The following is a 57671-nucleotide window of genomic DNA, read 5'->3' on the forward strand; positions in this document are numbered from 1 at the left end:
GCAAGTACCAGCGCTAGCTTATCCGTAAGTGACAGTGCTTCTGTAAGTGGTAGTCAATCCATGAGTGCCAGTGGTTCGACTAGTACCTCAATGAGCAATAATAACTCCGAGAGTACTAGTGCCAGCAGCTCAGTAAGTGACAGTGCTTCCGTAAGTACTAGTCAATCAACGAGTGCTAGTGACTCAATCAGTACTTCGATGAGCAACAATCACTCAGAGAGTACTAGTGCCAGCGAATCTGTAAGTGGCAGTGCTTCAGCCAGTGATAGTATTTCCACTAGCAACAGCGCTTCGACAAGTGCTAGTGACAGTTTGAGTAATTCTACTAGCATTAGTACTTCATTGAGTAACAGTGACAGCAATAGTATTTCAACTAGTGATAGCTTAAGTAACTCTACTAGTGCTAGTGCCAGCGACTCAATGAGCGGTACCACTTCAGTAAGTGGTAGCCAATCTACAAGTGTTAGCGATTCATCAAGTGCTTCTATGAGTGAAAATAATTCCGCAAGTGTTAGTGCTAGTGAATCCGTAAGCGATAGCGCTTCAGTAAGTGCTAGTCAATCAACGAGTGCCAGTGGTTCAACTATCACTTCGATGAGCAACAACCACTCTGCAAGTACCAGTGCAAGCACATCAATGAGCGGCAGTGCTTCAACCAGTGATAGTTTATCTATGAGTACTAATGGATCAACCAACACTTCAACTAGTGTAAGTACAAATGGTTCAACTAATACTTCGGAAAACAACGGTAATAACGCTGCTAAGAAAAATAGTAAAGCAGGCAAGTTACCTCAAACCGGACAAAGTAGCAATGATCTAGCTGCTGTAGGTATCTTTGAACTTGCTATGATTGGACTTTGTGGAGCTCTTAAGGGACTTAAGAAACGCAAAGAGAACCAATAGTAGTTTTAACCAGGTATTAAGATAATAAATTAAAAAGGGATTTTGATATCTGTTAACATTAAGCGACCAAATTCATTATGAATTTGATCGCTTTTTGTATATGATTTAGCTGAAGATTTAACCATAAAAAATACCCCATAATTATTAGATGATGTCTAACAATTGTGGGGTATTTTAAGTCAAATAATAATCCAATCATTGCAAAAAACTTAAGAAGTTGATTGGCTAAAAGTGTTGTCGAATGCGACAATATGCATTATAATATTATTTGTAGTTAAGTTTTGATTGCGAGCAGCTAGCTCAACTGTTAGAGCAACGAATTCTTTATTCGTGAGATTGAGGTTCAAGTCCTTGGCTGCTCATTATAAAAAGAAAATAAAATGATTGCCTGATTGGGGCAATCATTTTTTTATACTAATATATTAGTCTTTGTTCATTTTGTTAATAAATTCTAAGAATTCTTTTCTGAATTTTGTAAGATATTTTTGTTTCTTTGTCTCATCAGTTTCATCAAAGTTAATTTCACTTGCCATTTTTTCAATAAATTTCGCTATTTCTTGTTTTTTGCTATGATCTAAAAGCTGAACTGCCATACAAAAAACAAGCATGTTCTCTTTATTAATATTTAAATCATCCGAATTAATTATCGAAAATTCTGGAAATTTTTCATCCAAATACGTTGATGCAGTAAATCCATTCTTGTGCTTCTGAAAATATATAATCATTTGATGTTCTAAATCAATAGGTTTATCCATATTTTTTCTCCTTGTTATTTATTTCACTTAAATATACACTTAAATGTAAATTATTGCAACTAATAATAACTATTACTTAAAATCATAAAAATACATCATAACTCCTAGATCATCTAAGAGTTATGATGTATTTTTATTTAACTGTATTTTTCAATGTTCTTCTTAATAAAGTCAGCGGACGCCTGCAACTTATCCTTTTCTTCGTCGGTTAAGTCTAGTGGGACATCTTCAATGATGCCGTCTCTGCCAACTACGACTGGATAAGAGAAGTAGACTCCGTAATCAGATCGATAGTTAGAGACTGGGAGAACGATTCGTGCATCTGACAGAACGGTCTTGGCTAATCGTACTGCAGCACTGGCAATGCCGTAACTCGTGTAGCCCTTACCTTGCATGACAGTAAAGCCACCATAACGAGCTGCTTGGTCTAAAGCGTCTAGATCGAGATTGCGACTTTTGGCCAGTTCAGTAATTGGTTGGTCAAGTGCTCTGACAGTAGACCAGGCGGTAAACTGGGAATTGCCATGCTCACCCAAGTTGTAGCCAGTTACGGAGCGCGAATCAATGCCTAATTTTTCGCCTACCGCTTGTTTCATTCTGGCAGAGTCTAGAAGGGTACCAGTTCCAATAACGTGTTTCTTAGGTAGACCAGTAATTTGTTGGTACAACTGAGTAATCACGTCAACCGGATTAGTAATAGCGATCAAGATTCCATTGAAGCCTGAATCACGAATCTTAGGTGCAACCTCTTTAACTTGATCAATGTTGAAAGATAATTCGGCAAACCGATTGCCACTATCATTATTAGACAATTTTATTTTACCAAGGGCTGAAATAACGATGTCAGCGTCTTTTAAAGCGTCGTAATCGTTGACGGTGATATTGGTGTGGAAGGGTAGATTAGGCATCCCTTCCCGAAAATCGATTGCGTCAGCATTCACTTTAGCTTCATTTTTGTCAATCATTACTAGGTCATCAACTAAACCGTTGACAACAATGTAGTTAGCCACGGTAGCTCCAACGTGTCCGTCACCAATGATTCCAATTTTTCTAGTCATGATGTACCTCCCATTAATTATTTGGTTTTAGTTTAACAGATTAATTTCGATTGGGAGTAAAAATAGATTGAATTGACAATTTTTAATTTATCACATATAATAATAGTGTAATAAAAAAGGAAGAGATATGTGTGATCTCTTCCAAGCGCAGATTTCAGGTGCGTTAATTTGGTGGAGCTAATCAGTGATGATTAGCTTTTTTTATTAATATGGATAAAAAAGACCTGTTAGATTTCTAACAGGTCTATTTATGTCTTGTTGAGACAATCAATGGCATTATATTAAATAATAGAACTAGTAATAATTGTTATATTTTCCCAAACGCCTGCTTCAAATCGTCCAACAAGTCTTCCTTATCCTCAATTCCGACTGACAAACGAATCAGACCATCGGCAATACCGTCTTTTAGGCGTTCTTCTCGTGGAACGGAACCGTGGGTCATGACTGCTGGAACTTCAATCAGACTTTCAACGCCACCGAGGCTTTCAGCTAGGGTAATAATTTGAAGGCTTTCGACAAACGTCTTTGGTGAAAGTCCTGGTTGCAGTTCAAATGAAATCATCGGACCAAAGTTGCGCATCTGTTTCTTGGCAACTTCGTAGTTCGGATTTTCGGGATCGCCAGGATAATAGACTTTGGCCACTTTAGGTTCGTTTTTAAGAAAATCAAGAATGGCATTTGTGTTGTCCTGATGCACCCGCATGCGAGCACCCAATGTCTTGATCCCACGTTGAACCAGCCAGCTGTCATCGGGACCAAGCGTGCTCCCAATGGAATTCTGTAGGAAAGCCAACTGTTCGGCAATTTTGTCGTCGTTGGTCACGGCAATCCCAGCTACGACGTCACTGTGGCCGCCAAGGTATTTCGTAGCGGAATGAACGACTACGTCAGCTCCTAAGTCCAACGGATTCTGGTTGTACGGAGTGGCAAAGGTGTTATCGACAATCGTTTTAGCACCATGTTTTTTCGCAATTTCCGATAATTTCTTGATGTCAGCGACTGTCAACAGCGGATTGGTTGGGGTTTCAAAGTAAATTACTTTGGTATTATCCTGAAAAGCATTCTCCACCGCGTCAGGATCCTGCATGTCAACGGCCGTGAATTCCAAGCCAAAGCGTTTCATAACCTGGTTAATCAGACGGATTGTGCCACCGTACAGATCTTGTCCGACGATGATGTGATCACCCTGTGAGTACATCGAAAGGATCGTGTTGATGGCAGCCGTTCCGGAACTAAATGCGAAACCGGCCGTTCCATTTTCAAGGTCAGCCATCTGGGTCTCAAGGGCGTAACGAGTGGGATTTCCAGTTCTGGAATATTCCCAGCGCGGATTCCCACCAAGCTTAGTTTGTTTGAAGGTTGATGTGCGGTAGACCGGAACGGAAACGGCGCCCGTTTCCTTGTCACCACTGATTCCTCCGTGAATTAATTTCGTGTCAATGTGCAAAATAAAAACCTCCATAGAATATGATTATTGAGATCGATTATAGACTAATGATGAATTGAAGAGGAGGGATTACTTTTTAGGTAATTTTGTTAAGTATTTTCTCGGATAAATGCTATACTTAAACTGTTCAACTATTTGTGATAAAAATCAATAACGAGGGTTGCTTCCGGTACGCCTCGCTAAAAACAATGAGGAGATGTTCATAATGTGGCATGCATTAGCGAAAAGTAAGTGGTTTGATCTAGTAGGGGTTGCGATTGTGGTGGTTACCTCGATTGCCAGTGGTTATCTAACCGAGAATTTGGCGGATGTGACTCACTGGGGTGGATGGGCGATTTTCGTGCCCTTTGGGATGATTTCGATCGTGAACTCGATCCTATCGATCTACTCCACCCGGTTGACCGGTCGGATGAACAATCTGGGAAACATCATTGGGCTAATTAACGTCGTGCTATCGGCCTTCATTGATTACGTCTTGGGCAATAAGGCCGCCGTGGTCACGTATCCCGTGACCTTCATCATTTACACGTTTGCGATTAATAAATGGATGAAAACGAAAAAATATCAGGCCAGTCGTCCTTTCACTGGTGTCAAGAAGTGGTTGGTTATGACTGGGATCTTGTTGGGTAGTTTCCTGTTTTCATTTGCGGCCAATCTAGTTGGCTGGCCAAGTGGATCTACCCACCTCTTATTCTGGATTGTCGTGATTGCCTTTGATCTGTCACTATCGGCCAACATTTTGAACGCGATGAAGTTGACCGTGCAGTGGAAATACTGGTTCATTTATAATCTGATCCAGTTCCTCAAAGCTGTCGTTCAGGGCAACTTCGCAAACGTTGGAAAATACATTTACTACATTATTAATTCGATTGCGGCGCTCGATTTCTGGGAGAAACCAGTTTTAAAGACGCCGAAAACTGAATAGAGAATCGTTTCCGTCCAATTGTCAAAGTGGCCTAAAATTGATAAGATTATGCCATTAACTAAAACGATTGAGGGAACTTGAATGAAATTACGAGCCTTAGAAAAAACTGATTTACCAAAACTTCATGAATTATTCAATGATAAGCCGACCATGGATTACTGGTTTGCCGAACCATACGAATCGATGATGTCACTAGAAGCGAGGTATGAACGTGAGAACAACGATCCCACCATTCGCAATTTTGCGATTGATGTGAACGGAAAGTTCGCGGGCATTGTGGCGCTGATTGACATTAACTCACGGGACCGTAATGCTGAAATTGAGATTGCCCTAAGTGATGAATTCGTGGGCAATGGGATCGCACAAGAAGCGTTTGATGCCTGCGTTAGGTATGGATTTAAGACGCTGAATCTTCACAAAATTTTTCTGTACGTGGACGTGGAAAATAAGCCCGCCGTTCACATTTATGAAAAGTTTGGCTTTAAGATTGAGGGAACTTTAAAGGGCCAGTTTTATGTCAACGGCAAGTACCGTGACGTTTACTGGATGGCCAAATTTGAAAATGCATAAATTAAGGACAACCATTAGTGGCTGTCCTTTTTTGATATTAGAAACACTTTACTTGCATCGAATCCCAAGTGAGGGTGTAAATTATGGTTAGTTAACAAATAACAGCAAATAAGGAGATCTATTATGGAATATTTTACTTTAAATGATGGCAATAAGATTCCAGCAACTGGCTTTGGAACCTTTCAAATTACCGATCCAGAACAGGCGGAACAATCGGTGATTGATGCCATTGACTCAGGCTACAGTTTGATTGATACCGCTCAATACTACAAGAACGAAGAGGCCGTTGGCCGGGGACTTAAGAAGTCGGGCGTTAAGCGTGAAGACTTATTCGTGACTTCTAAGGTTTGGTTCACTGACAGTGGCTACGATAAAGCCAAGAAAATGGTTGAGACTAGTCTCAAGAAACTAGGACTTGATTATCTTGATATGTACTTGATTCATCAGCCTTATGGTGAAACCTTTGGCTCATGGAGAGCGCTTGAAGAGATGCAAAAAGAGGGCAAGATTAAATCCATCGGAGTTTCCAACTTCTACGACAACCAAATCACTAATTTAGCAATGTTCAACGACGTTAAACCTGTCATTGATCAAATTGAAATTAATCCTTGGGAACAACAAAAGACTTCCGTTGATTACCTTAAATCATTCGGAGTTCGTCCCGAAGCTTGGGCACCCTTTGCGGAGGGTAAGCATGACATTTTCAACAACGAAACGTTGAAATCAATCGGTGAAAAGTACGGTAAGAGTGTTGGTCAGGTCATCTTACGTTGGGAATATCAACGTGGCATCGTAACGCTTGCAAAATCAACTCATAAGAACCGAATGGAAGAAAACATTGATATCTTTGACTTTGAATTAAGTGACGATGATATGAAGCAAATCGCTAACTTAGACAAGGGCGAAAGCCAATTCTTCAATCACCGTGATCCCGTTACTATTCAGAACTTTGTTAAATAATTAAAGCACACGAGGCTTATCATATGAAAAAAATTTTAATTATCGGAGCAACTGGCAACGTGGGGCAAGCCGTCAGAAGAAATTTATTGGATCAGACTGATGACTTTCTGACCCTGCTTTCCAGAAGTTCTGGTCAAAAATTTAGTAATAATGATCGTGAAAAAGCCATTAGTGGTGATGTGAATGATTTGTCGGCCTTAGAAAAAGTGGTGAAAGGTCAGGACGAAGTGTTCGTGGCTCTTAGTGGAAATTTACCCGAAATGGCTAAGAACATTGTTCAGGCAATGGATGACGAAAACGTCAAACGGTTGGTCTTCATCACGTCTATGGGAATCTATAATGAGGTTCCCGCTAAGGTTTCAGCCAGTGGAAACTTAAAGAATAATCCTCGTCTGGAACCGTACCGGAAAGCCGCTGACGTGATTGAAAGCTCTGATTTAGACTACACGCTGATTCGACCGGGATGGTTTGATAACGATAGTAGTGAGTACGAGATTACGTATAAGGGGCAGTCCGTTAGTGGCAATCGGGTTGCCATCGCCAGCATTGCCGATCTGGCCACCCGCCTGTTGCAAGATCGTCAACTAGACGTCAGAGAAAGTATCGCCATTAACCGAGAATCCTAATGATTTGAATTGTGAGGAATTGAAATGAAAGTAACTGAATTTATCAAACCGGGTGAAGTGAAAGTCATTGACGAACCGATGCCCAAGATTAAGAAACCGACTGACGCCATCATTAAAATGGTTCGAGCCAGTGTCTGTGGTTCTGACCTTTGGTGGTATCGTGGTATTTCTGATCGAAAACACGGCAGTCCCGTGGGACACGAAGGAATCGGCATTGTGCAAGAGGTCGGTTCAGATGTCAAAAACGTCAAACCAGGTGACTTCGTGATTGCACCATTTACCCATGGTTGTGGTCATTGTGCGGCTTGTCGGGCTGGATTTGACGGCAATTGTATGAATAAGGAAAATGGCATTAACGGTGGTTATCAGGGACAATACTTGCGCTTTATCAATGCTAGTTGGGCGCTCGTTAAGATTCCCGGTCAGCCATCCGATTACTCGGATGAGATGTTGAATTCATTTGTGACCCTTGCTGACGTAATGGCAACGGGTTATCATGCCGCTGCCAGTGCGGAAGTCAAAGACGGTGACACGGTTGTCGTCATGGGTGACGGAGCCGTTGGTCTTTGCGGTGTGATTGCGGCCAAGTTGCGTGGCGCTAAGCGAATTATCGCTATGAGTCGTCACGAAGATCGCCAGAAGTTAGCCAAAGAATTCGGTGCCACTGACATTGTCCCAGAACGTGGGGATGACGCCGTTAAGCACGTCATGGAACTCACCGATGGTGCTGGTGCCGATGCAATCCTTGAATGTGTTGGAACCGAACAATCGGTTGATACCGCAACTAAGGTTGCTAGACCAGGTGCCGTGGTTGGTCGAGTAGGGATTCCACAAAAGGCCGAAATGAACACTAACAACCTGTTCTTTAATAACACTGGCTTACGTGGTGGAATCGCACCCGTTACCACTTATGACCGAGGAGTTTTGTTGAAAGCGGTCTTAGACGGCAAGATTAATCCCGGAAAGGTCTTTACCAAGCGGTTTGATCTTGATCACATTCAGGATGCCTATGAGGCCATGGATAAACGGCAGGCCATTAAATCATTGGTCATTGTTGATAAAGATTAATTGAGGAGGAATAATATGGCAAAAAACTGGACGAAAGAACAATTAGACGCGTTTGCACCAGCTGATGATATGCACGTTTCACCGTTCTACGATGATGGGGTGACCTATGGAACCCCAACGTGGATTTGGTCAGTAGTTGTAAACGGTAAGTTGTACGTTCGTGCTGCTAATGGTCAAAACTCTAGTTGGTATAAATCGGCTATGAAGCAAGGCGCTGGTCGGATTCATCTAGCTAACCAGGACTACGAGGTTAATTTCGTGAAAGCCGATGACGGCGACGAGACGAAACAAGCGGTTAGTGACGAATACAAGAAGAAGTACGCTGGCAGTCCATACATGCCACCAATGTTAGAAGACGGACCAGTGAGTGCCACAGTCCAGATTGAACCTAAATAATGTTTTAAAAGAAGTAACGTGATGGTTACTTCTTTTTTTAAACAAAAAACCTTCACTCATTGAGTGAAGGTTTATTTATATCTAATTCAATTAAACATCTTGATCGGTTGGACGAACCAAAATTTCGTTAATATCAACGTTTTCTGGTTGACTCATCATGAAGACCGCGATTTCCGCGATGTTTTCTGGACTCAACCAACCTTTTTTACCAGCTTCAATTTGATTTCTAATCTCATCGTCGTTGATAGTATCCATCAGGTTCGTATCCACAAATCCTGGTGAAACGATTCCCGTCTTAATGCCGTTTTTGTGTTGTTCCTGACGTAAGCCCTCCATGATGGCTTTCACAGCGTATTTAGAACCATTATAAACTGCTGAATTAGGATAAACTACGTGACCGGCAACGGAATCGGTTGCCATGATGAGGCCTTGTCCCTGTTGTTTCATCTGGGGAACGGCAGCGACGATTCCATTTAAGACTCCCATAATATTGGTGTTGATGGTCTTTTCCCAGTCAATCAAACGATCAGGATCATCAACTGGTCCCTGTGGCATGATCCCAGCGTTGTTGTACATCACGTCAAGTTGACCGTACTGACTGATGGCCATGCCAACTAGTTCTTGGACATCTTCTTTCTTCGTGACGTCGGTGACCCGATAAGAAAAGTTTTTAGGATTATCAACTTCGGTGGCGAGTTGTTCTAGTTGATCTTGGTTTCTGGCACCAACCACTACCTTAGCACCTCGTGCTAGGGCTAACTTCGTAGTAGCGGCTCCCATCCCAGAGCTACCGCCGGTGATAACGACGACTTTATTTTCAATTGTCATATCAAAACTCCTCTCTTAACTTACGATATGAAACCATTTAACTCTTAATTTAAGTCTGATTCAAGTAAATGAACGCTCAAAATGATTAAGATTGTGTAACGAAAAACTCCTACTCGCGTGAGTAGGAGTTTAATTTAAACTAGGTTTAAGTTAAATATCTTGGTCGGTTGGACGAACCAGAATTTCGTTAATATCAACGTTTTCTGGTTGGCTCATCATGAAGACGGCCAATTCAGCGATATCATCGGAACTTAACCAGCCGTTCTTGGTACTGTTGCCGGCGTCCTCGATGCCCTTTCTAATGGTGTCATCGTGGATGGTGGACATCAAGTTCGTGTTAACGGAACCTGGTGAAACAACTCCCGTCTTGATACCATTCTTGTGTTGTTCCTGACGTAAGCCTTCCATGATGGCCTTAACGGCGTATTTGGAACCGTTGTAAACGGCTGAACCAGGGTAAACCACGTGACCAGCAACGGAATCAGTTGCCATGATCAAACCGTGACCCTGCTTCTTCATTTGGGGAACAGCAGCAACAATTCCGTTGAGGACTCCCATGATATTGGTGTCCAAAATGGCTTGCCATTCACTTAATTTATTGGGATCATCGACTGGACCTTGTGGCATGATTCCAGCGTTATTGTAAATGACGTCTAACTTACCAAACTTGTCGATAGCCAGGTCAACTAAGGCTTGAACTTGATCTTTTTTGGTAACGTCAGTTAGTTTGTAGGCAAAGTTTTCCGGATGGTCAACTTCATCGGCCATTCGTTCTAATTTTTCTTCATTACGTGATCCAACGACCACTTTGGCACCTCTTGTCAGTGCTAGTTTAGCGGTAGCTTCTCCCATACCGGAAGAACCACCAGTAATTACGACTACTTTATTTTCAACAGACATAATCATTAACTCCTTTCAACTTACGCATGCAATACTAAACCCTGACATGGGAAGCTCGTCAAGAAAGGCGACTTGGCAAAAATTATCCATCTCATGTCACATATTGAGACATCAAACCTGTTCAAATGAAAATTAAAGCCTAAACTATGGTTATTCATTAAATTAGAAAACGGGTGTGACATAAATGGCAGCAAACGAAGTTTTTGTGTTTATATGTACGATTCTAGTGTTCTTCATGACACCAGGACTGGCGTTCTTCTACGCCGGGATGGTTTCAAGAAAAAACGTGGTTAACACGCTCATGTCGGTGTTCATCATGTGCAGTATTCCGGTTCTTTTGTGGGTGATCATTGGTTACTCACTGTCGTTTTCTGGAAACTACTTCAATATTATTGGTGGTTTGCATGATTTTATGCTCCATAACTTTAATTTCACCGCTCCGGCTACTGCTGGACCCATTTCAAACGGATCCTACATGCTGTTCCAGATGATGTTTGCGGTAATTACGCCTGCCCTCTGGATTGGTGGCATCGTTGGCCGGATGAAGTTTAAATTTCTGATCCTGTTTACGATTGCCTGGTGTATTTTGATTTATTACCCATTGGTTCACATCGTTTGGGGTGGGGGCTTCCTACAACAAATGGGTGTGCTGGACTTTGCCGGTGGTACGGTCATTCACATTAACGCGGGGATTACCGCGTTGGTCTTGGCCATTATGCTTGGAAGACATCATCGTGGTAAAAACGATAAGGCCTATAACCTGACGTGGGTCTTTCTTGGAACCGTCATCCTGTGGCTTGGTTGGTATGGCTTTAACTGCGGTTCGGCCCTTGCCATTAATCACATTGCGTTTCAGGCCATGTTGACTACCACGATTGCAACTGCTACTTCTATGTTGACGTGGATCATTTTAGACGTCTTCATCTTAGGGGCTCCATCCCTGATGGGCGCATGTACCGGAACCCTTTGTGGCCTAGTTGCCATTACACCGGCCTGTGGTTTTGTCGGCATTGGCAGTGCCATTGCGATTGGAATCATTGCCACCCTGTGCAGTTACACGTTCATTAAATACTTAAAGCCGCGTTTGCACGTTGACGATACGCTCGATGCCTTTGGTTGTCATGGTATTTCTGGAATCGTTGGAAGTCTTTTGACGGGACTGTTTGCCAGTAAGGCCATCAATCCTCAGGTAAAATTCAGTGGGATTTTTGCTGGCGGATCTTTACATCAGTTCTGGATTCAGCTGCTTGCAACGACCTTTAGTATTGTGTTTGTTGCCATCATGGTGTTCCTAATTGTGCTGGTCTTAAAGCACGTTACGAAGATGCGAGTTACCCCTGAGGAAGAGACAAAGGGGCTCGACTTAAGTGAACATAAGGAACGGATTGATTGTGATGTAATTAATGATTAAAAGCGTTTTAAAGTTGACTTGGAGGGCTTTTGGTACTAATTACAATCAGATAATGTTATTCTTATCACAAGAGTTTTAAGACTCTAAAAAAATAGAGAATGGGGTAGATAATTATGACTCAAGCAGACGAATTAATTAAAGCCGCTTTAAACGGTGGCACCTTTAATTTCCGTGATAAATCTTTTGTACCACTATTTGATATTCAACATCAAAATGCGGCATTACTAAAGCAGTTTAATAGTGAAGCTAACCCAGCTACTCGACAAGAGTTGTTGGCAAAAATTACCGGTAGGAAGGTTCCTGATAATGTCATGGTCTTTCCACCCCTACAAACTGATTTTGGTCGTAATATTTTCCTAAAGTCAGGGGTCCTAATCAATACTGATTGTCTTTTTGATGATGCTGGTGGAGTTTATCTTGATGAAAACGTTTTAATCGGGCCACGAGTTTCATTAATTACCTTGAATCATGATACCCGTCCAGATCACCGTGACATGATTACAGCTAAGGCAATTCACATTCACAAGAATGCTTGGCTTGGAACTGGAACCATTGTGCTTCCGGGAGTGACGATTGGTGAAAATGCCATTATTGGGGCAGGATCAGTTGTGACTCGAGATGTTCCAGCTAATTCAACTTACGTTGGGGATCCAGCTAGACCAATTAATAGAAATAGTAAGTAATCCAAATTTAAGACCCTTAGTTAATGTGATTAGCTAAGGGTCTTTACGTAAAATGGTTCAAATAAATTGATGAATAAGGGTGAAGATAATGACAAGTGATATTTTTAAAGAGGCATTAAATGGTGGGACCTTTGATTTTCGCAAACCTGACTTTCAACCATTCTTTGAGGTCCACGATCAGAAGGCTAAGTTATTAATGGAATTCAATAATGAGGATGATCCTGACAAACAACATGAATTGTTGGAAAAAATAACTGGTAGGGATGTTCCAGATAATGTCATGGTTTTCCCCCGTTAAAAACTGATTTTGGTGGGCATATCTTCTTAAAATCGGGAGTCTTGATTAATACTGATTGCTTGTTTGATGATTTTGGTGGAGTTTATCTTGATGAAAATGTCTTGATTGGTCCCCGTGTATCGCTAATCACTGCCAACCATGATCAGCGGCCAGCTTACCGTGATTTGGTTATTTTGAAACCAATTCACATCCATAAAAATGCGTGGATTGGTACGGGAGCAATTATCTTACCTGGAGTGACGGTTGGCGAAAATGCTATCGTGGGTGCTGGATCTCTCGTTACTAAAGATGTGCCTGCAAATACAACGGTGGTCGGTGATCCGGCGAAGCCGATGAAGGGGAAAGAATGATTTTTGGTTTAGTAAGTAGTTAGATTTATGTGTTATAATAAAAATGTAAATGATTAGCAATATGAATGCCAAAGAGCCCTTAACTAATGCGATAGTTAAGGGCTTTTTTGCTGTATGACTAAAATGGTAATATAAGAGAAAAAGGAAGAAAGGATTAACATGAAAAACAAAAAATACTATAGTGATACTCCATTATTAGTTGGTTCTTTAATTTTAGAAGCAATTTCCATTATTGGAATCACGGCTTGGTCGTATACATATGGAAATCCTAGATTTGAAAGAAAATAATTGATTAAATATAATATATAATTAAATCAGTGAGAGGTACACAGATTATAAATTTGTGATGAACTAATGAGAGTAGCTTATTAGTTAGAGCTGGTAAACTCTTTTTATAAACAATGAATTTATGTGTTATAATAAAAATATAAGAGATTAACAATATGAATGCCAAAAGCCCTTAACTATTGCAGTAGTTAAGGGCTTTTTTGTGGCATGGCCAAAATGTTGGCTCACTTGTTACTACTTGTTTAACCAATGTTGGAATAATAAAAGTATCATTCCGCCAACAAGTTGTAACATAAATGACGATAAGAGCATTAACAATATGAATTCCTCCTCGCAATAGATTTGCGACGAGCCAACTATATTATTTTATCATTAATTTGATCTTTTTATTAAAATAAATAATTATTTATTATATGATATAATTAATGCTGAAATAATTGATTTGATATATTCCCCAAAAGTAATATACTCTCAATAATCATAAGTTTATTACTTACTTGAGAGATAGGAGAGATTGCAAATGAATGTCGTATTTCCAGAAAGACTAAAAAGCTACATGCAGGCAAATCATCTGTCTGAAATGGAAGTTGCTAATAAGTTATCCGTCTCAAAGCCAGAAGTTAATAACTGGGAGGCTGGAGTTTCTACTCCTGATCTAACTAATTTAATTAATCTAACCAAGGTTTTTAATTGTACTATTGATGACCTCGTTTTTGGATCTAGTGATGTGATAGTAAAACACACGCACAGTATGAATTTTTGGTATTTTATTTCTCATTATTGGTGGCTGCTGTTTGCTTTTGGTGGTTTTCTGGGATGGTTTGTTCCTGAAATTGTCGATGTATTTAAATAAATGAAGAGAAGCTGGGTATTATTTTTATAATACCCAGCTTTTTAATAAATTGTATTTTTATTTACTTATAAATTAGTTGTGAAATGAATCTTTATGTTGGTATTTTAGTCAAAATAAAAATTAAATTAATCATATATAAAACGTTGATCTTAAACTAGCTCATCGATCTAGAAATGTTTGTGAAGTCATTCTACATTGCCACATCAGTTGTGTAAGCGGTTGCATTATCAAGCTTGTGAGTCTATATTAAGGGCGTAAATAAAAACAAGCGCTTATTTTACTTACTACTAATTGATAATACTTATAAATGTAGGAAGGACACCGTTTATTATGAATGAAAAAATGAATGCTTTAGTAATGACTAAAAAACAAAAAATGGAAATGGAAAAACTTGATTTACCCACTCCAAAAGATGATGAAGTTCTGGTTGAAACGGCCTACGCTGGTTTATGTGGAACCGATAATGGGTTATTTAATGGCTTACCAGGGTCGACTGATGCCACTCCACCAATTGTGCTAGGTCACGAAAATTCAGGTGTTGTTGCCGCAGTTGGTAAAAACGTCAAAGATTTTAAGAAGGGTGATCGGGTTGCGGTTGATCCAAACATTTACTGTGATAAGTGTTTTTACTGTAGGACTGGTCGTTATGAGTTATGTGACAACTTGTCAGCGATTGGAGTTACACGAAATGGTGGCCTTGAACAGTACTTTACCGCGCCAGAAAAAGTGGTTTATAAATTACCTGACTCCATCTCGCTACAAGCAGCTTGCTCACTTGAGCCGATTTCATGTGTGGTCCACGCTATGAAAATTACTGAAAATATTACTCCATACCAAAAAGCCTTAATTATTGGTGATGGATTCATGGCGAAACTATTTGCCCAAATCCTTAGAGCTTATGGCATTCAAAGCATTGATATGGCTGGTCTCAATGATCAGGTCTTACATCAAATGAAAACTGATTTTAAGTTAAATAAAGTGATTAATACGTCTAAGACGCCGATTGAAGAAAATTATGATTTTGTAGTTGAGGCGGTCGGCCGTCCCGAAACTCAGGAAGAAGCCGCTGAGCACACTAATAAAGGTGCACAAGTTATGATGTTTGGAGTTGGAAAGCCAGACCAAACTTTCTCCATGAATACTTACAACGTCTTTAAGAAACAATTGACCATTAAGGGCTCAATCATTAATCCACACGCTTTTGAAGATTCAATTGCGTTATTAGAGTCCGGAGCCGTTCAAACTGAACCATTTCAAAATAATATCCTAAAACTGGATGAAGTTGAAGGTGCCTTGAATCACACTACTCCTAAGGTGGGTAAGATCGTTGTTGCGGTAAATCCAGATCTTAAATAGAAAATGTGATATTATGGCTCAGGAAAAAATGCCAAGAACGATTTCAATGCCCGTCTCGATTGTTTACTTTATCATTTCCATTATCATTAATTCGCTTGGAAACGTTTTAACTTTAGTGACCAGCGCCAAGGTCTTTCCACATTTTTTGGGATCGGCGTATTGGACCGCTGCTGAAACTAATCTGAGTATCGCCATTCACTGGGATTTATTCTGGACCTTCGTCCTGGTTGGAATTATTATCATCATTTTAAATGCGATTTTGATTGGTAAATGGGACTGGGGACGCGCGGTTGGTAATCTCATCTTTATGATCCCGTTTTCTTGGTTAGTTCAGGTATTTTATGATTTATTCACTCAAATTATTAGGTTACCTGATGCTCACACTCCATTATTAATTACGGTTTATGTCCTTGTTAATTTTATGGGAGTGGCGTTAATCGGAATCGCGATTTCGATTTATCAGCGGGTTAATCTGGTACTGCATCCCAACGATGATTTGATGCAAATTCTCCGTTTCAAGTATTTCAAGGGTAACGCTACTAAAGCAATGTGGTCTTCCTACATTCCTCCTACGATTGTTGAAATCATTGCTTTTCTCATCACTCATCAGATCGAATACTACGGAATTGGGACGATCTTTGCCTTCCTATTTCAAGGAAGTATCACGGGAGTTGCCGATCGATTGGTTTTTCCAAGATTAAAGCATCAGGGTATTAGTACCACCCCGGATAAGAGTGAATCGATGGTTGCCAATGATATTGATACTGACAAGCAAAAAGCAACTAAAGATAGAAAAGGGAAAAGAAAATGATAATTAATAAGGGCTTATTTGAATCGCAAATCTAAATTTCATACAAAAAAGATGTCGAACGGAGAGTTCGGCATCCTTTTATATCTAAAGCTAATTATTATATTACTTCATCTCAATGATAACCTTACCAGTGGCATGATGCGACTCTAGTAACTTAAATCCTTCAAAGACCTCACTGAAGGGGAAGACCCTATCAACAATCGGTTTAAGTTCATGGTTTTCAATCATGTTAGTTAAGAGCTCTAGTTGACGACCACTAGGGTGCATGATAAAGAAGGTATATTCAACGTGGTATTTTTTGGCTAACAGCTTCATGGGACTGCTGGCAATTCCAAATAAAATTGATTTTAGGAGGCCCAAATGATGTTGTGCGCCAAATTTGAAGGTGGGAATTCCATTAACTGTAACTAGTTTGCCGCCAGGTTTCAGGATCTTAAAGGTCTTCGATAGGGTCTTACCACACTGAGTGTCAAAAGCCAAATCGTAATTTTTTAATATTTCAGAGAAATCCGTGGTGTTGTAATCAATTACTTGGTCGGCACCTAGTGAGCGCACTAAATCAAAGTTCTTTTTACTGGTAGTGGTGGCGACATAAGCACCCACTGCTTTAGCAATTTGGATTGCCATGGTGCCCACTCCACCTGAACCAGCTTGGATGAAGACTTTTTGGCCCTTTTTCAGTTTTCCAATTTCGATTAGAGCTTGATAGCTCGTTAATCCAGTTAAGGGAACAGCACTCGCATCGGTTAGAGATAGGTTCCTGGGAGTTTTGGCGATGTCATTTTCGTTAATGGCAATAAATTCGGTCAACGTACCACTTTGAAAATCATCGGGACGTCCGTATACCTGATCGCCTAGTTTAAATTTAGTAACCCTTTTACCCACACGAACGACGGTGCCCGAAAAGTCATTGCCAACCGTGATGGGTAATTTATATGGCATGATGATCTTGACTTTACCCGATTGAATCGTGTAGTCAATCGGATTTAGGGACGAAGCCTTAATTGATACCAAAACTTCATTGTCATTTATTTGTGGAACGGGAATGGTGTCTTTCACAAACGGGTGTCGATATTTGATAATCCGCAGGGCGGGCATTTTGTTAGGAATGTTAATCATCTTAGTTTCCTCCTACATGAATTTAGGGACAATCAGATCCATCAAACGAGTGGGTAAGATGGCGTTAAAGAAAATCGTTGGTTTAGCCCCAAATCCAATTAGATATCTTGGTCTGGGATGCTTGGTTTCAATGGCTTTTTTGATCGTTTTAGCAATTAATGCTGGTTGTGAAGCCAGTTTAGAGGCATAGAGCTGGTTATTTTTCTTTTCCATCTCTTTAGCGGCTTGTTCGTATCTGGTTCCCATCGATGAATCAACTAATTTTTTCATTGCGATTTTAGACCAATTACTTTTAACCACGCCGGGTTCGATTAAAACGACTTTGATCCCAAATCTTTTGACTTCCATCCGTAATAATGAATCACTTAGAGTTTCGACGGTGTGTTTGGAGGCGAAGTACCAACCAGCGAGGGGACTACTAAATCTTCCGGCCATGGAAGAAATATTAATAATTTCTCCTGAGTGTTGTTTTTCCATAAGTGGTAAAACCAATTTAGTTAAAGCCACGAGGCCAAAGACATTGACGTCAAATTGACGTTTGGCTTCCTCAATACTGACGTTTTCGATGGCACCGAAAGAACCGTATCCGGCGCCGTTAATTAAAACATCAATTTTGCCAGCCTTTTGGATAATTTGATTAACCCCGGCTTGCATCGACGCTTGACTAGTAACATCCATTTTAATTGGAGTTACATCTAAATCTTTTAAAGAATCCATGGGAGCGATGTTTCTGGCGGCTCCAAAAACTTGGAAACCTGATTTTGCCAATAATTTGGCAGTTTGGTATCCCATCCCAGAACTAGCTCCAGTAATTAAAACGGTTTTCATTAGTTATCTCCTCGTAATATAAGATTTCATTGAATAAGTTACACGTGTATATTATAATACAATTGTTACTTTGGCAACTACATACTTAAAAAAGGTGATCACAAATGGAACAAAAGATAGATCGAAGAATTCGTAAGACGCAAGGAGCCATCCAAGCTAGCTTTAAAGAATTATTACAAGCAGGAACTAGTTTAGATGATCTCTCGGTTAAAATGATCTGTGATAAAGCTGATATCACGAGGAAAGCCTTCTACGATCACTATGCTGATAAGTCTGAATTGGTTTTGGATTTCATGGATTCTTATTTTGACGAATTAAAATTGACCTGTCGAGATATCAATGACACTAAAATCCAAGCAAAAATTGAACTCTGGATCAATTTTTTCACCCAGAATCAAACCTTTTTCGATAATTTACTTAAAAGTCAAAATTCATATCAGTTTCGTAAAGAGTTCCATGCTTTTACGAAGGAGCAGCTTGCTTTTGTCATTAAAGATATTAGTCAAACTGAGTTGGATTTCATTTGTTATGGGATTGACGGAATTATCGAAAAGATCATTTTATCCGAACAACCAATTGATAAGGCTAAGTTAGCTAGCAACGTGAAGGCAATTTTAAAGCCGTATTTGATACAAAATATTTAAATAGTTGTGGTTATGTACAAAAAAGGGATGCCGAACTCATCATTCGGCATCCCTTTTGATATTCTATAAAATCTTTTCTAATTTTTGTAAATGACCCATTCGCTTGTTGATCTTGTTGTGAATGTGACGTCTTACGAAGTACTTTCTGAGCTCATCGAGCAGTACTAGTGGAATTGGGATGGCAATCAGGTAGATCCAATCACTGATACCAATTGAGTAGGTTCCAAAGACACTTTGTAGGAACGGTACGTAAATTAGCAGGGTGATCAAGACAATCTGGAATGCGATCCCCCACATAATACGATGGTTACTGAAGATCCCAATCTTGAACAATGAGGTCACACGAGTACGACAGTTTAGGACGGCGGCAATCTGACAGAAACCAATGGCAGCAAGTGTCATCGTGGTGGCTTCAGCATAGATGTTTCCGCTGGCAAACAATGGAACATGAGGCCAGCCGTGCTGGTAATTGGCGAAGAAGTAGGCTCCCGTTGAAATGATGGAGGCAAACAGTCCGTACCAACCAAACGCCTTGGCGATAATTCCCTTGTTTAACAAATGAGAATCACGGGGACGTGGTGGCTGATCCATAATTCCTGGTTCACTCTTTTCGGTTCCAAGTCCTAGAGCTGGAAGTAAATCAGTTCCAAGGTCAACGGTCAGAATTTCCATTACCGTTAATGGTAGGGGAATAGCACCGTTAGAGATTAGGAACAGGATGGATGGGAAAGCTTCGGCCATGTTACTGTTCAAAATGTAGAGCAGGAACTTCTGAATGTTACTGTAGACGGTTCGTCCTTCTTCGATTGCGGCGACGATTGAAGCAAAGTTGTCGTCGGTTAAGATCATGTCGGCGGCATCTTTAGCAACGTCAGTTCCGTTTACACCCATGGCAATTCCGATGTTGGCCTTCTTTAGGGCAGGTGCATCGTTAACCCCGTCACCAGTTGCGGCGACGACGTTACCATTCTTTTGACACATGGAGACGATACGGTACTTATCTTCCGGAGCCACTCGGGCGAAGATGACTTCTCCTTTAACAGCCTCTTGAAGTTGATCGTCTGACATGGCTGATAATTCTTCGCCGGTGATGACCCGTGCCTTATCGGAGGTAATGCCGATCTGAACGGCAATACTCTTAGCGGTTAAGGAACTGTCACCAGTGACCATAATGATCTTGATGTCAGCACTGTGACATTTCTTAACGGCGTCAAAGATTTCTTCTCGTGGTGGATCTGACATAACGGCCAAACCTACGAAAACAAGGTTCTTTTCGGTGTTATCAACCGTGGCCTTGTTTGGATCATCGGTATCGTCATCACGGTAGGCAAAGGCTAAAGAACGAAGTCCGTTTTTGGCGTAATCCGCGTTAGCCTTGTTAATTTTCTTTTTGTCGTCTTCAGTGATGGGACGAACCTGACCATTTACCAGGATGCGATTACAGATGGAAAGGATGTTGTCTAGACCACCTTTGGTGTAGATGACGTCTTCGCCGTTTTCAGGATCCTTTTGAATCGTGGTCATTCGACGACGGTTGGCGTCAAATGGCAATTCCTTTAGACGTGGATTCTTTTCAGCTGAGTCATCTTTTTTCAGCCCAGCCTTGTCGGTTAAAATGTTTAACCCAGCTTCGGTTGGAGTTCCTAAAATTGAAGGAGCCTTTTTGTCGTCTGGGTCGTATTTAATTGAAGTATCGTTATTTAATAGTGCGATGTTTAACAGGAGCGCGAGATCTTTTTCGTTAGATAAATCAACGTCTTTTCCGTTAAACTGGATCTTTCCGTTATTGAAATATCCAGTTCCAGTGACGTTGTATTCCTTATCGGGGAGCCAAACGTGGTTGACCGTCATCTGATTTTGCGTCAGAGTTCCGGTCTTATCGGAACAAATTACGTTGGTTTCACCCAAGGTCTCAACACTGTCTAGGTCCTTTAAGAGGGCGTGTTTCTTAGCCATGACTTGAGTTCCGTGAGCTAAGGAAAGCGTGACGGTTGGTAGAAGTCCTTCAGGAATGAAAGCTACGATCATCCCAAGTGCAAAGATAAATGACTTGGCAAGTGGATAATGAACGAAGTAGATGGCTAAGATGAAGAAGGTAATTCCAATCGCAAAGGCAATGATCGAAATCTGACGAGTTAAGCGATTCAGCTCTTTGGTAAGTGGTGAAACGGTGGCCTTTTGGTTCTGGGTCAAGCTAGCAATCTTACCAAATTCGGTGTTCATCCCGGTCTTAACGGCTAGTACCGTGGCAGTTCCGTTCGTAACCACCGTTCCGGCATAAACCACGTTGGAGATGGCAAATTTGCCATCGCCGTGGTGATACTTAGTATCCTTGTCAACGGGCAGTGATTCACCGGTCAAGGCGGATTCATCGACTTGAAGGGAAGCCGAATGAACGACAACCCCATCAACGGGGATGGCGTTTCCAGCTTGCAACTGTAGGAGATCGCCAGGGACAATCTCATCTGCGTTAATCTGGATCGATTTGCCGTTTCGAATTACGTTAACGTAGGTTGGCAGTAAGCTACTTAAAGCGTCGGTGGCCTTCTTGGCCGCGTGTTCCTCCCAAAATGAGAAGAGTCCGTTAATAATATTAACCGCCCAAATGGCAATTCCTAGATCAACGGTGCCCGCAAGAATTGCGATTACACCACTGACCCACAACAGCATTGCCATTAATGAGGTGAAGTTTTTCAGAAAGGCAACGATTCCGGATTGCTGCTTCCCCTTCTTAATGACGTTGTAGCCGTCAGTTTGTAACTTTTGTTTTGCTTCGCTGGTAGTTAGGCCCTTTGTGATTGAGGTGTCTAGCTTGCTAGTGAGATCTGACGGTGACATTTTGGCGTAGTCATCGTCAGTTAGAATTTTGTTATCCAATGTTTCTCACCCCTTTTTCCAAATATCGCTTAGAAACTGCTTCTAAACAACCGTGGATTGATTTTAGGCTCTTTTTTCAAAAAGCAATAGAAAAAACTGATATTTGAGAAATAAATGAACAAAATTAGTGAATTACCTTACTGACAGTAACGGCTAGCTACGTCAATAAATTAATTTATTTTGAAATTAGGGTGGCTTTCTTCCTATTAAGTGGGAATAATTGCCGCACTATCTTTTTTGAATTATCATAAATTTAACTACTGCAAAGGAGTCTTAAAATGGTTAAATTTATTGAACGTGAACATCCGTTTTCACCCGCCGATACGGATTTTGTGGAGCGCAAATTCATTGATATTCCGTATGCTGAGGGAGAACGACATAAACTAGACATCTATTTACCAAATGAGAAGCGTGATAGTTACCCAGTTATCATCGACGTGCACGGTGGTGGAATGTACTTTGGCCAGAAAAGTTCCTTTAAACTAAATGGAGCATTGGAACTCTTAAAGCGTGGTTACGCGGTTGTTAGTCCCAATTATTCTCTGAGCTACATGAAGCCATTTCCAACCGCCATTTATGAGCTAAAAGCCGTGGTCCGGTTCGTCAAAGCCCATGCTGATAGCTATCACTTTGATAGTAACGCAGTTTTCATGATGGGGGAATCATCAGGGGCTCAATTGGCCATGTTACTGGCGGCTTCTGAAGCCAGTGGTCACTTGGAAAGTGATTTCGGCTCTGATTTTGACTACTCTAGTCAGGTCAATGGGGTAATTTCGTCGTATGGTTTGTACGACATGGCACTTTTGAAGCCGGAGTTTGAAGCCCTCGGACAGGTTCCTAATTTTAAGGAGACTGGGGATTCCGATTCCTTTGAAGGCGCAATGTTGGGATTTCATCGACCCGTTGATGTTCCTGACCTAGTGGCTGAAGCCGATCCAACCACGTACTTGAATGAAGCGATGGTGCCAGCACTACTCTATGCTGGAACCGGTGACCGAGTGGTGCCATACGTTCAAACCATTAACATGGCCGTTGAACTGATTAAGTTCATTGGCAAGCAGAACGTTGAAGTCCATATCATTGATGGTGTGCCCCATGGTCCCAGCGGCTTCATGAACGAGACCGTCTTTGATCAAAAAGATCAGTTTATGAAACGAGTAATGAAACAAAATAAAAATGCATCCTAGTGGGATGCATTTTTTAGTAGAATCTATTTTTTCACCCTTTTTGGTTTAACCAACAACATGTTGATGAGAATCATGGCAATTAAAATGATGAGTCCCATCGGTAGATAGGTGTTTTCACCCATAATTCCGACCAATGGCGAAACGATCCCGCCCATGGCGTTCTGAGTTAATCCAACTAACGCGGAGGCACTACCAGCATTGCGGTCAGCAGCGTTCATGGCAACGGTCGTTGAGAGGGTCAGTAAGGCTCCAATAAACAGTAAAATAATGAAAACTAAGATCATTACTACTAGGAGGTTTTTGAACCAGATGGCACTAAGAGTCAAGATGAGGCTGGTTACGATGGTAGCCTTGATGAATTCTTTTAGGAGTTTAATGGAATCAGTTTTCATTACCAGGCGTCCTGGAAGGGCACTTCCAACTCCAATGGCTACCCCATTAATGGCATATAGGAAGCTAAAGTCGGTAACGGACATGTGAAACTGACTTTGAAAGACAAACGATGAAGAAGAGATGTAACTAAATAAGGATCCGTAGACAAGGCCGGTAGCTAGTACTAACCGGAAAAACTTGGGATCTTTAAGCAGGTGAAACATCTGAACTTCTGACTGAAATAGGGAGCCGGTACTACGATTATCAGGAGAAAGCGTTTCGGGAATACCAAAGATGCACATTAGAACGATTATAATTCCAATGACTCCAAGAATTAGGAAGATGCCCTGCCAATCCGTTATTTTAATGATCAAGCCACCAAAAATGGGGGCAATAATGGGGAAAATTCCGTTGACGGCGGTTAATAATGAGTAAAACCGCGTGAGAATTTTACCCTCAAACATGTCCCGAGCTACCGCCCTAGAAATGACCTGACCCGTTGCTCCAGCAATCCCTTGAACCAGCCGGAGTGAGATGAGGGCATAAATATTAGGAATGAAGGCGATCATGGCAGATGAGAGGGCAAAGAGGAGAAAGCCGATGATTAAGAGTGGTTTTCGTCCGTATCGATCACTTAAGGGACCGATGATAACCTGACCAACCGCTAGTCCAATTAGGCAGGCCGTGATACTTAGCTGCATCATGGAAGCGTTGGTATGAAAGGTTGCCATCATCTGGGGGAGTGCTGGCATGTAGAGGTCCATTGAAAGTGGACCGGTTGCGCTCACAATTCCCAGAAGAATCGCTAACCATATGATATGACTCTTTTTTGTTTCCATTTTTTCATCCCTAGTAAAAATTTTTCGATCAATGACGCACTAATTGCTATTATAAGGTATACTTACTAAATATATAAAGAAAATTTTAGGGATTCAGTTCATACCCTAGTAAATCATTAGTGATAGAATAAAATTATACATAATGATTGAGGAGAAGTTGAAATGAAATTTTTTAAGAGTGTCATGAGTTGGGTGATTCCAATTGCGATTGGACTGATCCTGGCCTTACTAATCAGACAGTATCTATTTACGCTGGCCAAGGTTGATGGCCCTTCGATGCAACCTAACCTTGAGAGTGGCGAGCGGATCATGGTTTTCAGACAGGCTAAGATTAAGCACCGCAGTGTAGTTGTGTTTGATGCAGCGGGAGAAGATCCCACCGCAGCTCCTAACACTGACTACGTCAAGCGGGTCATTGGTCTTCCTGGTGACACCGTTGCCTTTCGTGGTGGAAACATCTACGTGAACAACAAGAAGGTTAATCAGGACTACATCAGTAAGGATCAGCAACAAAAGGGAACTTACTATAACCGCATGCCCGGTGACTGGGATCTAACAAGTTTGTCTAAGAACTGGCCTAAAAACAAGGGTGCTGTGAAGGTCCCTCATGGAGAATACTTTGTTTTAGGGGATCATCGAAGTGTTTCCAACGACAGTCGTTATTGGGGCTTTGTTCCAAAGAAGAAGGTTGTTGGGGTTGTGAAGACTTTCCCATGGAATACAACTAAACAAAAGCGTTATAATATCAATGAATTAGGATATTAAATCAATAAAAAGCTCATCATTTATGGTGGGCTTTTTATTTAAATTAATTTTTGGAGGATGATATGAGAGACTTGGTAAGAAAGTTTTCAATTGTCATATGTTTAGTGATCATTGGGTTTGCGGCAGTGTTTTATATTTTGGAGTTCATGAAACCGAACTCTAAGACAGCCCAATCACCACAGAAACCGCAGCATTATCAAGTGGTTAACAATCAAGACTATTCACGGGGAAACTACCAATACGTCCCAGTTTATAAACAAGGCGATAATTTTCCTAATACTTTACATACAATTCGGGGAGAGGGACATTCAGACTTTATCACCCAGTACTTTCTTCCCACTTACACCAGTAGATATTCCCAAATGAACGACGAGAATCACCGACTAATGCGGAATCCACAAAGTGTGGTCTTACACGGACAGTACGCCTATGTGATGTACACCTTTTATGGTGGTTCTGATACGGGCTTTGTGGTCCGCTATGATCTTAAAAAGCTTCAACAACTAGGATTTAATTTACCTGGTTATATGAGTAAATTCAGACACAGTAAGACCCAGCTAGACGGGATTAAGATTGGTCCCATTTTTAAGACTGGGCACGGGCAGTCCTTGGCCTACAATCCAAAGAATAAACAAATGTGGTTTGTGAAACAAAATGGGTTTAAACCGGTTGTTCAGCGGCTCGATATGGATACCCTAAAGCCGATGCAGGAAGTCAAAGTAAAAATTAATTCCAGTGGACCAGTTCCCATGGGGATGGTACTGGCCTTTGACAAACGTGGGAATGCCTATTTTTACAGTATTACGCACCATGGTATTGCGCCGAAGGGATCCGTTAAGATCTATCGGGGTCAGATTAGCGACAATGATGCGCAGTTCAAACTGATTCCCCAGGTAATTAGATATGCTCCGGGAACTGTTCCACAGTCATTAGCTTATAATGCCCAAAATAATAATTTGTATTTGGTCTCAAACGGTGGCATCATGCGCCTCCCAGTCAGTAAGCTAGGTCACTTGAAGAAGAGTGACGTTCGAACCATCATTACCGACGGACACCGTGAATTTGAAGGGCTCTCCTTTGAAGACGGAAAGGGAATGCTGCTAGTAAACCGGGGACCCGAGTTGATGCGAATGACGAATCCTAATTTTTAGTCCTTCCGCTTGTAAAACGATTAGTTGAGACTTAGAATTACAATTAACTAATTAATCGAAAGAAAGGACGAAGATAATGACTGAATTTAACCATCCAATTACATCAGATGACATTGATCAAATGCAGGCTGACCTTGAAGTGCAACCCAAAAACGAGGTTATCTCGCGGGCCATTATGACCAACGGCATTGACAAGGCTTCAGAAGATCCACGAACCGCAGTTCGTTTGAATCGGACCTTTTCCGTTGACCTGGAGACCGGAACCGTTGCCAACCAAAAGCACAGTGGAAGATGCTGGTTGTTCTCACTTTTAAACACCTTGAGACACAAGTTCGCGGTTAAGTACAACAAGAAGAATTTTGAATTATCACAAAACTATCTGTTCTTCTGGGACAAGATTGAACGGGCTAACATGTTTTACGATCGAATGATCACGCTAGCTGATCGCCCCACCAGTGATAGAGATGTAGATTTCTACTTAAGCATGCCTGGTGAAGATGGCGGTCAATGGGCCATGGCAGCCGCTTTGGTTCAGAAATATGGGGTAATTCCTAAGGAAGCCTTCCCTGAGACGGCGGTAACTGATGACACCACTGATTACGACGAGGTGATGGATCGCAAGCTCCGCCATGACGGAATGGTACTCAGAAACCTAGTTAACTCGGACGCTTCTGATTATGACATTAATCAAATGAAACAAAAGATGATGTCAGAAGTCTACCGGATGACTGCTTATTCGTTTGGCGTTCCACCCAAGACCTTTGATCTTGAATATCGTGATGACGATAAGAAGTATCATTTAGATCAAGGTTTGACACCAAAACAGTTTTATGACAAGTACATTGGCGTTGATTTAAACGACTACGTTGTCTTGACCAATTCACCTGACAAGAAGATGGACGAGATGTACTCACTCCCAAGTCAGAATAACGTTGAGGGCGGGATGCCCATTGAATTCTTGAACGCTCCAATGGATGAGTTGAAGGAAGCTGCCATCAAACAGTTAAAGGATGGCGAGACCGTCTGGTTTGGAAACGATGTGTTGCACCAAATGAACCGACAGAAGGGCTACTTGGACAGTAAGTTATACCGTCAAGCTGCTTTATTCGGCGTTGACATGACCATGACGAAGGCCGAACGATTAGAGTATCATGAAGCCGAAGTTTCTCATGCGATGACCTTGACTGGAGTTGACCTGATCAACGATGTTCCCACCAAATGGAAGGTCGAAAACAGCTGGGGTAAGAAGGTCGGAGACGACGGTTACTTCGCAATGACCGACGAGTGGATGCAGGACTTTGTCTACGAAGTGGTTGTTAAGAAGAGTTACTTGAAGCACACCCAAAAGGAAGTTTTGAAGAAGACTCCAATCAAACTGGACCCATGGGATTCATTACAATAAAAATAATTGATTTCGATCTAATTCGAATTGATCCAAACAAAAAGCAACTAACCATTATGGTTAGTTGCTTTTTTAATTATTGAGCGGTTTTGGCGTGATGCAGATCAATTTTGGCTAAGGCCACTAAAATGATGTATGCGATGTCGTAAACCGCACACAGTAAACCAATCCAAGTTACAAAACGGTAGCTTAGAATAAATCCATCCAAAATGGTGGGAGCGAGGGTGCCGATAAATTTCGCAATTGCGATCGTTAACGACTGGCCCTCTAAGTTGGGTCGTTTAAAGAACATCACGATGAATAAGACGCTCATTAATAGATTTTGTGAGAAGGCGGAATAATTGGATCCGTTCGTTGCACCCAAGGCATCGTAAAAGGCGTATTCGATGATAAATGAAGCAAGGATAACGGTAATTCCTTGCAGAATGTAGTATGGCTGTAAATCTTTAATTTGATATTTTTTACCGTAAATGAAGTAGCACGCAATAACGCCAATATCTAGCAAGAACCAGAACACGTGAATCACGGTTGGTAACGCGAATCCGAGGGTATTGATGTTACTAATGGAATAAAGAAGTTCCCATGCAATATTTAAACCGGCTGCCCAGAGCGGCATGCAGTAGGTTTTGTGCTTAAAACCAATGTAGATCATCATGATATAAACAAGTGACCAGCAGATGCCACTTAAACCCGTTAAAAGATTGACTGCCATAATAAAATCTCCAATTATAAGTTCAGCTTTTAAGGTCATCAGCATTTGGACTATGTAAACCATTACCTAGTATTATCATAGTCTTTGTAAAATTAGTTTCCAATAGATTTGTCACCTGGGCAGGGAAAATAAATTATTTTGACTTATTTATCCTGTATGATAGGATGAAAATGTGAGGGATGTTATTTCCCTCAGCTAAGCTAAAACGTTTATTTTTTATTGATTTTTTGAGCTGCTTGTAGTGGATGCTATGGGTGGCTTTTTTAGGTTCTTAGTTGACAATTTTCTTCTATATGATAATCTTGAATTGTAAAAGAAAAGCAGTTGCACATAATGCAACTGCTTCGAGATCCGCTAAAGCGGTAGCTACATTATATGTTTATAAAGTAACCATCAGCCTTGTGCGGCTAAGACGGTTACTTTTTTTGTTGGTCTGGGACCAACTTAAGAATTAGTTGGATCAGTTCTATCATGAAATGACAGAATTGAAATACTAATTCTAACGTGTCAAATAAGGACACGCGCTACTCCTTTCCTCAGGATGGTTATATACGAATAGATTTCATCGCAATACTAACCACTCCTTTGAAGTTTAAAGTAGCTACCGTCTTAACTTTTCTCTTTAATTATTGTATCAATCTTTTGGAATAAAACATATAAATATTCAGAAGATTGTATATTTTTATTATAAGGTAATCATCTTTGTGACGTGGCTAAGACGGTTACTTTTTTGTTTTACTTTTTCTGTGAAACCAAAAGAAGGTTTCACCAATAACCACCATTAGTATGGAACAAATCACACTCAAAATCATCATGTTGTGATTATTTGATATCCCGCCAACCGCGTCTCCAGTTCTTCTGATAACGTATGTAGATAATCCTAAAATGTTTACATTTAAATGGTTGAGATGAGCACCATAAAAATGATAGTAACCGACCCAGATCATCACAAAATCAATGATCATGGCTAATATGAAACCAATGATGATTTCTGTCACAACTCTCAAAATCTTTTTCATGGGCTGTCCTCCTGCGGTGATAATACTTTTGTGACATTATACACTATTACAGTTTCGTAAACATCCCGTTAATTATAAATAACATGCCCCTTATCCCATAGACACTACGTTAGTTTGCCTGTATAATTTGCACCAATAATTAATGTATGAGCAAGAGAAATGGGGTGGGAGAGTAAGATGAAGTGGTTTTTAAAAATTGGATTGTACGTTGTGGAAGTAATGACATTTGGGTTATTAGCATTGATTTTAATTCAGCTCCCAATCGATTATTTCCCAATGCTGATATTACTTTTTTCTAATTTGGCCTTTTTGCTGATCATCAATCAGCGGGTTCAAAGTACAATTAATAATCATTATAAATGAATTGATCATAAAAGAAGTGCCCCATAATCGTTAGACCCTCGTCTAACCACTATGGGACACTTTTTATTTTTTCAAAAACAACTGATAAACCAGGATTGCGATCACTAACGCTGCAAAGACCAGGGTGGCAATTTTGGGATTGGATATTAAAGCATCGACTACTCGATGAAGAATCGAAAAGCTGTGGACCCCGTGTAATCCGAGGACAAAATATGAATTCATTTTCATCACCTACGTTTTCTTGCGAAATTCTTTATTATTCTAATCCCTAATCGTGAAAAAAGTAAGCAAAGTCCTCCAAAGTTATGTATTATAGATGTATAAAACCTAGGAGGATCAACTATGGCAATTGATTGGATGTTAATTTGGCACATTATCGTAATTGGTAATGCGTTATTTGCGATTATTACTGTGTTCAGACAACCACGGGACATTGCCGCAACATGGGCATGGTTACTAGTGTTGGTATTTCTACCATTATTAGGCTTCATTATTTACGCTTTCTTCGGAAGGAAGTTACCCAAGAGTAAATTCTTCCGATTAAAGGGGAGCGTGAAGAAACATGTTAAACATGAACTTAACGAAGAAAAGGCGATGTTGAAGAAGCCAAAAGATGCTGACACACCGTCGAAGAAGATCGCGTGGGAATCAGCTAACATGGTTAGAATGTTTATGAATTCTGATACCTCGCCACTTTATGATAATAATAAAATTGATGTTTTTACGAATGGTGACAAGTTAATGGACCAAATGTTTGATGACATTAAAAATGCCAAAAGTTCCATTAACCTTGAGTTTTACACGTTTTACGCCGATAAGATCGGTAAAAAAGTGCTGGCGGCTTTGGTTGAGAAGGCCAAAGAAGGCGTCGACGTTCGGGTCATCTATGATTCATGGGGATCAATGGGCACGACCCAACGATTCTTTAAGCCGCTGTTTGAAGCGGGCGGACACGCCTATCCGTTCTTACACACCCATTCCAATTTCTTTGATTTCCGGGTTAACTTTCGGGATCACCACAAGATCTTGGTAATCGATGGCGAACACGGCTACGTTGGTGGTTTTAACATCGGTGACCAGTACATGGGCTGGAGTAAGAAGTTCGGTAACTGGCAGGATTGTTCCATTCGAATTCATGGGAATGCCATCTACGGATTACAGTCACAATTCATTTTGGATTGGAACGCAACCGATGGCAAACTTCAGATTAACCCCAACAATCCAGAGATGATCAAAAAATACTATCCTATCATTCATACTGATGGGGAAGCGGTCATGCAGATTGTCTCCAGTGGTCCCGATACCAGTATGGAGCAGATCAAGATTGGTTACATCAAGATGATTGAGATGGCCAAACACAAGGTGCAGATTACGACTCCGTACCTGATTCCTGATCCATCCGTTTTAGACGCCCTAAAGATTGCGTCCATGTCAGGGGTTGATGTGCAAATTATCGTTCCCGACATGCCGGATCATCCGTTTGTTTATCGAGCTACGCAGTACTACGCACGTCAATTAACCAAATTGGGTGTGAAAGTCTACTACTATAACAATGGCTTCATGCACGCTAAGACCATCGTGGTTGATGACAAAATTGTCTCGGTTGGATCCGCCAACATGGATTACCGAAGCTTCAAGTTGAACTTTGAAATTAATTCGTTTACCTACGATGAAGAGTTTGGGAAACGAATGGGAAAGATTTTTGAGGAAGACCTAAAGAAGAGCACGTTACAAACCACTAAGATGTTTGAGTCTGAGTCATGGTGGTTGAACTTCAAGCAGCATTTTAGCCGCTTGTTGTCACCAATTCTATAAAGTAAAAAATAAAGGGATGAACCTCACTGGGTTCATCCCTTTTTAATGACTATTTATTATTTATTTTTGTGGATCGGTCGCGATTAAGGCCCCAGCTAAGTTATGCATGTCTGGTTCCTGCGCGGTGACGATTAATTGTTGGTTAACGAACGCCATTTGACCAATGTCACTCATTTCTCTGCCGTATCCAGATCCCTTAACGCCACCAAATGGTAATGATGGGAGGGATGCCAGGAAGTTGTTGACAAAGACCATACCGGTTTCAATCTGATCGGCTACCTTCGCACCACGTTGAGGGTCGCCAGAGAAGACAATTCCACCTAATCCATAAGGATTATCGTTGGCCATCTCAATGGCTTCCTGTTCACTGTGAACTTTGTAGACCGAGGCAACTGGCCCAAAGAATTCAGTTGAATAACCTGGATTGGACTTGTCGATGTTGGTTAAGATGGTTGGCATGAAGAATTGGCCAGGGAGATCAACTGGTTGATCACCGTAGACCACCTTAGCTCCCGCTTTAACGGTTGCATCAACTTGAGCTTGAAGTTTATCTTTTGCTTTCTTTGAGTTCATTGGAGCAAGAGTAGTAGATGGATCCATCGGGTCACCCATTTTAACCTTGCTGAAGTCTTCCTTTAATTTTGCGACAAACTTGTCGTAGACATTATCCATCACGATGAACCGTTTGTCAGAGCAGCAAACCTGACCATCGTTATAGAGTCGAACCCGCCAAGCAATGTCCTCAGCTTTATCTAAATCAGCATCGTCCAAGATGATGAACGGATCCATTCCACCGAGTTCCATCGAATTTTTCTTAAGGTTCTTACCGGCCGCTTCGGCAACTGATGATCCACCACGTTCAGATCCGGTTAGGGCGACACCTTGAACCCGTTTGTCTTCGATGGCCTTAGTAACCTGATCGTATGATAAGAACATGTTGGTCAATGCGCCTTTAGGGGCACCAGCTTCTTTGATTACGTCCGCAAACGACTGGGCTGACTTAGGAATGTTAGAAGCATCCTTTAAAATCATGGGATTTCCAACCATAAAATTAGGGGCAAAGACCCGCATGATTTGATAGTAAGGAAAGTTCCAAGGTTCAACCATTACTAGTGTTCCAAGAGCGTGATAGTGCATCTCGGCTTGACCAGTAACCGCTGAAGTAAGGGCTTTAGGCTGAAGTAGTTCTTCACTGTGATCGGCAAACCAATCAGCGATGATCGCACATAGCTCAACTTCACCTTGTGATTCACGGAATAACTTACCCATTTCGATCGTAGCGGTCTTAGCGAGTTCGTCTTTGTTGTCTCGTAGTGCGCTAGCAACGTTATGAAGGATTTTGGCCCGCTTTTTGATATCTTGTTTCTTGGTCTTTTTATAGAGGGCATCATCAGTCTTTAAGACTTGCTCTAACTCCTTGTCAGTAGCGTTGGGATAGGTTTTGATAGTTTCATTGTTGAATGGATTAACAGTCTCATATGCCATAGTAATTCTTCTTTGTTTTATAAAAAACACGATCTATCACATTAATTACCAATAACTATGAGAATCAGTTAGCTAACTCAAATCTCACCCTTAGTATAGTTCATTAGTGAGCATATGCAAAAGAGTAGCTTGAATTTTTAAAATAAGTGAGCCTATATATGCTATTGTAAGAGAATATGAATTAAAAAATATCTTCATAGAATATATATTCTATGAAGATATTTTTGTTTTTAATTATTTAATGTTCAAGATCCACAAGAAGACCAGGAAGATAATGGCTAAGGCGTACATCATCCAACCTACTTCCTTACCTCGCTTAGCGGCGATCATGGTAATTGGATAGGCAATAAAACCGAGCGCAATTCCATCTGAAATACTGTAGGTTAACGGCATTCCAATCGCAATTAGAAAGGCTGGAGCAGCAATTTCGAATTTGTTCCAGTGAATGTTTCCAAGTGATTTGGCCATCAAAATTCCCACGATGATCAAGGCTGGTGCGGTGACCTGACTGGTAATGACGGTCAAAAGTGGTGAGAAGAACATGGCGAGTAAGAATAGGATTCCGGTAATGATAACGGTGAATCCGGAACGTCCACCAACGGCAATTCCCGCTGATGATTCAACGTAGGCACCCATTGGTGAAGTTCCTAGAAGTGATCCAACCAGCATGGTGACCGAGTCAGCACCCAAGGCACGACCAATGCGGGGAATCTTATTGTCCTTCATGTAACCGGCCTGTTCGGCCAAACCAACCAGTGTTCCGGCGGTGTCAAAGAAAGTTACCAGTAGGAACGTTAGCACGACAACGATTAGTTGAGGCGTGTTGATTTTATCAACGTTAAATAGTCCAACTAAGAAAGTGGACTTGATGCTTGGAACTCCGGAGACGATCCCGGTAGGCATCTTGATTAAACCGAAGAGCACACCAATTACAGCTGAAGCAACCATTCCAATGAAGATGGATGCGGGAACGTTAGCGGCCATCAGGAATAACGTGATGACCAGTCCAGCGACCGTCAGCAACGTGAGTGGGTTGCTGAAAGATCCCAAGCCTACTAGGGTTGACTTGTTGGCAACCACTAGGCCACCATTGTTTAAGCCAAGAAAGGCGATGAACAATCCAATTCCACCAGCAATGGCGGACTTAAGGTCGGACGGGATCGAGTCGATGATCTTTTCACGCAACTTGAGTAGCGTCAAGATGACGAAGAGAATTGAGGCAACGAACACGCCAGCAAGGGCAGTCTGCCAGGGGATGTGCATCCCAATACATACCGAGTAAGCAAAGAAAGCGTTCAGACCCAGACTAGCAGATAACGCAAACGGATAGTTTGCGATGATTCCCATTAGGAAACAGCCAAATGCAGAAGCAAGAGCGGTCGCGGTAAAGACGGCACCCTTATCCATTCCTGCAGCACCCAAAACGTTCGGGTTTACGAATAAGATATACACCATGGAAACAAAGGTCGTGACTCCCGCGATGGTTTCACGGGTAAAGTTTGTTCCCAGTTCCTGAAAGTGAAAAAACGAGGCAATTCGATTAGCCATTTCCACAACTCCTATCACATTAATATTCGGTTTTAAAAAAATGAACCACGATATTAGGATAACATAATGTTAAAATGTGTCAAATCACGAACAATATTAATTGGTCGCAAAAAAATATGCATTAACGGTCGTTGACAAATTTGATAGAATAAAGATATAAATGGGGTTTTAGAGATGAAAAATATTTTACTACTTGGAAAAACGCAGGCCGAACAAATGGTCTTTAACTATTTTAATTCAAAAAATGAATTTAAAGTTCATGAAATAACGACGGGCGATTTTACGCAGGAACAGACGTACCGAGGTCACCTGAAAGATGTCGACGTGATCGTTTCCTTTTTAGGACCCTTGGACGTTGATTTAGACATGGAGGCACTCTTTTCCGTCATTTATTCGGGACGTCTGAATCCAACTCGGATCATTTTTCTGTCAGCCGCGGGAATTGATAAGGAAGTCGACGGTGAACTGGATTACCCTGGGGTCGATGACGTTAGTGAATTTTTAAAACAACAACAGTATGCCATTAAAGTTATTGATGAATCAGAAATTCCGTACACCATTTTTCGACTCGTTAATGTAGTTAATACCAAGCACAATGACGGCCACACGATTGAAGAAGGACAGCCCGTGCCGGTTGGAATTGTTTCACATGAAACGATTGCCCATTTCGTGATTGATGCGATCGTGAACGGCAGTTTTAAGAATCAGTCCCAGGCTCTCATTGAGGAACACTCAGAAAGGAAAGCATAATGGCACTACAATTCGTACTCGGCAAGGCCAGCAACGATCACTTTAAAAGGGTGATCGATAACCTTGACCACTCCATGCAGCAACATCCACATGATACTTATTTCTATTTGGTACCGAATCACATTAAGTTCGAGTCCGAACTAGGAACGCTCAAACAACTGAATCATGATGACCAGAGCACGTTTGCCGAGACTCGCGTTCAGGTCTTCTCGTTTTCTCGATTGATGTGGTATTTCCTTGGTAACAGTAAAGGTTATCAACTACCACGACTCTCAAAGGACGCCATTAACATGATCATCTTTCAGATCATTGAGAATTACCAGGACAAGCTGACTGTGTTTAAGGGTGAGGGAGCCCAACCTGGTTTTATTTCCCAAGTGGCAGATCAGATTAACGAACTGCAGCAGGGGAAGATCGACCCGGATACGTTGGACAAGATTGCTGATCTCGATCCCGGAACGATTAATCCTGAATTACAGGGAAAATTGCATGATATCAGCGTAATTTATCGTGAATTTTTGAAAGAGACGGACGGAAAATACGTTGATTCCTCTGTCACACTGGAAATGTTGAATCAGTATCTGACTGACACCGATTTGTCCCAGATGCACTTCTACATCAGTGGTTTTTCGCAGTTTTCGGCCCAAGAACTTGAGATCGTCAAGACCCTAATTGATAAGGCTAATGACATCACGATTGACCTTAACCTCGACCATGCTTATCCAAACGAAATGCCGGATAATTCGGCGTTCTTCTTACGCTCAGGACGACTTTATCATCAGTTGTACCAGTACGCTCGGGAAAGTGGAACTAAGGTTATGACCGACCAGTACGCTGACGACTGTCGTTGTAGTGACGGTTTAAAGGAACTTGAGGACTACTGGATCGCAAGTAGTGAAGTTGGTTCCCCAATTCAACCCAAGACAAACGGTAATCCTGACGTAGCCCTCTTTCGGGCTGATTCAAACTACGATGAACTGATGAATATTGCCACGATGATTCGCCAAATGGTCGCAACGGGACATTTCCGATACTCTGATTTTATGGTGGTTACCAGACACTTGGATAAGTATCAAAACGTCATCGATCCCATTTTTCAGATGCAACAAATTCCGTACTTCGTGGACATTCAGAAACACATGGATAATCATCCCCTAGTGGAACTAATTGATGCGTTGTTCTCTATCTATCGCGCGGATCGCAAGCGTAACTATCGATATGACGATGTGATGCGTTTACTTAAGTCTGAGTTGTTGATTCCTCATGACCAGGATGGCAACCCGATGAATATTGATCGTTATCGTCGTTGTCTTTCGTTGTGTGAAAATTTAGTTCTAAAAAATGGTTACGAGGGGAAACGTTGGACGCAGGATGAAGACTGGGAATACGCCACCATTTCTGACAATGACACTGGTATTGTCTCCAATCGGAATAAGGAAATTTCCGCTGACATCAATGTGATTCGCCATTTTGTAAAAGACACGTTACCACCATTTTATAAGAAGATGGCTAAGGCCAAAACTGGGAAAGACGCAGCCAACATCCTGTATCAATTTTTGGATAAGAACGGCGTTATTAATGAACTAAAACACTGGCAGGATGAGGCCACCGAACGTGGTGACTTACAGGAAGCTGGTCAATCTGAACAAGTTTGGAACACGCTGTGTGGTTTGCTGGATGACTTTGTGACCTTTCTAGGTGACCATCCCTTTGAAATGGATAACTTCTTGGATCTTTTGAAAGCTGGATTTGAGGGAGCTTCATACTCCCAGATTCCATCAACCTTGGATCAGGTCACCATTTCTGAAACTGGTTTAGTCCAGCTTAATAATAAAAAAGTGACCTTTGTGATGGGGGCCGACGACAATAGTATGCCTGCTACCATTGAAAATAACAGTCTTTTAAACGATGCCGATCGCGATCAGATGAATGAACAATTCACCGATGATCAGTACTTAAATGATAATAGTGAGACGCAGATGGTTAACGAACCCTACTTAAACTACTTGGCGTTCATGACGCCTGATTCCAAGCTGGTCTTTTCGTATAACTTGGGTGGGGGAGAAAGTGACGTAACCCAGGCCATTTCACCATATGTAGCTCGAATTAAGGATCATTTCAACCTGGAAGAAAAGCACGTCTCCGCTACTCCCAGTCCTGATTCAAATGATATTCGGCAGTATGTTGGTTCCAAGCGAGCCACGTTGAAATACCTAGTAAAGGCTTCACTTGATGCCAAGGTTAATGGCAAGCAATTAGGGCAAGCCTGGACTCAAATTAAAGCGTACTTAGAAAACGATCCAACCATGCGGACCATTACCCAGAAATTAATGGGGAGTTTGACGTACAAGAATGTTCCCGCCGCTTTAAAACCAGAGATTGTGACCGGCTTGTATGGTAATTCCATCACAACTTCCATTTCTAAGCTAGAAGAATTTTACTATGACCCGTATGAGTATTTCTTAAAGTACGGACTACGATTGAAAGAACGAGATGAATTTAATCTCGATCCCAGCAGTACCGGAACCTTCTATCACGAGTCACTCGATAAGTTGATTAAAGAGATTAACGATAAGCACATTGATATTACGGATCTTTCCAATGAACAGATTAGAAACATGGTGAACGAAATTACAGGTTCCATTATCGAGAACGATCCGGATCTGCAGTACGAAATTTTAAAGAGTTCTAATCGGATGGAATACATTTCTAAACAATTGGTTCAAACGGTAATGCAGATGGCGACCACTTTGCGTGACCAGTCCCATTACACCAAGATGCGTCCGAAGAACACCGAAATCATCTTTGGTGAACCCAGTGAAACCAACGGTATTGACGGCTTGAACTTTGATTTGGGCGATCATCATTCGGTAAACGTGCGGGGACGAATTGACCGCATTGACCAAATGTTCCTCGATGGGACTGAGTATCTTGGTGTTGTTGACTACAAATCTAGTGACAGAGATATTGATCTGTCGGAGGCTTACGACGGGACACGGATGCAGATGATGACATACCTCGATGCCGTCGTTCAAAATCAAGATAAGCTCTCCAGTACCGACAAGGCGAAATTAGCTAGTGCCTTGTACATGCACATCTTTGATCCAGTTTTAAAACCTAGTGAAGTCAAAAATTTCGATGACATAAAACAAATTGAAGCAGCTTTGATGAAGAAACATAAGTACAGTGGCTTGTTGGTTAATAACGATGGTATGTTGAAAGACATGGTGAATAACGTTGCTGATTCTTCCATGATCTATCCTTATAAATTTAAAAAAGGTGGTAAAGAATTGGACGCAATTTCCATTAAAAAAAATATCATTGAGCCCCATGACTTGGAACTACTGTTGAGACGAACTGAGGAACGGATTAAGAATGCTGGGAAACAGATTTTTGCTGGGAACATTAAGTTGGAACCATCTCAGTATAAGGATAAATCAAATATTGATTATTCTCCTTACAAATCGGTTATGCAATTTGACTCATTATTAACTGAAAATAATTATCGAATTGTGAAAGACATGGGGAATAATAAGGATGTCATTAACTTCTTAAGAGAGGAGGAACGCAATAATGGCGGACAATAGTATGAATTTTACCCCAGAACAGGAAAAGGCTATCACGGAAAATTTTCCTGGAAACGCTTTGGTGTCAGCTTCAGCTGGCTCGGGAAAAACCAGAGTTTTGGTGCAACGGGTACTCAATAAGGTGGAACACGGGGTCGATGTTGACCACCTTTTGATTGTGACGTTTACCAAAGCGGCCGCTAAGGAAATGCGTGATCGGATCAAAAAAGGTTTACAAGACGAGGTTAATCAGTCTAATGATGACGAACAGAAGCGTAACCTGGTAAAACAGATCCGAAAGTTGTCGGTTGCACACATTTCTACGATGGATGCCTTCTGTCAGTGGTTGGTCCAGAAGGATTACTACGCCATTGATCTAGATCCTAATTTTCGGATTTTAGCCGATAAAACTGAGCAAGAAATGTTGCGTGATTCCGTCTGGGAAGACGTCCGAGAGGATCTATACGGTAATGACGAAGACGGTTCATTTGCCAGATTAACTAGAAACTTTTCTAACGATCGTGGTGATGATGGTTTAACTGACGTGGTATTGAGTCTTTATGATTTTTCTAACGCTAATCAAGATCCTAAGGCATGGCTTAATCATTTAGTTGATTTGTACCAAATGGATGACAACATTACCCAAAGCAATTTTTACCAGAAGTACCTGCTGCCTGAAATTCAAAATAAGATTAAGCAAGCCATTGGAATTTTCAAACAGGCTAAGCAGGAATTCTTGGATGGGGCTTTGACTAAACATGCTGATATTGTAAACAACGATATAAAGCAACTTAATCAAATTTATGATCGTTTGGGAACCGCTACATGGGATACGCTTTATCAAATGTTTAAAGATTTAACTTTTAAAAGATTGCCAGGTAAAGGGTCATTTGATGATAGTCAAGAAGAGTTCAAAAATCAGGGGCAATCTCTTCGTAAAAGTGCCAAGGATATAGTAACTAAAATCCAGTCCAAGTACTTCTTTGCCAAAGAAGATGCTAATTTAGATGTCATTAAGCAGGCGGAAAAATTAGTTAAGAAATTAGTGGAGGTTGTTCAAACTTTTTCAAAGCGTTATGCAGCAGTCAAAAAACAGAAGCATGCTTACGAGTTTGTTGATATTGAACATTTTGCGTTGAACATCCTGACTGGTAAGAGTGAAGACAGCCAAGAAATCAAGCGACAATTGCAGAATTACTTTGATGAAATCATGGTTGATGAGTATCAGGATAACAACCGACTACAAGATGCGATCTTAAGTGCGATGAAGAATCAGCAGCACGAAAACATGTTTATGGTGGGCGACGTTAAGCAGTCAATTTACGGTTTTCGTTTGGCGGATCCGGGAATGTTTTTGGAAAAACTGGATCATTATCAGGAATCTGATAATAAGGACACCGCGGTTGAATTGTCTGACAATTTCCGTTCGGTTAAAAACGTCGATGATTTTACCAACTTGGTTTTTTCTCAGATCATGGATCGTGGTCTTGGTGAAATGGACTATACCGGAAACGCCAAGTTGAAGTATGGTGCGACCTATTATGGTAATTCCGTCAAATCAAACGCCAACGTCATGATGTATGTTGATGATGGCTCTAAAGATGATGACGAAGATTTAACGATGAAACCTGACACTAGTTCCGAGGGTCAAGTTCGCATGGTGGCCGATCAGATTCAGGATTTGATACAAAAGAAGATGCAGATCTACGATAAGACCACGCATGAGATGCGAGACATTCGCTACGGTGACATTGCGATCTTGGAACCCACGCGGAATAATAATTTGAACCTCTCCAAAGAATTTTTACAGAAACGAATTCCACTATCAATTGACGGTGGTGAAAGTTACTTTAAGACCACTGAGGTTCAGATTATGATGTCGCTGCTTCAAATTATTGATAATCCGTACCAGGACATCCCATTGGCAGCAGTTCTGCGTTCGCCAATCGTGGGGATGGATGAAAATGAAATGGCTTATCTGCGGATTAACCACAAGACCGGTAATTATTTTGCGTCCATCCTTGATTTTTACCATCATTATCCGTCACAAGAGCCTAATGAATTTGGGAATTTGGTTGCTAAGAAAGTCCAACTGTTTCTGGACCAATTAAAAGATTTCAAGGATTTTGCGACGAAACACGAATTATCTGACTTGATCTGGCACATTTACAGTGTGACTGGGTTCTTGGATTACGTTGGTGGGATGCCAGCTGGCAAGAAGCGTCAAGCTAATTTGCATGCATTGTACGAACGTGCTTCGGAATACGAAAAGAGTAGTTTCAAAGGTCTATTTGCCTTTGTTCAATTCGTCAAACGACTTCAGGATAAGGACGATGACCTGGCTGAGGCTCCCGCCGATATTGAGACAGATTCGGTCCACGTCATGACGATTCACGGTAGTAAGGGACTTGAATTTCCGGTCGTTTTTTTAATGGACGCCACTAAAAATTTCAATGAATCTGCCGAAAAGAATCGGTATGTTTTGAATAACAAATTAGGAATTGGCATTAAATACTTTGATCAATCTAAACATGAATTATTACCAACTTTGCAGTATGTAGCGATTATGGCCGCAAAGAAAAACAGCAATTTGGCGGAAGAAATGCGTAAACTTTATGTTGCTTTGACGCGTGCTGAGCAACAACTTTACATTACCGGAATTGTTAAGAACAAGAATACGGCTGAAACTGAAACCAAGAAATGGGAAGGAGCCTACCAAAGCCCTAACATGGTATTGGATCAGTCGATGCGAAGTGGCGCCAAGAGTTTCATGGATTGGATTGGTGCTTCTCTGGTACGTCATCCCAACTATTATCAGGATCGTGGTAAGGTTGATGCGACTCACGTTTTGTCTAAGGATCCAACCAACTTTAAGGTGGAATTTGTGACGGCCAAGGACTTACAACAACCTGGTCAAGCTGAAGCTACTAGTAATTCATCAGATCAAACGCTAAAGACTGAACAAATTGATCAGTCGCAGATTCAGCACATCATGGACTTCAAGTATCCGTATCATGCAGCAACCACCACGACGGCTTATCAATCCGTTTCAGAAATCAAACGGTTGTTTGACGATCCCGACAATATCCAGCTAGGCAGTGTGTCAGAGAGTCGGAACATGATCTTGCGTCGGACTCGTTACAACAACACAACGTTTATGCAACCCCAGTTCATGCAATCGGTCGGACAGCCAAACTCGATGGAAATTGGAACTGCAACGCATTTGATTTTGCAGAAGATTAACGTTAAGGAACCGATCAATCAGGATACGGTTGCTGAACTCTTGGCGCAGTTGGTTAATGATAAGTTAATTACGCCGGAGGTTGCCAAAAAGGTCAACATTGATTCCGTGGTGAAATTCTACCAGAGTGAGCTTGGTCAATTAATCAAGGCCCATCCCGATCGACTTCACCGAGAAGTTCCGTTTTCACTGCTAATTTCCGCAGAACAGATCTTCTCGGAATTTGAAAATGACGCGGATCAAAAACTCCTGGTCCACGGAATTATCGATGGCTACCTTGATTTAGATGATGGTCCGGTTCTGTTTGACTACAAAACCGACTTCGTTAATCCTAAAAAAATGGATGCTAGCGTTGAAAAGATCATTGACCAGTATCGTGGCCAGGTTAATATCTATGGAATTGCCTTGTCAGACATTTTGGGCAAACCAGTTAAAGACGAATATTTATACCTACTTTCAAATAACAGTTTGCAACGAGTAGTACCGAAGAAGTAAATTAAAAAAACGCTAATCAAATATGATTAGCGTTTTTTATTTTACAAAAAATACGAACATTGTTAATTATGTAACTTTGTTGCCTCAAGAAAAGTCGAATGATAGAATTTACAACATATTGATCGTTCACATGACCAGGTGTAAAGATTTAAAGAGGTGAGTAGGAGTCATAATTCCTCATGGTAGAGCTAATTTTCAGTGTTATACTTGAAATATGTTGCAGATACGACCATCAGATAGTAAACCAAACCAGTCGTTAATAATTGGAGGATAAAATGGAGAGTAATCAGAAATATGCATTTGAGTCAATCCCAATTTCCGAACGAGACATGAATTATTGGGATATGTTTGCCACGTGGTTCGGCGCCAACGCCAACAACGGAACCTGGTTTATTGGAGGAGTGATTGCTGCTGCCGGCTTTTTCGGTGGAATTAGTTCCGCAGTGATTGCCTCAGTGATTGCCTTTGCGTTCTTGAGCATGGTGGGATACATGGGATATCAGACGGGAGCGTCCACCACGATTCTGTCGCGAGCACCGTTTGGGATTCGAGGAAGTGTCGTTCCATCGGTCATTAACCTAACCTTGTTCATGGGTTGGACGGCGGTTAACACGTTCATTGCCGCTACGTCCTTAGCATACTTATTTCATAGTATGTTTGGTTGGGCGTTGTTTGGCCAACCCGGTGGTTACTTTGGGATTATCGTTGGGATCATCATCATGAGTATCCTGCATTTGTTAAGTATCATTGCGGGACCGAAATCAGTTCAGATTATCGAACGAATCGGAGTGGTTTTGGTAATTATCTTTGTCATTATCGAAGTGATCGTGGTCTTTCGCGACGTATCGTTCTCCCAGATTGCTAAGTATCAGGTTCCAATGAAGTCTAAAATGCCATTTGGAGTGGCGCTCGATACGATTGCTGCAGCCGCATTAGGCTGGGTTGTTGGTGGAGCGGACTTTACTAGGTTTACCTCTAGTAAACGAATTTCCACCCAAGCCCCTTACGTGGGTGCCATTTTAGGAATGGTCAGTTTTGTGATCATTGGTTTATGTACAACTCTGAGTGTTGCTGTAACCTCTGGCGTGTTTAACCCGAACAATTCGGATCCTAGTACCGTTGCCAATAAATTAGGACTTGGCTTGATTGCGATGGTTGTCATTGTTTTGACTAGTATGACCGCTAACGCCGTCAACATTCAATCCGGTGGCTCGGCTTTAAACAACCTGATTCCCAAGATTAGTCTGAACAAGTCTCTGTTCATCGTTACGATTCTATCCATGATTTTGACCCTGGTTCCACTGATTAATGGCAGTTTCTTGGATGCGTTCACGGCATTCTTGAATTATACTGGGATGTTCCTTGGTCCTATCATTGCCATTTTGGTAGTTGATTACTTTGGTTTATCAGACGGAAAATATGATTTGAAAGCCTTGGCAACTCCTACTGGAAAGTACTGGTACAAGGGTGGCATTAACTGGTTTGCGATGGCATGTATCGCCATTGGAGTGGTACTCTACATTGGTTTGAACCTGTTGCCGATTGTTAAGGCGACGGTTGGTGCGACCTTCATTTCCATGATTGTGGTTGCGATCGTTTATTATGTCGGTAGTAAATTAATGCGAAAAGCTTAAATAGAAATAGAAAAAATACCCATTCGCTAAAAAAGTGAATGGGTATTTTTTGTGGTAATTAATTGATATTAAAGGGTTTATAATATTATGTTAGTACTTTAGTAATAAATCATTCTTCTAGGAGAAAATTATGGACGGATATCATAAGATTTGGATGGCTTTAGCGACCATTATTTGTCTTGCATTCTTTATACTTAATTGCTTCTCAGGGGCAGGGATCCTTGGAAATTTCTTATTTTCTTTTTTATTGTGGGGGCGGATTTTTGCTTCTTGGTGTTTGGTTTGACCCGTACGATTGCCTCCAAGTGTTATTTTTAATGATTGGGATTTTTGTCTTCTTTAGGCTATTACCAACTGATGGATTTTGGGGGAGCCTGATTGCCGCTGGGTTGGTGTTTTTTCTTTTACGTTGGCTTGCGAGTCTAATTAATGATTTTCTTGTCAGGAGAAGCGAACGACCGAATTTTACTAAAAAGCTAAATGAATATGGAATAAATTTAGATGAATTAAATGAATTTCCCGCTATTGCTCAAAATGTGATTGTAAGACGAAAATTGTCAAATGGAGATTATAGCGATCTTCTGATGAGACAACTTCGATTAGTTAATGATCAGTTCAATATCAACTATGATGATGAGATGGAAATAGTTAATCGACTAATTTATCTGACTCATGAATACTACTATAATGTGAAAAAGATTAAGAATAATTACAATGAGAATATTTATGACAACTTTGCCGCAATTGATGAGTTTAGCGAACACCTGAGTGATTTAAAGGAAGAATACAGTAAAATCATGGTGGGTAATGACGGTGAAAATCGGGTCGCAAATGCGGTCAATGGTCTTGGAGACGTGATTTCTAATAGTAACGTATGGAATGATTATGGTGATGGTCATACGAATAGGAATCAACAAGATGTAATTTTGATTTCCCAAAGAGGAATATTTATCTTTGAAGTTAAAAATTGGACAACGTCTAGGTACATCGAAGAGACCCAAAGTGGTTACTTAATTGGAAGGGACAAATATGATAAAGAAACGCACTTTGTTAACGTAGCTCAACAAATCCTAGACCATAAAAAAGCCATTGGGAACTTATTAAGTGATAATTTATCGATGAATGGAGAGAGTGGGGAAATAATGAATAACGTTCATTCATTGATTGTTAATGCGAATGATAATTGTCGGGTGTTAAGCCATCGGGACACGATTTTTAACGTATCAGAACTTAGTGAGAGGTTGTTAGAGTATCCAATCTGTTTTAACCCTAACGAAGTGGCTCAGATAGTCCACATAATAACTGCTAGTCAAGTTTCAGAACAGAATCGTAATCATTATATCTTTAACGAAGAACTGATCCCAAATCTACCCTTGGTCGAAAGATATTTACGGTTTATCCATGACATTGGTCAAAGTATTAGATGAAGTAGTTTTTATCATACAAAAAAACGCCTGACCATGATTTTCATGGTTAAGCGTTTTTCGTTTAAGACTAAACGTCTAATTTAGTTCCACTATCTTTCTTGGTACTTGCCTTTGTTGCTTTCTTAGTAGTTGCCTTATCGTCAGAGGACTTGGTGGATTTGGAATCATCACCACTGTCATCGTTCTTTGATTCTTCATCATTGGCGATGCCATATGCTTCTCTGACTTTTTGCTTAATTTCTTTGACCATCTCAGGTTTGTCACGCAGGTTGGCCACGGTCTTGTTTAGACCTTGTCCCAAACGTTCCTCACCGTATGAGTACCATGATCCAGATTTGTCAACGATGTCCTTGTCAACGGCTAAGTTGACCATGTCGGCAATTGGTTCAATTCCCTTACCGAAACTCATCAGGGTATCAACGGTCTTAAATGGTGGAGCCACCTTGTTCTTGACAACCTTAATCTTGGTTTCTCGGCCAACGACATCTTGGCCTTCCTTTGATTGCTTACCGGAACTAACACGAAGTCGAACACTTGAGTAGAACTTAAGGGCACGACCACCAGGTGTGGTTTCAGGGTTACCAAACATCACACCAACTTTTTCTCTTAGTTGGTTAATGAAGATGACCACCGTGTTGGTCTTATTGATACTAGAAGCTAACTTTCGAAGGGCCTGTGACATTAAACGAGCCTGCAAACCAACGTGAGAGTCACCAATGTCACCCTCAATTTCAGACTTTGGAACAAGAGCTGCAACTGAATCGACAACGATGAGGTCAATGGCTCCTGATTGAACCAAGGCATCGGCAATCTGAAGTCCTTCTTCACCGGTTCCTGGTTGTGATAACAGAAGGCTATCAATGTTAACACCAAGACTTTTGGCGTATTCAGGATCCATTGCGTTTTCAGCATCGATATATGCGGCGGTCCCACCAGCCTGTTGCAGAGCAGCAACGGTTTGAAGGGCAATGGTAGTCTTACCAGATGACTCGGCACCGAAAATCTCAACTACACGACCACGCGGGAAACCACCGATTCCAAGGGCGATATCTAATGATAAGATACCGGTTGAGATGGAATCCACGTTCTGGTTAGGTGATTCGCCCATGCGCATAATAGCACCAGTCCCAAATTCTTTCTTAATCTTGCTAAGTGCTTTGTCGAGCTCGATTTGACGCCCGTCTGCACTGTTTTTAGAATTTGCCATAAAATTCCTTTCCTTTTACATAATTGCGAACATACGTTTGGTTACTTGATATAATCAATTGTACACTAATAACTACGTAATTTCCAATTAAATCAAATCAATCAATTAGATTCGTTTATTGACATAATATGGTGAAGTTTGATCGTTATTCTTATCGTTTGATTGAGCGTTATCCGAAAGGAAAATATCGAATGATTTTTTATCTTTGCCATGAACTACTACGACGTTTTTGGACTCGATTTGCTTATCACGATAGAGTTGGGCAGAACGAACTGCATCGTTGTAGTCATGAAAGTTACCAAGGGAGTCTCCGGGATTGAAAAATACTGTTTCTGACATAGTAATTACCACCTTTCTACTATTATATTGTACCAGATTGACCCCTTAATTATCTATTAGTGGACTGCCATGTTGAACGACTGTTTACCACATCGGAACATTAGTTAAATAAATTATTAAATCAATTTGATAAGTTACATACGGACTTTTTTGTACGGTATAATGTAGTTGTAAGCATATGTGAAATCACTAACATAGAAATGAATGCTTAATCTGGATTTAAATCTAGGAGGGTTAATATGACTAAGAAAAAAGCAATTATGATCGGTGCCGGGATCTCTAACATGGCCGCTGCCGTTTACCTGATTCAAGAGGGTCACTGGGATGGAAAAGACATTACTTTCTATTCATTAGATGACCATGGCGCAAACGATGGTGCCAAAACTGACGTAACCGGTAACGAATACTGGAACCGTAATCACGAAACTTCGGACCAGACTGGCTTTGTAGCCCGTGGTGGAAGAATGTTGAATTACCGCACCTACGTTGATTTAATGGATCTGTTAAGTCGAGTTCCTTCAGCCACTGAAGAGGGCATGACCGCCGCTGAAGACACGCGGGACTTTGATGCTAAGCATCGGACCTACGATAAAGCGCGTTTGATGGAGGGCGAAAAGGGCATTATTAATTCCGCTAAGATGGGTTTTAACAACAAGGATCGAATCTTATTAACTAAGTTGATTATGATGCCAGACGATAAGGAGACCGAACTTGATAACGTCTCAATCGCTGATTACTTCAAAGATGACCCACACATGTTTCAAACGAATTTCTGGTACATGTGGGAAACTACCTTTGCCTTCCGAACTCAAAGTTCAGCACAGGAACTTAGACGTTACATGCACCAAATGATCTATGAATTTACCCAAATCAACACGCTAGTTGGAGTTAATCGGACTCGTTACAATCAGTACGAAAGTTTGATGTTACCATTAATTAATTACTTGAAGAAACAAGGCGTAACGTTCGTCTTGAATCGACGAGTTGATGACTGGGACTTCAAAGAAACTCCAATGAACGAAGAAATTACCGTTAAGGGCTTAGAAATGGAGAACGTTGACACCGGTCAAAAAGAACACGTTGACGTTGATGATGATACCGCAGTCTTCTTCACGAATGGTTCCATTACTGATTCTGCCACCCTTGGGGACTTCAACACTCCATCAGGTGAAAATACCGACTATGGTGCCGCTTCAAGTTTGTGGAAGAAAGCCACTGACCACTTCTACAACTTGGGGAATCCTGACAAATTCTTTGCCGACCGCAATGCTAGTGGATGGAGTAGTTTCACTGTAACCACCAAGGATCACACGTTCCTAAACGAAATTACTCGGATCACCACGCAACTTCCTGGGAATGCCTTGAACTCCTTCTTATCAACGAGTCCAATCACTCCATTAGGTCAAAAAGACGTAAGAATGTCGATCGTGGTTCATCACCAACCTCACTTCACTGACCAGAAACCAAATGAGACGGTCCTTTGGGGATACTTCTTGTATCCATACCGTCGCGGGGAATTCGTTGACAAGCAATACATCAAGATGACCGGAAAAGAAATGGTTCAAGAGTTGATCGGTCAACTTTCAAAGGTTGATCCAGGTCCCGTTAACATCCGTGATAAAGAAAAAGAAATCATGGATTCAATCGTCAACTCGGTTCCGGTATACATGCCATACGCTTCGGCATTGTTTAACAACCGGGCTAAGATTGATCGCCCAAAAGTCATCCCAGAACACTCAACAAACTTAGCCTTCACTGGTGAATTTGTTGACCAGCCGTATCAGATGGTTTTCACTGAACAAAGTGCCGTTCGTTCTGGTGAAGTGGCTGCCTATCACTTTGCGGGCGTTCCAATGTCGAATCTTGTAGATAACCCACGATTTGATAAGAATCCCAAGGTCATGGCTAAGGCCGCTAAAAAGTTGTTTTAATAATTAGATCGTAAAAAAGCTCAACTTCATTTGAAGTTGAGCTTTTTTGGTATTCAATCAACATAGTCTTTAATTTCAGTAAAACACACGTCTCGTAGTGAGTCTGGGATGGCAAATAACTCCATAAATTCTTCTAAATTAATCTGATCGATTTCTTTATTGTCAGCATAGAAAGGGATCAAGAGTTTGATCGCATTGACATTGGCTTTTTGTTCATACTTCGGACTTAGTAAGGTCGTGAAACTAAGAATAGCGTCATCTTGATCGCACTGCATTATGTGGCTAATCTCATGCGCAATGATGAATGGCAGTTGTTTACGTGGTTGCCAGTTGGCATTGATCACAATTGACCGGGAACGGACGTCCGCAAAAGACTGAGTATTCTGATGTAGTTTATCAGTGTATTCAACCGCGATGTCGTTATCTAACGCGTAGTTGAAGAGGCTATTGATGATTTCGTGCATTTCGAAGTTTCCTTAAGATTTCCACTACCGTTTCACGATCTTCTTCGGGAATTGGTTTGCCCCCGAACATCATGATCGTTGAGAGGTCGTCTAAATCAGCAGAGTTACCGGTTGAATTTCCTAGAAGGTAATCAACGGAGACGTTAAAGTAGTTAGCAACTTTTTTTAGTTTCTGTGAATTGGCCGTTTTATCCCATTTTTGAAGGGTTCCATTAGAGAAGCCGAGCTGATGCTCCAATTCGCGAATGGAAATGTTTTTGTTTTTAGCAAGTTCTTTGACACGTTGATATATCGACATTTTGGACTCCTTCTAATCCTTTATATAGAAAAAATATCTATAAAATTATTGACATGTAGAAATAGTGGATATATGATTGCTCTTGTAAACAGATGAGAAATCAATCAACAACCTCGAAGTTAGGTCGGTTTAGATTATTTCAGCTGATTTTCTTTACTGTCATTGTAGAACTTTTGTCTATGATATTCAACGATTATTCTACATGATTGCAAATTGATTTCGATGTGTTTGCATGCGAGTTAGCGCTAACTCTTAAATCTGATGAATAGAATTTTAGGAGGAAATAATTATGGATCAACAAGTATTAAACGTTCAGAAGTGGTTGAACCAAGAATATGGGAATGTTTCAGGATTTGATAAGGTCAAGGAAAATGGAAACACTGGTTGGCCAACTATTTATGCTTTAAGAATGGGACTTCAACATGAGTTAGGTGTTAGTCCACTTGGTAGTGGTTTCGGCGATAAAACCAAGAAAACACTAAGTGGAATGGTTGATCAATTGAAGGTTGGCTATAAAGGTAAGATTGCGAAGTTAATTCAAGGTGCTTTTTGGTGTAAAGGAATTAGTCCGAATGCGTTTGATGAGAAATATACAAAAGATACACAGAATGCAGTAAATAAATTACGTAATGATGCTGGATTAAAAAGTGGTTCGATGACAGTCATTTTAATGGGAGCATTATTCGACATGAGTGCTTTCACTATCATTGGTGATGGAACTGATGGTGTACGAGGGATGCAACAATATTTGAATAATCATTTTCTGAATTATTTTGGTGATGATATTGGTTTGGTTCCAACTGACGGTATTTATGATCGGAATACGAATACCGCATTAATTTACGCATTACAGTCATCTGAAGGGATGTCTCCAAGCACTGCTAATGGTGTATATGGTCCTGGTACAATTGCACGAACGCCAACTGTGAATCAAGGTGCAACTGGATTGATTGTTAGAATTATTCAGTATGGACTTTTAGTCAATGATTTTATGTTTAATCGTGATGTTGATGATAAGTTTGATAGTTCAATTGCCAATAGTATTATTAAGTTCCGTAAATTTATGAATCTCCCACCTTTCACTAGTACCGCAGATCTTACTGTTATTAAGGGATTATTAACGAGCAACGGAAATACAAACCGTGACTCAGATACGGCCGATACAGCTACTCAATTAAATTCTTCAGATGTGAGCCTATTAAAACGTTATGGTTTTAGCATCATCGGAAGATATTTAACTGGTAGTGTAGGAGCTGGTTCTAAAAAACGTGATAAAAATCTTACGACAGATGAATTAGAAACAATTAAAAATGGTGGTATGAGTGTTTTTCCTATTTATCAAGATGGCGGGGATGATATTTCATATTTTAAGTATAATCAGGGATTTAAAGATGCTTTAACGGCTTCTAAAACTGCTAAACAACTGGGATTTCCTAAAGGAACAACTATTTATTTTGCAGTTGATACTGATATTCAATCCGGAGATATTGACGGAACAGTTAAACAATACTTTGAGGGAATATCTGATGCAATGTCCTACTATAATATTGGAGTTTATGGAACGAGAAATGTTTCTACTCACATGATTAGTTCAGGACTTGCCAAATATTGCTTTGTTTCAGATATGTCATCAGGATACAGTGGAAATCTTGGTTATCCGATGAGTAAAAATTGGTCTTTTGACCAGTTTACTGAATATTCACTAGGTCATTTAGATATTGATCAAGTTGCTTCATCCGGAAAAGATCATGGAGAAAAAGAATTCTCTACTAGTGGTTTAACTTCTCCATTAAATGCTGTTAGATTTTTGCTGGATAATTCATCAATTCAATTTAATCAACCTATTTTGGAGTTTGATGAGGCTTGGATCAATGTAAAAGTTAGTGCATCTGAGACTGTTCAACATGTAAATAGTTCTGGAATTTTTTCAATTAAAAATGGTAAAATTTCAAGTGATTTTACTGGCTGGTTCTCTAAAGAATATGGCTTATCAGCTTCAATTTCTGGAGTTGTATTTGATCAATTAATGAAAACTATGTTTCTTGATAAAATTAATAATGGTCAATTAACTATTCAAGCTAGCTTAACAAGTGATGGAAAGGTAGGAGTTTCAGCAACTTTTAATGTATTTGAATTAAGGGATAAAAACATTTCTGGAAGTTTTGCTGTTAACTTTGATATGACAATTAAACCATTTAATATTCCAACTAATATCTTGGGTGCTGCTGTAGAAGTCTCAGAAAAAGTTTTGCAATACTTTAGTTCACATAAGAAGGAAGTAGCTACTGGGCTAATGGAAAGTATAGTTCCACTTAGTGGAGCCGTTAAGGAGGTCTCTAATATGAGTGTTGATGAAAGAAATGCATCACTTGATTTGTTAGGGGAAAGATTAGGAATAGTCTTTAGATTACTTTATGCTGCAATTGAAGAAGTATAATGTTAGGGACATCTTATTACAATGATATGTCCCTTTTAATAAAATATAAAATGATAAATTATTCCACAAATGATATTTATAAATGATAAAGCACAAGCAAATATCACTAAATCGTAGATAAAGTTAACGTGCTTGAAAAAGTGTCGTTTTAGATTTTTAAATTCGTTATTCGTGTTACTCATATAACTAAAGTGTTTTAACTTATGAATGGTTAAATATAGAATGAAAGAAATAAACAATGTTGAACCTATCATTAATATAGGAAAGTAACCAGTATTCCCTAATAAAAGATCCCAACGATCGTTTAAAGTTATTTTCCACAGATTATTTTTATCGAAGGTATTTACTGTAATGTTATTAATAAAGAAGTACGCAATTAATATTAATATATACGAAATTGAAGAGGAACTTTTGTAATTTTTATTTTCTTTTTCTAAATGTTTTCTGGAACGTTCATATGCGACACATAAATATATTATAGGTATAATTAAACAAAAATATATTATATTAGAAAATATGTAATAGATGATTGGTAAAGTAAATTGCAAAATAGTTCCTCTAATAAGTGTGATCATTAATGTTTTTCTATTAAACTGAATAGTGTGCCTTAATTATGTTAGCACTAGTATGCTTGGAGTAACAAATAGTATCAGTCATTGGAAGTTATTTAATATGTAAAAATGGGTCAGCATTTTGAAGTGCCCCATAATTGTTAGACATAATCTAATAATTATGGGGTATTTTTTATGGTTAAGTTAATAAAGATAATTTTCTATTAAAGTGTATTTGCTTAAGCCTTTCGAATTGTGAATAGTATTGATGCTTTAGTTTATAGCTGCCTTCATGGTTATTTAATTTCTTTGTATGTTCCATCTTTATTAACACGATATATTCCTGCAGTTCCAGATCCACCTTGATCTTTGTATGATTTAATTATTAATTGGATATCATAGTAGGACCCGTCAGTTGGTAAAGATTCGTATTCCATATCGTTACCAAATCCTAAGCCACTTTTCAGAACATTAATAGCCTGTTCAGGATTGTTAACTGCGTTATTCTGGGTTGGACTTGGTTGATTATTTTCTTGATCAGAACTATTAGATGGTTGTGTGGTATTTGGTTGAGCTTGATTAGTGGAGGCATTGCTACTTTGATTATCAGTTTTGCTTGAAGTAGAAGACATCTGATTTTGTGTATTAGATATAGATTCTGAGGGCTCTCCATTAGCTTCTTTATTATTATTGACACTGCTGATACTTTTATCTTTTGAAGATGACTTGTTATTATCTTTTTGCTTTTTAACTTTCTTTTCTTGTTTCAAAGTATTACTATTAGCTGACTTTTTGCGATCAGTCTGGTGGGAATTTGAATAAGCAACAAACCCAACTATGATTATTAAAATGATGATAATGACGAATATAAGTGATTTTTTGTGTTTCATTACAGTACTCCCCTTACTACGTTTGATGGTTTTAAGTATAGTAAATATTTATTAATCGTACAAATTGAAAATTTAACCTAATTTATAGTAAAAAATGATAGATAATTAATCGTTTACTGATACTGATATTCAGGCTGGCGACATTGATAGTACGGTTATTCCATATATGAAAGGAGTCAAAAAAGCATTAGGTGGATCAAATTATCAACTAGGAATTTACGGAACTAGAAATGTTTGTGCTCAAACCCTTAGTAAAGGACTTGCAAAAGCAGCCTTTGTATCTGATATGTCAACTGGATATAGTGGAAATTTGGGTTATCAGATGCCTAAAGATTGGGCAATTGACCAATTTGTTGAATACAGTTTAGGTGACATTGCAATTGACCAAGATGCATCGTTTGGCAGAGATAATGGAACTAATGAGATTAAGCCAACGGGAATTGGAGAAATGTCTGCCAAAGATGCTTTGAAGAATATTGTTGATAATACACAAGTAGAAATTGATGTTCCTTGGGTAATCTACAATGATAATAAATCATTAAAAATTACCTTAGTAGGTGAAGGTGGTATTAAACCTATCCATGGATCAGGATTGTTTACTATTAGTAACGGTGCATTACCACTAAAGTTTATGTTTGATTGGGTAATGCAAAGTTGTAATAACAATGTTAATGCCGGAGTATACATCGTTAGTTTATTTAATAAATGGGAATTTGTTCAAAAAATTGAAGACGGACAGGTTTCGATTGAAATTGTAGAAACTAAAGATGGTTGGAGTATATCAGTAGAATTTAATATTTTTAAGTTAAAGATTAATAATAAAAGTTTTGATACAGAACTTTCTATTTCAATTGATATTGATTCTCATCCACATAACTATCCTGATTTTAAGAGTTATGAAAAAGCTTATGATGAGGTTGCCGACAAATTAGGAGAAAAGACTGATACGTTTGCTTTGACACCGGCATATGTAAGATATGCAATTGAAGGTGAAAGTATTGGTGTTGCTGTAATAATTGCATTTTTAGCAGCACTAGTAGGATGATATATGATATTATTTGCGTAATTTATGGTGTATTAAAATGATTAAATAAATGGACCCGTAATTAAAAATTACGGGTCCATTTATTGATTTATGTCTTAATTACTTATTTTCCAATTTCATCTTTTTAATTCCCTCAGTAAGTTCTTTTGAATATTTCTTTTTCCGATATTTTAAGGTACTTTTAGAAAGATAATAGAATAAAAAGCCAGAACAAACTAAAAACGTTGGCAGCATTGGAGATTCATATGCCTCCCATAAATTGTTTGAAAGTAATAGTATTTCAATTGATCCAATGAAAACAAAAATTCCAAAACACACAAATAAAATAATGACCCATAAATAATAATAATGTTTTAACCTTGAAGCCCGCATATGCTTAATCTTATATTTTTCTATTATTAATCTTATTGTAGTTCCTAGTGCGGTAATAAATAGCGAGAATGTAATTCCATCGATTGTTCCCATGATCCAGAGGATGAATTTGTTTGCATGCATATTAAGGAGAATGAAACCTAAAGTGAAGGTAATGATTACCAATATAATGGATGGTAGCAATAAACGTGACATAATGTGATATTTATGTAAATATTCTTGATAGTCCTTGATGTAGTCTGATTTTTCTGACATTTTGTTTTTCTCCTTATAACCGAATATTCTCTCGTTAGTAAAATATAAAATGATAAATTATTCCACAAATGATATTTATAAATGATAAAGCACAAGCAAATATCACTAAATTGTAGATAAAGTTAACGTGCTTGAAAAAGTGTTGTTTTAGATTTTTAAAGTCGTTATTCGTGTTACTCATATAACTAAAGTGTTTTAATTTATGAATGGTTAAATATAGAATGAAAGAAATAAACAATGTTGAACCTATCATTAATATAGGGAAGTAACCAGTATTCCCTAATAAAAGATCCCAACGATCGTTTAAAGTTATTTTCCACAAACTTTTTTTGTATAAAGTATTTTCTATAATATTATGAATAAAGAAATATAATAATAAAATTACTATATAAAAGATTGAAGAAGTGTTTTTGGAATCTTTATTTTTTCCTTCTAAATATCTTTTAGAACGTTCATATGCAATGCAGAAATATATTATAGCTATAATAAAACATATGTAAATTATATGGGAAGATATGTAGTAGGTTGTTGATAAAGTAAATTGCAAAAGAGTTCCTCCAATAAGTGTGTTCATTAATTATATTAGCATTAGCGTGCTTGGAGTAACAATAGTGATATTTAATATGTAAAAAGAGTCAGCATTTTAATGCTGACTCTTTTATTATGGTTAATTTAATAAGGTAGATCCATTTGTTTAATCTTTTTAAATTACGAATAGTGTTATTATTTTACTTTATAGTTTCCATTACCATAAACCAAGTATAAACCAAGTGTTCCTGTTCCACCTTGATTCATTAATTCTTTAGATTGTACTTTTATTTCGTAGATGCTATCTTTTTCGTCAGATTCGTCAGGCATGAATTCGTAGATATTATCGTTATTGTTTAGACCATTTTTTAGAACATTAATAGCCTGCTCAGGATTGTTAACTACATTATTCTGAGCTGAATTGGATTGACTTGGTTGATTATTTTTTTGATCAGAGTTGTCAGATGATTGTGTAGATTGAGCATCATTAGTAGAAGAGGATGAGTTGTCACTGGCACTAGATGTAGTAGCTGAGCTCATGTTATTTTGACTATCTGTTGTAGATGATGACTGTAGTGAACTTTCAACATCTTCCTTATTATCTTTAACGCTACTCATTTTTTTATCTTTTTGCTTTTTGGGTTTTCTTTCCTCTTGTCGCATATTACCATTTGATTCTTGGTTATCTGTATGATGTGAATTTGAATATGCTACAAATCCAACCACAATTACTAATATGATAATAATGACGAATATGATTGTCTTCTTGTGTTTCATTAAAACTCTCCTTAACTAAATTAATTGTGTTAAGTGTAGTAAAGTTTCAATGTCTACACAAATTAATGGTTAAAGAGTTCATCTGATGAGCACTTCCAAAACAAAAGGCCCAACCCATGAATTCCACAGGTTGAGCCTCTTTTTATACCAAAATAATTAGGATAATAATGAAACAAATTGCCAACACCGATAATGCCAAAAAACGTTTTGATGTTAATTTATGGGCCTTATGATAAGTCCATCCCATGCAACCCAAAATTACGATCAACCCGAATGCTGCCATTATAATTAACTTGATTAGTACCGCTGTGTCGCCCAATTTGGCCACTTCCTAGTTATTATTTTAATTCGATTTGGTAAGCAAAACGTTCCGTTCCGTGATTCCGTTTACCGTTTGCATAAATAGTACCACGTTTAGTGAATCCATTTGAGAGAATGACGTGTTGCATTCCCTTATTATCGGGATGAGTGTCAATTCTGACATCCTTAAAACCACGTAGTGACGAGATGGTAAATAGACCACTAATGAACTTTGATGCCAGTCCTTGACCACGGTAATCGTTTGAAACCGCAATGCGATGAATGGCAGAGTAGTGACCTTGGTCACCATTTGCCCATTCTCCACCTTCGAGGTGTAAGTAGTCGGGGTCGATTCCTAAGTGAAGGGTCGCAGTTCCAGCAACCTGACCGTCAACGTCTAAGACATATGAGATGCCAAACTTAACGTCACGGGCGAGATCATCCTCACTGGGATAGTCGCTTTGCCATTGGTCGATGCCTTGCTCGCCTAAGAACTTCTTGGCGTTCTTGATGATGGTGTAGATATCGTCAAGGTCGGCTTCGGTGGCTTTT

General features: G+C 39.9%; 52 protein-coding genes and 1 tRNA gene (1 of these 53 running past the window's edge). 31 read left to right on the forward strand and 22 right to left on the reverse strand.

Annotated elements, in window-relative coordinates; all coding sequences use genetic code 11:
* Positions 1 to 903, forward strand: a 903-nt coding sequence (locus AC6UD2_RS06400) for an LPXTG cell wall anchor domain-containing protein (protein ID WP_500698381.1), incomplete at its 5' end; no start/stop codon positions are given.
* A gap of 289 nt (positions 904 to 1192) precedes the next feature.
* Positions 1193 to 1265: transfer RNA gene (locus AC6UD2_RS06405), tRNA-Lys, on the forward strand.
* Positions 1266 to 1325: 60 nt separating this feature from the next.
* Here the strand turns inward: AC6UD2_RS06405 and AC6UD2_RS06410 are convergent.
* From AC6UD2_RS06410 to AC6UD2_RS06420, 3 genes are all read right to left on the reverse strand, one after another.
* Positions 1326 to 1658, reverse strand: coding sequence for a hypothetical protein (locus tag AC6UD2_RS06410; protein ID WP_500698382.1), 333 nt, complete (start codon positions 1656 to 1658; stop codon positions 1326 to 1328).
* A gap of 137 nt (positions 1659 to 1795) precedes the next feature.
* A complete protein-coding gene (locus AC6UD2_RS06415; protein WP_500698383.1) occupies positions 1796 to 2716 on the reverse strand; it encodes an L-lactate dehydrogenase in 921 nt (306 codons plus the stop codon).
* Positions 2717 to 3023: 307 nt separating this feature from the next.
* Complete coding sequence (locus AC6UD2_RS06420; protein ID WP_500698384.1) at positions 3024 to 4163, reverse strand: trans-sulfuration enzyme family protein; 1140 nt, start codon at positions 4161 to 4163, stop codon at positions 3024 to 3026.
* 205 nt (positions 4164 to 4368) lie between these two features.
* Between AC6UD2_RS06420 and AC6UD2_RS06425 the strand changes: the two genes are divergently transcribed.
* From AC6UD2_RS06425 to AC6UD2_RS06450, 6 genes are all read left to right on the forward strand, one after another.
* Positions 4369 to 5088: a nicotinamide mononucleotide transporter gene (locus AC6UD2_RS06425; RefSeq protein WP_500698385.1), complete on the forward strand. Its 720-nt coding sequence runs from the start codon at positions 4369 to 4371 to the stop codon at positions 5086 to 5088.
* 81 nt (positions 5089 to 5169) lie between these two features.
* Complete coding sequence (locus tag AC6UD2_RS06430; protein WP_500698386.1) at positions 5170 to 5658, forward strand: GNAT family N-acetyltransferase; 489 nt, start codon at positions 5170 to 5172, stop codon at positions 5656 to 5658.
* A gap of 123 nt (positions 5659 to 5781) precedes the next feature.
* A complete protein-coding gene (locus tag AC6UD2_RS06435) occupies positions 5782 to 6618 on the forward strand; it encodes an aldo/keto reductase (RefSeq protein ID WP_500698387.1) in 837 nt (278 codons plus the stop codon).
* 23 nt (positions 6619 to 6641) lie between these two features.
* Entirely contained in the window at positions 6642 to 7244 is a 603-nt protein-coding gene (locus AC6UD2_RS06440; protein WP_500698388.1) for an NAD(P)H-binding protein, read from the forward strand.
* Positions 7245 to 7268: 24 nt separating this feature from the next.
* Positions 7269 to 8312 (forward strand): zinc-dependent alcohol dehydrogenase family protein, encoded by a 1044-nt coding sequence (locus AC6UD2_RS06445; protein ID WP_500698389.1) that lies wholly within the window; start codon positions 7269 to 7271, stop codon positions 8310 to 8312.
* Between the two features lie 15 nt (positions 8313 to 8327).
* Positions 8328 to 8708 carry a DUF2255 family protein gene (locus AC6UD2_RS06450; protein WP_500698390.1) on the forward strand — a complete coding sequence of 127 codons (381 nt, stop codon included), beginning with the start codon at positions 8328 to 8330 and terminating at the stop codon, positions 8706 to 8708.
* 90 nt (positions 8709 to 8798) lie between these two features.
* On the opposite strand, the gene AC6UD2_RS06455 is transcribed toward AC6UD2_RS06450, so the two are convergent.
* Complete coding sequence (locus tag AC6UD2_RS06455) at positions 8799 to 9536, reverse strand: SDR family oxidoreductase (RefSeq protein ID WP_039143654.1); 738 nt, start codon at positions 9534 to 9536, stop codon at positions 8799 to 8801.
* Positions 9537 to 9686: 150 nt separating this feature from the next.
* On the reverse strand, positions 9687 to 10436 hold the full coding sequence (locus AC6UD2_RS06460; RefSeq protein ID WP_500698391.1) for an SDR family oxidoreductase: 750 nt from the start codon (positions 10434 to 10436) through the stop codon (positions 9687 to 9689).
* A gap of 184 nt (positions 10437 to 10620) precedes the next feature.
* Between AC6UD2_RS06460 and AC6UD2_RS06465 the strand changes: the two genes are divergently transcribed.
* The 8 genes from AC6UD2_RS06465 to AC6UD2_RS06500 all read left to right on the forward strand — a co-directional run bounded on the left by AC6UD2_RS06465 (position 10621) and on the right by AC6UD2_RS06500 (position 16486).
* Complete coding sequence (locus AC6UD2_RS06465; RefSeq protein WP_500698392.1) at positions 10621 to 11847, forward strand: ammonium transporter; 1227 nt, start codon at positions 10621 to 10623, stop codon at positions 11845 to 11847.
* A 113-nt stretch (positions 11848 to 11960) separates the two neighbouring features.
* A complete protein-coding gene (locus AC6UD2_RS06470; RefSeq protein WP_500698393.1) occupies positions 11961 to 12530 on the forward strand; it encodes a DapH/DapD/GlmU-related protein in 570 nt (189 codons plus the stop codon).
* A gap of 88 nt (positions 12531 to 12618) precedes the next feature.
* Complete coding sequence (locus AC6UD2_RS06475; RefSeq protein WP_500698394.1) at positions 12619 to 12828, forward strand: hypothetical protein; 210 nt, start codon at positions 12619 to 12621, stop codon at positions 12826 to 12828.
* A 41-nt stretch (positions 12829 to 12869) separates the two neighbouring features.
* Positions 12870 to 13178 (forward strand): acyltransferase, encoded by a 309-nt coding sequence (locus AC6UD2_RS06480; protein ID WP_500698395.1) that lies wholly within the window; start codon positions 12870 to 12872, stop codon positions 13176 to 13178.
* Between the two features lie 159 nt (positions 13179 to 13337).
* Positions 13338 to 13466 carry a hypothetical protein gene (locus tag AC6UD2_RS06485; protein ID WP_500698396.1) on the forward strand — a complete coding sequence of 43 codons (129 nt, stop codon included), beginning with the start codon at positions 13338 to 13340 and terminating at the stop codon, positions 13464 to 13466.
* 520 nt (positions 13467 to 13986) lie between these two features.
* Complete coding sequence (locus tag AC6UD2_RS06490) at positions 13987 to 14319, forward strand: helix-turn-helix transcriptional regulator (protein ID WP_500698397.1); 333 nt, start codon at positions 13987 to 13989, stop codon at positions 14317 to 14319.
* 342 nt (positions 14320 to 14661) lie between these two features.
* Complete coding sequence (locus AC6UD2_RS06495; RefSeq protein WP_500698424.1) at positions 14662 to 15675, forward strand: zinc-dependent alcohol dehydrogenase family protein; 1014 nt, start codon at positions 14662 to 14664, stop codon at positions 15673 to 15675.
* A 13-nt stretch (positions 15676 to 15688) separates the two neighbouring features.
* Entirely contained in the window at positions 15689 to 16486 is a 798-nt protein-coding gene (locus AC6UD2_RS06500; protein ID WP_500698398.1) for a DUF6198 family protein, read from the forward strand.
* A 102-nt stretch (positions 16487 to 16588) separates the two neighbouring features.
* Here the strand turns inward: AC6UD2_RS06500 and AC6UD2_RS06505 are convergent, their stop codons facing one another.
* Complete coding sequence (locus tag AC6UD2_RS06505) at positions 16589 to 17605, reverse strand: NADP-dependent oxidoreductase (protein ID WP_500698399.1); 1017 nt, start codon at positions 17603 to 17605, stop codon at positions 16589 to 16591.
* Between the two features lie 12 nt (positions 17606 to 17617).
* Positions 17618 to 18433 (reverse strand): oxidoreductase, encoded by an 816-nt coding sequence (locus tag AC6UD2_RS06510; RefSeq protein ID WP_500698400.1) that lies wholly within the window; start codon positions 18431 to 18433, stop codon positions 17618 to 17620.
* A gap of 104 nt (positions 18434 to 18537) precedes the next feature.
* On the opposite strand from AC6UD2_RS06510, the gene AC6UD2_RS06515 reads away from it, so the two are divergent.
* Positions 18538 to 19077 carry a TetR/AcrR family transcriptional regulator gene (locus tag AC6UD2_RS06515; protein WP_500698401.1) on the forward strand — a complete coding sequence of 180 codons (540 nt, stop codon included), beginning with the start codon at positions 18538 to 18540 and terminating at the stop codon, positions 19075 to 19077.
* Positions 19078 to 19140: 63 nt separating this feature from the next.
* On the opposite strand, the gene AC6UD2_RS06520 is transcribed toward AC6UD2_RS06515, so the two are convergent.
* Positions 19141 to 21915 carry a cation-translocating P-type ATPase gene (locus AC6UD2_RS06520; protein WP_500698425.1) on the reverse strand — a complete coding sequence of 925 codons (2775 nt, stop codon included), beginning with the start codon at positions 21913 to 21915 and terminating at the stop codon, positions 19141 to 19143.
* A gap of 317 nt (positions 21916 to 22232) precedes the next feature.
* Between AC6UD2_RS06520 and AC6UD2_RS06525 the strand changes: the two genes are divergently transcribed.
* Positions 22233 to 23141: an alpha/beta hydrolase fold domain-containing protein gene (locus AC6UD2_RS06525; RefSeq protein ID WP_500698402.1), complete on the forward strand. Its 909-nt coding sequence runs from the start codon at positions 22233 to 22235 to the stop codon at positions 23139 to 23141.
* Between the two features lie 23 nt (positions 23142 to 23164).
* Here the strand turns inward: AC6UD2_RS06525 and AC6UD2_RS06530 are convergent, their stop codons facing one another.
* Positions 23165 to 24352 (reverse strand): multidrug effflux MFS transporter, encoded by a 1188-nt coding sequence (locus AC6UD2_RS06530; RefSeq protein ID WP_500698403.1) that lies wholly within the window; start codon positions 24350 to 24352, stop codon positions 23165 to 23167.
* Positions 24353 to 24514: 162 nt separating this feature from the next.
* On the opposite strand from AC6UD2_RS06530, the gene lepB reads away from it, so the two are divergent.
* From lepB to AC6UD2_RS06545, 3 genes are all read left to right on the forward strand, one after another.
* Entirely contained in the window at positions 24515 to 25117 is a 603-nt protein-coding gene (gene lepB / locus AC6UD2_RS06535) for a signal peptidase I (protein ID WP_500698404.1), read from the forward strand.
* Positions 25118 to 25179: 62 nt separating this feature from the next.
* Complete coding sequence (locus AC6UD2_RS06540; protein WP_500698405.1) at positions 25180 to 26268, forward strand: hypothetical protein; 1089 nt, start codon at positions 25180 to 25182, stop codon at positions 26266 to 26268.
* A gap of 76 nt (positions 26269 to 26344) precedes the next feature.
* The gene (locus AC6UD2_RS06545; RefSeq protein ID WP_500698406.1) at positions 26345 to 27670 is read left to right on the forward strand and encodes a C1 family peptidase; all 1326 of its coding nucleotides are present in this window, start codon (positions 26345 to 26347) and stop codon (positions 27668 to 27670) included.
* A gap of 76 nt (positions 27671 to 27746) precedes the next feature.
* Here AC6UD2_RS06545 and AC6UD2_RS06550 read toward each other — a convergent pair whose 3' ends face one another.
* On the reverse strand, positions 27747 to 28382 hold the full coding sequence (locus AC6UD2_RS06550; protein WP_010022089.1) for a transmembrane-type terpene cyclase: 636 nt from the start codon (positions 28380 to 28382) through the stop codon (positions 27747 to 27749).
* Between the two features lie 722 nt (positions 28383 to 29104).
* Positions 29105 to 29401 carry an LlsX family protein gene (locus AC6UD2_RS06555; RefSeq protein ID WP_500698407.1) on the reverse strand — a complete coding sequence of 99 codons (297 nt, stop codon included), beginning with the start codon at positions 29399 to 29401 and terminating at the stop codon, positions 29105 to 29107.
* 177 nt (positions 29402 to 29578) lie between these two features.
* Between AC6UD2_RS06555 and AC6UD2_RS06560 the strand changes: the two genes are divergently transcribed.
* Positions 29579 to 29764, forward strand: a complete 186-nt coding sequence (locus tag AC6UD2_RS06560; protein ID WP_039143696.1) for a hypothetical protein — start codon at positions 29579 to 29581, stop codon at positions 29762 to 29764.
* Between the two features lie 63 nt (positions 29765 to 29827).
* On the opposite strand, the gene AC6UD2_RS06565 is transcribed toward AC6UD2_RS06560, so the two are convergent.
* Positions 29828 to 29986 carry a hypothetical protein gene (locus AC6UD2_RS06565; RefSeq protein WP_153218755.1) on the reverse strand — a complete coding sequence of 53 codons (159 nt, stop codon included), beginning with the start codon at positions 29984 to 29986 and terminating at the stop codon, positions 29828 to 29830.
* A 120-nt stretch (positions 29987 to 30106) separates the two neighbouring features.
* Here AC6UD2_RS06565 and cls point away from each other — a divergent pair, with 120 nt between their 5' ends.
* Positions 30107 to 31579 (forward strand): cardiolipin synthase, encoded by a 1473-nt coding sequence (gene cls / locus AC6UD2_RS06570; RefSeq protein ID WP_500698408.1) that lies wholly within the window; start codon positions 30107 to 30109, stop codon positions 31577 to 31579.
* Between the two features lie 60 nt (positions 31580 to 31639).
* On the opposite strand, the gene AC6UD2_RS06575 is transcribed toward cls, so the two are convergent.
* Complete coding sequence (locus AC6UD2_RS06575; protein ID WP_500698409.1) at positions 31640 to 33064, reverse strand: NAD-dependent succinate-semialdehyde dehydrogenase; 1425 nt, start codon at positions 33062 to 33064, stop codon at positions 31640 to 31642.
* Positions 33065 to 33298: 234 nt separating this feature from the next.
* Positions 33299 to 34612, reverse strand: coding sequence for an NCS2 family permease (locus AC6UD2_RS06580; protein ID WP_010022083.1), 1314 nt, complete (start codon positions 34610 to 34612; stop codon positions 33299 to 33301).
* 174 nt (positions 34613 to 34786) lie between these two features.
* Here AC6UD2_RS06580 and AC6UD2_RS06585 point away from each other — a divergent pair, with 174 nt between their 5' ends.
* The 5 genes from AC6UD2_RS06585 to AC6UD2_RS06605 all read left to right on the forward strand — a co-directional run bounded on the left by AC6UD2_RS06585 (position 34787) and on the right by AC6UD2_RS06605 (position 45725).
* Positions 34787 to 35362 (forward strand): NAD(P)H-binding protein, encoded by a 576-nt coding sequence (locus AC6UD2_RS06585; RefSeq protein WP_500698410.1) that lies wholly within the window; start codon positions 34787 to 34789, stop codon positions 35360 to 35362.
* Positions 35362 to 38949, forward strand: coding sequence for a PD-(D/E)XK nuclease family protein (locus AC6UD2_RS06590; protein ID WP_500698411.1), 3588 nt, complete (start codon positions 35362 to 35364; stop codon positions 38947 to 38949). Before AC6UD2_RS06585 ends, AC6UD2_RS06590 begins: the two co-directional genes overlap by 1 nt.
* A complete protein-coding gene (gene addA / locus AC6UD2_RS06595; RefSeq protein ID WP_500698412.1) occupies positions 38936 to 42664 on the forward strand; it encodes a helicase-exonuclease AddAB subunit AddA in 3729 nt (1242 codons plus the stop codon). The genes AC6UD2_RS06590 and addA overlap by 14 nt, the downstream gene beginning before the upstream one ends.
* Positions 42665 to 42939: 275 nt before the next feature.
* Complete coding sequence (locus tag AC6UD2_RS06600) at positions 42940 to 44298, forward strand: cytosine permease (protein ID WP_500698413.1); 1359 nt, start codon at positions 42940 to 42942, stop codon at positions 44296 to 44298.
* Positions 44299 to 44561: 263 nt separating this feature from the next.
* Positions 44562 to 45725 carry a nuclease-related domain-containing protein gene (locus tag AC6UD2_RS06605; protein WP_500698414.1) on the forward strand — a complete coding sequence of 388 codons (1164 nt, stop codon included), beginning with the start codon at positions 44562 to 44564 and terminating at the stop codon, positions 45723 to 45725.
* Between the two features lie 67 nt (positions 45726 to 45792).
* Here AC6UD2_RS06605 and recA read toward each other — a convergent pair whose 3' ends face one another.
* A complete protein-coding gene (recA, locus tag AC6UD2_RS06610; RefSeq protein ID WP_500698415.1) occupies positions 45793 to 46932 on the reverse strand; it encodes a recombinase RecA in 1140 nt (379 codons plus the stop codon).
* A gap of 105 nt (positions 46933 to 47037) precedes the next feature.
* Entirely contained in the window at positions 47038 to 47271 is a 234-nt protein-coding gene (locus tag AC6UD2_RS06615; protein ID WP_039143716.1) for a hypothetical protein, read from the reverse strand.
* A 239-nt stretch (positions 47272 to 47510) separates the two neighbouring features.
* Here AC6UD2_RS06615 and AC6UD2_RS06620 point away from each other — a divergent pair, with 239 nt between their 5' ends.
* The gene (locus AC6UD2_RS06620) at positions 47511 to 49202 is read left to right on the forward strand and encodes an oleate hydratase (protein WP_500698416.1); all 1692 of its coding nucleotides are present in this window, start codon (positions 47511 to 47513) and stop codon (positions 49200 to 49202) included.
* A 53-nt stretch (positions 49203 to 49255) separates the two neighbouring features.
* Here AC6UD2_RS06620 and AC6UD2_RS06625 read toward each other — a convergent pair whose 3' ends face one another.
* Positions 49256 to 49666: an ImmA/IrrE family metallo-endopeptidase gene (locus AC6UD2_RS06625; protein WP_010022069.1), complete on the reverse strand. Its 411-nt coding sequence runs from the start codon at positions 49664 to 49666 to the stop codon at positions 49256 to 49258.
* Entirely contained in the window at positions 49647 to 49964 is a 318-nt protein-coding gene (locus AC6UD2_RS06630; protein ID WP_010022067.1) for a helix-turn-helix domain-containing protein, read from the reverse strand. Before AC6UD2_RS06630 ends, AC6UD2_RS06625 begins: the two co-directional genes overlap by 20 nt.
* A 289-nt stretch (positions 49965 to 50253) precedes the next feature.
* Here AC6UD2_RS06630 and AC6UD2_RS06635 point away from each other — a divergent pair, with 289 nt between their 5' ends.
* On the forward strand, positions 50254 to 52401 hold the full coding sequence (locus AC6UD2_RS06635; RefSeq protein WP_500698417.1) for a glycoside hydrolase domain-containing protein: 2148 nt from the start codon (positions 50254 to 50256) through the stop codon (positions 52399 to 52401).
* Positions 52402 to 53248: 847 nt separating this feature from the next.
* Here the strand turns inward: AC6UD2_RS06635 and AC6UD2_RS06640 are convergent.
* Positions 53249 to 53842, reverse strand: a complete 594-nt coding sequence (locus AC6UD2_RS06640) for a hypothetical protein (RefSeq protein ID WP_500698418.1) — start codon at positions 53840 to 53842, stop codon at positions 53249 to 53251.
* A 127-nt stretch (positions 53843 to 53969) separates the two neighbouring features.
* Between AC6UD2_RS06640 and AC6UD2_RS06645 the strand changes: the two genes are divergently transcribed.
* Positions 53970 to 54887: a glycoside hydrolase domain-containing protein gene (locus AC6UD2_RS06645; protein ID WP_500698426.1), complete on the forward strand. Its 918-nt coding sequence runs from the start codon at positions 53970 to 53972 to the stop codon at positions 54885 to 54887.
* A 99-nt stretch (positions 54888 to 54986) separates the two neighbouring features.
* Here AC6UD2_RS06645 and AC6UD2_RS06650 read toward each other — a convergent pair whose 3' ends face one another.
* From AC6UD2_RS06650 to AC6UD2_RS06660, 3 genes are all read right to left on the reverse strand, one after another.
* Positions 54987 to 55514, reverse strand: a complete 528-nt coding sequence (locus tag AC6UD2_RS06650) for a hypothetical protein (protein ID WP_500698419.1) — start codon at positions 55512 to 55514, stop codon at positions 54987 to 54989.
* A gap of 723 nt (positions 55515 to 56237) precedes the next feature.
* Positions 56238 to 56819, reverse strand: a complete 582-nt coding sequence (locus AC6UD2_RS06655; RefSeq protein WP_500698420.1) for a hypothetical protein — start codon at positions 56817 to 56819, stop codon at positions 56238 to 56240.
* 338 nt (positions 56820 to 57157) lie between these two features.
* Positions 57158 to 57671: the 3' portion of a GNAT family N-acetyltransferase gene (locus tag AC6UD2_RS06660; protein WP_010022056.1), read on the reverse strand. The gene runs 20 nt beyond the window's last position; 514 of the gene's 534 nt are visible here — the last part of the coding sequence; its start codon lies beyond the right edge, outside the window; the stop codon is at positions 57158 to 57160.

The organism is Fructilactobacillus sp. X2R5C2 (genome assembly GCF_059901375.1).

What these genes read in the sequence shown, in the direction of transcription:
- AC6UD2_RS06410 (WP_500698382.1), bottom strand. Translation starts at nt 1,658, where the DNA reads ATGGATAAACCTATTGATTTAGAACATCAAATGATTATATATTTTCAG.
- AC6UD2_RS06415 (WP_500698383.1), bottom strand. Translation starts at nt 2,716, where the DNA reads ATGACTAGAAAAATTGGAATCATTGGTGACGGACACGTTGGAGCTACC.
- AC6UD2_RS06425 (WP_500698385.1), top strand. Translation starts at nt 4,369, where the DNA reads ATGTGGCATGCATTAGCGAAAAGTAAGTGGTTTGATCTAGTAGGGGTT.
- AC6UD2_RS06430 (WP_500698386.1), top strand. Translation starts at nt 5,170, where the DNA reads ATGAAATTACGAGCCTTAGAAAAAACTGATTTACCAAAACTTCATGAA.
- AC6UD2_RS06435 (WP_500698387.1), top strand. Translation starts at nt 5,782, where the DNA reads ATGGAATATTTTACTTTAAATGATGGCAATAAGATTCCAGCAACTGGC.
- AC6UD2_RS06440 (WP_500698388.1), top strand. Translation starts at nt 6,642, where the DNA reads ATGAAAAAAATTTTAATTATCGGAGCAACTGGCAACGTGGGGCAAGCC.
- AC6UD2_RS06445 (WP_500698389.1), top strand. Translation starts at nt 7,269, where the DNA reads ATGAAAGTAACTGAATTTATCAAACCGGGTGAAGTGAAAGTCATTGAC.
- AC6UD2_RS06450 (WP_500698390.1), top strand. Translation starts at nt 8,328, where the DNA reads ATGGCAAAAAACTGGACGAAAGAACAATTAGACGCGTTTGCACCAGCT.
- AC6UD2_RS06455 (WP_039143654.1), bottom strand. Translation starts at nt 9,536, where the DNA reads ATGACAATTGAAAATAAAGTCGTCGTTATCACCGGCGGTAGCTCTGGG.
- AC6UD2_RS06460 (WP_500698391.1), bottom strand. Translation starts at nt 10,436, where the DNA reads ATGTCTGTTGAAAATAAAGTAGTCGTAATTACTGGTGGTTCTTCCGGT.
- AC6UD2_RS06465 (WP_500698392.1), top strand. Translation starts at nt 10,621, where the DNA reads ATGGCAGCAAACGAAGTTTTTGTGTTTATATGTACGATTCTAGTGTTC.
- AC6UD2_RS06470 (WP_500698393.1), top strand. Translation starts at nt 11,961, where the DNA reads ATGACTCAAGCAGACGAATTAATTAAAGCCGCTTTAAACGGTGGCACC.
- AC6UD2_RS06475 (WP_500698394.1), top strand. Translation starts at nt 12,619, where the DNA reads ATGACAAGTGATATTTTTAAAGAGGCATTAAATGGTGGGACCTTTGAT.
- AC6UD2_RS06485 (WP_500698396.1), top strand. Translation starts at nt 13,338, where the DNA reads ATGAAAAACAAAAAATACTATAGTGATACTCCATTATTAGTTGGTTCT.
- AC6UD2_RS06490 (WP_500698397.1), top strand. Translation starts at nt 13,987, where the DNA reads ATGAATGTCGTATTTCCAGAAAGACTAAAAAGCTACATGCAGGCAAAT.
- AC6UD2_RS06495 (WP_500698424.1), top strand. Translation starts at nt 14,662, where the DNA reads ATGAATGCTTTAGTAATGACTAAAAAACAAAAAATGGAAATGGAAAAA.
- AC6UD2_RS06500 (WP_500698398.1), top strand. Translation starts at nt 15,689, where the DNA reads ATGGCTCAGGAAAAAATGCCAAGAACGATTTCAATGCCCGTCTCGATT.
- AC6UD2_RS06505 (WP_500698399.1), bottom strand. Translation starts at nt 17,605, where the DNA reads ATGATTAACATTCCTAACAAAATGCCCGCCCTGCGGATTATCAAATAT.
- AC6UD2_RS06510 (WP_500698400.1), bottom strand. Translation starts at nt 18,433, where the DNA reads ATGAAAACCGTTTTAATTACTGGAGCTAGTTCTGGGATGGGATACCAA.
- AC6UD2_RS06515 (WP_500698401.1), top strand. Translation starts at nt 18,538, where the DNA reads ATGGAACAAAAGATAGATCGAAGAATTCGTAAGACGCAAGGAGCCATC.
- AC6UD2_RS06520 (WP_500698425.1), bottom strand. Translation starts at nt 21,915, where the DNA reads ATGTCACCGTCAGATCTCACTAGCAAGCTAGACACCTCAATCACAAAG.
- AC6UD2_RS06525 (WP_500698402.1), top strand. Translation starts at nt 22,233, where the DNA reads ATGGTTAAATTTATTGAACGTGAACATCCGTTTTCACCCGCCGATACG.
- AC6UD2_RS06530 (WP_500698403.1), bottom strand. Translation starts at nt 24,352, where the DNA reads ATGGAAACAAAAAAGAGTCATATCATATGGTTAGCGATTCTTCTGGGA.
- lepB (WP_500698404.1), top strand. Translation starts at nt 24,515, where the DNA reads ATGAAATTTTTTAAGAGTGTCATGAGTTGGGTGATTCCAATTGCGATT.
- AC6UD2_RS06540 (WP_500698405.1), top strand. Translation starts at nt 25,180, where the DNA reads ATGAGAGACTTGGTAAGAAAGTTTTCAATTGTCATATGTTTAGTGATC.
- AC6UD2_RS06545 (WP_500698406.1), top strand. Translation starts at nt 26,345, where the DNA reads ATGACTGAATTTAACCATCCAATTACATCAGATGACATTGATCAAATG.
- AC6UD2_RS06550 (WP_010022089.1), bottom strand. Translation starts at nt 28,382, where the DNA reads ATGGCAGTCAATCTTTTAACGGGTTTAAGTGGCATCTGCTGGTCACTT.
- AC6UD2_RS06555 (WP_500698407.1), bottom strand. Translation starts at nt 29,401, where the DNA reads ATGAAAAAGATTTTGAGAGTTGTGACAGAAATCATCATTGGTTTCATA.
- AC6UD2_RS06560 (WP_039143696.1), top strand. Translation starts at nt 29,579, where the DNA reads ATGAAGTGGTTTTTAAAAATTGGATTGTACGTTGTGGAAGTAATGACA.
- AC6UD2_RS06565 (WP_153218755.1), bottom strand. Translation starts at nt 29,986, where the DNA reads ATGAATTCATATTTTGTCCTCGGATTACACGGGGTCCACAGCTTTTCG.
- cls (WP_500698408.1), top strand. Translation starts at nt 30,107, where the DNA reads ATGGCAATTGATTGGATGTTAATTTGGCACATTATCGTAATTGGTAAT.
- AC6UD2_RS06575 (WP_500698409.1), bottom strand. Translation starts at nt 33,064, where the DNA reads ATGGCATATGAGACTGTTAATCCATTCAACAATGAAACTATCAAAACC.
- AC6UD2_RS06580 (WP_010022083.1), bottom strand. Translation starts at nt 34,612, where the DNA reads ATGGCTAATCGAATTGCCTCGTTTTTTCACTTTCAGGAACTGGGAACA.
- AC6UD2_RS06585 (WP_500698410.1), top strand. Translation starts at nt 34,787, where the DNA reads ATGAAAAATATTTTACTACTTGGAAAAACGCAGGCCGAACAAATGGTC.
- AC6UD2_RS06590 (WP_500698411.1), top strand. Translation starts at nt 35,362, where the DNA reads ATGGCACTACAATTCGTACTCGGCAAGGCCAGCAACGATCACTTTAAA.
- addA (WP_500698412.1), top strand. Translation starts at nt 38,936, where the DNA reads ATGGCGGACAATAGTATGAATTTTACCCCAGAACAGGAAAAGGCTATC.
- AC6UD2_RS06600 (WP_500698413.1), top strand. Translation starts at nt 42,940, where the DNA reads ATGGAGAGTAATCAGAAATATGCATTTGAGTCAATCCCAATTTCCGAA.
- recA (WP_500698415.1), bottom strand. Translation starts at nt 46,932, where the DNA reads ATGGCAAATTCTAAAAACAGTGCAGACGGGCGTCAAATCGAGCTCGAC.
- AC6UD2_RS06615 (WP_039143716.1), bottom strand. Translation starts at nt 47,271, where the DNA reads ATGTCAGAAACAGTATTTTTCAATCCCGGAGACTCCCTTGGTAACTTT.
- AC6UD2_RS06620 (WP_500698416.1), top strand. Translation starts at nt 47,511, where the DNA reads ATGACTAAGAAAAAAGCAATTATGATCGGTGCCGGGATCTCTAACATG.
- AC6UD2_RS06625 (WP_010022069.1), bottom strand. Translation starts at nt 49,666, where the DNA reads ATGCACGAAATCATCAATAGCCTCTTCAACTACGCGTTAGATAACGAC.
- AC6UD2_RS06630 (WP_010022067.1), bottom strand. Translation starts at nt 49,964, where the DNA reads ATGTCGATATATCAACGTGTCAAAGAACTTGCTAAAAACAAAAACATT.
- AC6UD2_RS06635 (WP_500698417.1), top strand. Translation starts at nt 50,254, where the DNA reads ATGGATCAACAAGTATTAAACGTTCAGAAGTGGTTGAACCAAGAATAT.
- AC6UD2_RS06640 (WP_500698418.1), bottom strand. Translation starts at nt 53,842, where the DNA reads ATGAAACACAAAAAATCACTTATATTCGTCATTATCATCATTTTAATA.
- AC6UD2_RS06650 (WP_500698419.1), bottom strand. Translation starts at nt 55,514, where the DNA reads ATGTCAGAAAAATCAGACTACATCAAGGACTATCAAGAATATTTACAT.
- AC6UD2_RS06655 (WP_500698420.1), bottom strand. Translation starts at nt 56,819, where the DNA reads ATGAAACACAAGAAGACAATCATATTCGTCATTATTATCATATTAGTA.